Source organism: Anaerorudis cellulosivorans (assembly GCF_025943985.1).
GTDB classification, from domain to species: domain Bacteria; phylum Bacteroidota; class Bacteroidia; order Bacteroidales; family Dysgonomonadaceae; genus Anaerorudis; species Anaerorudis cellulosivorans.
The window spans coordinates 1-57,671 of sequence record NZ_JAPCWE010000009.1 but is presented as its reverse complement, the minus strand read 5'-3'; the positions used below and the strand labels follow the sequence as shown (position 1 = coordinate 57,671).

Here is a 57,671-nt window from a genome sequence, read left to right as displayed (position 1 = left end):
ACGTTGTAAAAATTGGGTACATTCCTGTGCAGTGATATCGCTCACCGTTGTGAAACAATCTACATTCTGAGCTGTTCTCTTCTCTACGGAATGTTTAGCTACAACATTCAACTGACGTGCCATTTGGTCACCGTTATATTGTTTTAAATGATTATAAAGAGGTAAATTGTTCCCTGCGATGGAACGTCCTACAGTAGTGGCATGTGTCGTAAACACAGTAGCCACTTTGGGAATATTTTTTTTAATATATAGAGCCCCCATTCCGGTCATCCATTCGTTGAAGTGAGCTATTACATTCAGCGCTTCCAATTTATAATAGCGATAAAAACTCTCGATCACCACCCCACTCGCGTAAGCAAACATACAGGCTTCATGATAATCGCCATATCCAAAAAGGGAATCTACACCAAAATCAGTCCACATTTGAGCATAGATATTGTCTTTAATTTCAAAGAACTTCTCGAATTTTATCAAAAAAACAATCGGATTGCCCGGTACACTCCATCTGCCAATCCTGATTTGCAACTGCTGATTCCGGTATGCATAATCCTTCCACTCCGAAAAAAGATCGGGATCCTCCGTAAACCATGGGCTCTCTTTTTCTACCCATAAATCCGGTCCGATAAAAATGATATGATCCTTGTAAAGTTTATGAAGTGAATTTGCCCGTGTGGATAATACCGTATAAATACCCCCCACCTTGTTACATACTTCCCAGCTAACCTCAAAAATATAATCGGGAGTGTGCTTTATATCCATTTGCATAAATAAAATATTCTGATCTCGAAACGTGCAAAGATATGAATTTCTTATCAATAGAAAAGGTTAATCATATGCTAATAATGAAAATATATCAAAAAAGATTATCTTTGTATTCTGAATTTGATTGTTCACGATTTTGGATATTTCTCAACTTCTACAGATCTTCGAAAAACATCCCAATATAGCGGCTTCAGCCGACTTACTTAAAAAAGTACAGGTTTTATCGGTAAGACAGCTGCAGGGATCATCGTGCGCCATTTTTGCTGCCGGCATGTTTCATAAATTTCCTCAAACGTATCTTTATATTCTGAACGACGCAGAAACAGCCGGTTATTTTTATCACGATCTGACACAAATCATCGGTTCAAAAGAGGTGCTATTTTTTCCTTCGGCATACAAACGTGCAGCAAAATACGGACAAATCGATCCGGCAAATGAGATTTTGCGTACCGAAACTTTAAATCGCATACAGAGCAAAAAATCCCCCTTCATTATCGTAAGTTATCCCGATGCATTAGCAGAAAAAACAGTTTCGAGAGACACGCTCCAAAAAAATACCCTGCAATTGTCCACCGGAGAAAAAGTAGACAGTTCATTCGTTTCGCAAGTGTTGGATTCTTACCGGTTTCAACATGTAGATTACGTCTATGAACCGGGGCAATATGCTGTGCGAGGAAGTATTTTAGATGTTTTTTCTTTTTCGAGTGAATACCCGTATCGGATCGATTTTTTTGGCGATGAGGTCGAGACCATTCGAAGTTTTGATGTAGAAACTCAACTTTCGAAAGAAAAGTTGACCGATATATCTATTGTGCCCGAATTGGGCCTTTCTCAATCGAAAAATGCCACGCTTTTCGACTTACTTCCTTCGGAAACAATTATTGGAATAGAAGATATTCAATGGATAACAAGTCGCGTTTCTGCCATCAATGAAGATGAGCTACATATTCATCCACAGGATGTTGAATTTGTTAAAGCCGATCTTATTTCGAAAGACGAATTTCTATCGGCAATAAAATCTTTTAAACATATCCGCTTTGATGCAAACATGTCGGATATACCTGATGCTGCTTTAGATTTTCACACCTCTCCTCAACCGCTTTATCATAAAAATTTCGAATTGTTGAGTGAATCGATGCATCATTTTCTGGATGAGGGATATACAATTTATATACTAAGTGACAGCGAAAAGCAACAAAAAAGACTCCGGGATATCTTTGAAGATCGAAACGACAATATCCCGTTTACACCGGTCAACAAAACCCTGCATGCAGGGTTTTCGGATGAAACCTTAAAAATATGCTGCTTCACCGATCATCAAATTTTCGATCGGTTTCATAAATACAATCTGAAATCCGACAAAGCCCGTTCCGGAAAAATCGCGCTTACCCTAAAGGAGTTGAATCAACTTCAACCCGGAGACTATGTTGTACACATGGATCACGGAATCGGTAAATTTGCCGGTCTGGTACGTTTGCGCATCGGCAACCAGGTGCAGGAAGTAATCAAACTTACCTATCAAAACAACGATGCAGTATTCGTATCCATTCATTCCCTTCATAAAATATCGAAATATAAAGGTAAAGAAGGCGAACCTCCTCAGCTCAACAAACTGGGTTCGGGCGCATGGGAAAGGGTAAAAGAACGCACAAAATCAAAAATCAAGGATATTGCTCGCGATCTGATTAAACTCTATGCACAACGCCAGCACGAAAAAGGGTATGCTTTTACAAAAGATACGTATCTGCAAAACGAACTCGAAGCCTCCTTTATGTATGAAGATACTCCCGATCAGCTGAAAGCAACACAAGACGTAAAAAACGATATGGAAAACGAACGCCCGATGGACAGGTTAATTTGTGGCGATGTTGGTTTCGGAAAAACGGAAATTGCCATTAGAGCCGCATTTAAAGCTGCCATCGACGGCAAACAAACAGCAGTGCTCGTGCCTACCACAACATTGGCGACCCAGCATTACCATACTTTCCGCGATCGTTTGTCAAACTTCCCTGTCAACGTTGATTACCTGAGTCGCGCCCGGTCGCCGAAAGAACAAAAAACTATTTTGAAAGAACTGAAAGAAGGAAATATCGATATTATTATCGGTACACATCGTTTGGTTGGCAAAGACGTAAAATTTCATGATTTGGGATTACTGATTATCGACGAAGAACAAAAATTCGGCGTTTCCACTAAAGAGAAACTTCGACAAATGAAAGTTAACGTCGATACGCTTACCATGACGGCCACTCCCATTCCTCGGACATTGCAGTTTTCTCTGATGGGTTCTCGCGATCTGTCCATCATTAATACACCGCCTCCCAATCGTTATCCGGTGCAAACCGAAGTGCACACCTTCGATATGGAACTTATCAAAGAAGCCATCAATTTTGAAATCAGCCGAAACGGACAGGTTTTCATCGTAAGCAACCGCATCCAATTTCTTTATGAATTGGAAGCACGGATAAAAAAAGAAATCCCCGATATCCGCATTGCGGTCGGTCACGGACAAATGGATCCGAAAAAACTCGAAAAAATCGTTTCCGATTTTATCGATCAAGAATATGATGTGCTCCTTGCGACTACTATTATTGAATCGGGTATCGATATGCCCAATGTCAATACAATCATCATTATCAATGCTCAGGATTTCGGATTAAGCGATCTGCATCAACTACGTGGACGAGTTGGACGAAGCAATCGAAAAGCTTTTTGTTATTTACTGACTCCGCCCTTAAACATGCTTTCTGCCGATGCACGCCGACGCATACAAGCCATCGAAAATTTTTCAGAACTTGGAAGTGGAATTCATATTGCCTTGCAGGATTTGGATATCCGTGGAGCAGGTAATCTGCTGGGTGCCGAGCAAAGTGGATTTATCGCCGAACTCGGTTATGAAACCTATCAAAAAATTCTTGCCGAAGCCATAGAAGAATTAAAAAGAGAAGAATTCTCGGATTTGTATGAGGAACAACAACGAGAAAAGGTGTTAGAAGAAGATTTTGTGACCGATGTAACCGTAGAAAGTGATCTTGGACTAATGTTCCCTGAATCCTATATTCCGAATGATGCTGAACGGGTTAGCATTTATCGTGAACTGGATAGCATAGAAACCGAGGATGAAATTTCGAACTTTATAAAACAACTTGAAGATCGCTTCGGAAAAATTCCAACAGAGGGACTTGAACTGATTCAGATTGTACGACTGCGCCGAGTGGCAAAAGCATTGGGCATAGAAAAAATTGTTCTTAAAAACCATCAAATGACATTGTTTCTCATTTCAGATCCCCAGTCGCCGTATTATCAATCGAAAGCATTCGACAAGCTGCTCAACTACATCCAGATCCATCCTCGCGATTGTCAATTGCGGGAAGTAAACAAAAAACGCTCGGCTGTCATCCGCAACGTGGAAACCGTTGAAACTGCCGTCGCAGTATTAAAGGAAATGTCAACCGATTAATAGTTACAAAACTTTCAACAGTTCATTTACAGCAGCTTCCAATTGCGTATCTTCACCGTTAATGGCTTTATTCAGATCTAGTTGAACTTTCACATCGGGCTCCAGCTGACTGTTTTCCAAATATGTTCCTTCGGCTGTGCGATAGCCAACAACCGGAATTCCGAAATAGACCGTAGGATCTTGCAGTGTAACCCAATTAACGCTTGTCATTGTACCGGCTACAGGCATACCCACTAATTTACCGATTTTTTGGTTTTTATACACCCAAGGCGTGCCATGCGCATTCGAATAGTCGGCTTCAGTAATGAGCATGATCGATGGCTTATTCCAACGTCGACTCGGCATTTCGCAATATTCTTTGCCACGAACTACCTGATCGAGATATTTTTTTCCACTGAAAAATACTTCCAAGTCTTCATGTAATCGCCCTCCTCCATTATATCGGATATCTATCACAATTCCTTCTTTTTTGTAATATTTCCCCAGCGCATCCGAATACATTTTTCTGAAACTTTCGTCACCCATCGATGGAACATGAACGTAACCCAACCGTCCATTGGAGAGGCGTTCTACATCATCAGCACGTTGTTTTACCCAACGTTTGTAGAGTAAATCATCCAATGCACCTGCACTGATCGGCTTGATCACCTCATCCCATCGTTTGCCCGAAGTCGGAGAATAAAGCGAAATCAGTACGTTTTTACCTGCTTTTCCCTCCAACAGTGGAAAATAATCATCCTGAGGCAAAATTTCCTGACCGTCAATTTTTTCGATAATATCGCCAACCTTTGCTTTAGATTGAAAATTATCGAAAGGGCCGTTAATCAAGATCTCTTCAATTTTCAATCCATTTTTGTTTCCATTTGCGCTAACAAAAAGTCCAAGATTTGACGTTTTTTCATTATTACTTGGTGAACGATAACCCGATCCCGTATGAGACACATTGAGTTCGCCCAACATCTCGGACAACATTTCGGAGAAATCGTAATTGTTGTTGATATAAGAAAGAAATTTACGATAATGGTTTGTCAAATGTTCCCAATCGACACCATGCATGTTTACTTCGTAAAAACGTTCTTTTTCTTCTCTGCATACATAATCAAACATGAATTGACGCTCTTGAGCCAAATCAATTTTCATCTCTGCCCTGTAATCGATGGAAGCCAACTTCTCTGTTGAAACCTCCATTTTCTGCATTTTCTTATTCCCCAGAATAAAGAGTGTTTTTTGTTCTTTATCCATGCTCAAGGCCGAGTTCCCCCCTTTGAGTTTGCTTAAAAGTTTAGTAGCGTGTTCACGCAAATCGTGCACCCACAAATCATAGTCGTCTTCAACGGCCGACAAGTAATAGAGTTTCGATCCCTCTTTATTGATAATGAAGCTGCCTAAACGTGAGGAATTGGGTGTCAATCGCACAATGCGCTGATCCATGTTTTCAAATTCCATCACAATATCTTTAGGTGTTTCATCGATCTTCTTTTTATCTTTATTTTTGTCTTCTTCGGCTTTTTTGGCTTCTTTTTCGGCATCGGTAAAAAGTTCAAACTCCTCCTTGCTCATTTTATATTTGTCAAAAGCCTCACGATTGACAAAAGCAATCATCACATCTTCCAACGATCCCCACGACGCATGATTGCGCATCCCGTATCGTTCGGATGAATAGAGAATAGCGTTACCATTCATTACCCACCGCGGATTTCGATTGGTATACCCGCTTTTGGTCAAATCGAAAATCTCGCCTCCTGTTTTTGCACTTACAATACCGATGTTGGTATATGGAGCATGTCCGTTGGACACATATTCAAGCACAAACCATTTGCCGTCGGGCGACCATTCATAATTCATGCTCCCGTCCGTTTCATGCTGATAAGAGCCATCTGTTATTTGTCTTAGTTTCTTTTCAGCCAAATTATACACCACTAATTTTTTTCTATCTTGGACAAAGGCAACTTCTTTACCATCGGGAGAAAATTTGGGATGCTGCTTTTCCGATTTATCATTTTTGATAAGCGCTTCTTCGACAATAAGTGTTGCATTCGAAAAATTCGGCTCTTCCTTTCGTGAAATCTTGGTAAGATACACATTCCAGTAACCCTCTCGATAACTCGAATAAACCATTGACCGATTATCGGCACCTAAATCCACGTCAGCTTCCTCTGCTGTTGTATTCGTTATCTGTTTGGTAGTATTGTAATCGGATGAAGTAACAAAGACGTCGCCTCGAACAGTAAATGCGACTTGTTTGCCATCGGGTGAATTGGAAGCAGAAGTAGCCCCTGAAGTGAAACTCATTTTTTGGATTTGCTCATCCTCGACATCAGTCGAAATGGAAATATTCAATTTTTCCGGATTCGAAGAACCTTGCTTCAACGTATAAATTTCTCCATCATAGCCAAAACAAAGTGTTCCGTTGTTTGCCACAGAAAGAAATCGAACCGGATGGGTTTGAAAGTTTGTCAATTGTTTCACATCAGAAGGATAATCTAATGGAGCAGTATACACATTAAATGTACCGCTGCGCTCACTTAAAAAGTACAACGCTTTTCCATCCGGGCTATAAACCGGATCAGTATCTTCACCCTCCCGGTCAATGAGTTTTTTGTATGTACCGTTTTTTATATCATATTCCAAAATATCACGTGTAACCGATGAAGTGTGATGTTTTCTCCACGGGTTTTCAAAACCTTTTACATCTTGATATAAAAATTTTTTACCGGATTTATTGAAATTAATTTTATCGGCAGGGAAAGCCGCGATCATTTCAGCTCGACCTCCATCTATGGAAATTTTATATATTTCAGAAAACCTTGAACCGGGAAATAAAGCACTTTTTACCGGATCTTGATAAGATGCCGAAAAAACGATAAATTTTCGGTCGGGAGTAAATGCCCACAAATTTTCAGTAGCAGAATGCGTTGTCAGCCTCTTGGCTGCACCCCCTTCGGATGACATCACATAAATATCTTTAGCTCCTTTACGGTCGCTAATAAACGCTATTTGATCACCCCCGGGAGACCATATCGGATTACTGTCAAAAGCCTCGTGAGTTGTCAAACGTACAGCTTTCCCGCCGTTTATCGAGACTTTATAAATATCACTTTTATAGGAAAACGCCACTTGCGATCCATCGGGAGAAATGGTCGGATATCTCATCCAGAGAGGATTCTGAGCATTGCTTATTAACGATATGAGCAAAATAAACCCTAAAATAAATTGCTTCTTCACCATTGCTTTTTACTTTACTTAGCTAAAAATGCAAATATAACCTATCCCCGTAAACCAAAAAATAAAAAAATGGGACCTTACTATTTTTTAGCCCCATTTAATAAATTAAAACAATCCCTCAACCGAAAGGTATCGTTCTCCTGTATCGTAATTAAAGGTGAGAATACGTTTTTTTCCTTCAAGTTCCGGAATTTTTTTGGCTATAGCTGCCAATGATGCACCGGTTGAAATACCGCCCAAGATGCCTTCTTGACGAGCCAATCGCCGTGCATATTCAAAAGCCTCCTCTTTGGTAATTCGTATAACGCCATCCAATACCGTCAAATCCAACGTATCCGGTATAAAGCCCGCGCCAATCCCCTGTATTGCATGAGGGCCTGCCTTGCCGCCGGAAATAACGGCCGAATCAATTGGCTCCACACCAATAACTTGAAGTGAGGAAAAATTCTTTTTCAATTCTTTTCCCACCCCCGTTATATGTCCGCCTGTGCCGATCCCTGTAATCAGATAATCCAATCCTTCCTCAAAATCGTTTAGTATTTCCTGTGCTGTAGTTGCAGCATGAATAGCAGGATTGGACGGATTTTTGAACTGTTGCGGTATCCATGAATTGGGAATGGTTTGCTGTAACTCCTCTGCTTTTTCAATAGCGCCCGACATTCCCTTTTCGCGCGGTGTTAGTACTAATTCAGAACCATAGAGGGCAATCAATTTTCTTCGTTCAACCGACATCGATTCCGGCATCACTATCATTACTTTATATCCTTTTAATGCACCAACGAGAGAAAGTCCTACTCCTGTATTTCCCGAAGTGGGTTCAATAATGGTTGCTCCCGCTTTCAATATCCCCTCTTTTTCGGCATCTTCGATCATTGCAAGTGCTATTCGATCTTTAAGACTGCCTCCGGGATTCTGCCTTTCCAGCTTCAGCCAAACCTCTTGTTCAGTGAAAAGCCTACTTAACCGAATATGCGGTGTATTACCAATAACTTCCAAAATCGAATTATGTTTCATATCCATCCTTTATAAATATTCTAAATTAACTCTTTATTTCTATTTATATAACGAAATCGTTGGGTGGCACAAAGTTTTTTACCGTTTTAACTTTTACATCGACAGCATTATAAACCAACGAATATGGAATAACACTCTGGGTCACCCATGCCCCCCCTCCGATAGTCGAATCATGACCGATAACTGTTTCACCACCCAAAATAGTAGCATTGGAATATATAACCACGTTATCTTCTACAGTAGGATGGCGTTTCACTCCGGAAAGTTTTTTCTCCAGATATAAAGCACCCAATGTCACACCTTGATATATTTTTACGTTATCTCCGATTTCGGTTGTTTCTCCGATAACGATTCCGGTTCCATGATCCATAAAAAGATTTTTCCCGATTTTAGCACCGGGATGAATATCGATCCCGACTTTGGCATGAGCATATTCCGAGAATAAACGGGGAATCAACGGTACGTCCAATACATGAAGCTCGTGAGCCATTCGATGCACACTCAAGGCAAAGAAACCGGGATAAGCAAGAATAACCTCTTCCAGGCTTCTTGCCGCCGGATCGTTTTGCAAATAACAATGAGCATCTTCATATAAACGATCACGCAGTTGCGGAAACTTCTCAAAAAAATTTACTGTAGCACTTTCTGCAAAGTTATGATCCTTAAGGTTGGCAATATTTTTTAAAAGTGCATTTGCCGCTTTTTCCAGCATTTTGCGAATGTGGTTTACATCAGGTTCGGCACACACGGGAAACATGGCGTTGAAGAGTAAATCCACAGTCTCCTCAAGTCTGCATTTCTCTACAGGAATATGGACAGCTTGAGGCTGAAACTCATAAATAAGTTTTTGTATATTTTTGTTCATTGAAAAATTTTTTAGACGAATAAATCAATTTGTTGTGTTTTGGAATTAACGGAATATCAAACAGCATTGTTGAAAAGCCGAAAAATGATCAACAACAATATACATAAAAGATATGTAAGAAAATTGGTTTCATTTCATTTGAAGAGAGGAAACAAAAATACAAAATATTTCTTACTCATGAGTACAGCTTGTTTATTTTATGCTTTTTATTCTATCAATAAGTTCATTTCCCAATGCTCTTTTTTCTTCAATATGTTGTAAGGTAGCCATCACGAAAGGGTTTTTATCAAACACACCCCGCACATATTCAAAATCCAGTTCCTGTTCCTGAATATCTCCATCGGCACCAAAACCTGTTTTAAATGATAATGAAAATTCTTTTTTTGCATCGTCATATATCATCTCATCCAGTTTAATCACGCTTTCTTTCCATTTTTCAACAATGCGGATAACATTCTGAGCTGTGATGGTTTCCTCCGTAACCTCATAAAATTCCCGGATTTTCTCCCATGCCCAGGTCCATTCATACTCGTAATAATTTTCATGAAGTCGCTTAAACTCATTGTTTATTTCTTCCAAAGTGGTTATTTCTTCATTTTCAATCCGATTAAGCAAAAGATCGATTTCAGATTTGGGAGCAATCAATCCCGAAAGATCGATCCACTCACCCAATCCGATATCGGTAGTGGGTTTCAGTTGGTTCCTTATTTCTTCATTGCTTTTAAAAGGTGTTTTCTCTAACCTTTTTATTAGCGAATTTCCCAAGAACTTATGCACAACAATATAGTATAATTCCAATCCTCTTTTGAGAGCCGATTTGGTAATGATACAACTCTGGTAAGTGAAAATTTCCGATGCTTCGCCCGAAGTATGTTGAAGATGTTTCAATATTCTGATTCCTTCAAACACTTTTTGAATCGTATAAGGACTCAACAGATTGAAATTAATAAAATCGAGCCGATGAGGATCTGTTCTTCTATCGCGTTCCGGCCATTTTTTGGCATCGCGTATCGTACCTACACTCCGCAGGTTGACCGCAGGTGCCACATATGTGGTATTGTCTTTTTCAATTAAATACGAAAAGGGCAGGTTTGAGGTATCGGAATGTTTATAATGTCTTCCCAGGATGAGCGAAAAGGGACCTACTTTAGCGGGCCACAACACATAAGAATCACTGGTAGTCTTGGCTCCCCGTTCCACAATACCTTGGTGGATCGGCCCCAGTTTATACATATGATTACTCTGATTAGAGCCCGATCCTGCATTCATAAATGAAAACATCCCCGCAATAAGCAAGGTTGATTTATGATGCGTTACGGTATAAGGACCGGCAAACACAGCACATGCTTCGCCATTCTCACCCTGGCAATTGCTAAAAAACAGCGAATCGGAAGCCGAATAACCATGATCCAAATGACAGGCTTGACCAATAAAACAGCGTTCGATAATCGTTCCCCCATCTACCCGCGAGCCCGAAGATACGATGAAGTCACGTGCTATCACATTCCTCCCAATGTGAACAGGTGCCTCTTTATTACTATTGATACTCCCGTTTTTCAATTTCATAGTCCCGGTTATTTTACAAAACGCACCAATCCTCACATTTTTAATATATCCCACATTTACGATCACGCAATTGTTGCCAATTGTTCCCCTATCCGACGCATGTTTCTCACTGTAAAAATCGATAATACCTTTCATCCGGTCGATAAGTTTCGGACGATGACGATATAAGGAATAAATGTAGGCAAAATGTGCCGATAATTTATCGGTAATATGAACTTCTCTCCCTCCCGTTTCATTTAACACGTTTACTTTCAACCCATTTCCAAATGTTGTTCTCCCTTCTACCAAAATAACATCCACATTTTGAATAAAACAATTATCGCCAATGCAATAGTTGGCAATATAATTCTGAACATTCTCGATGACCACATTGTCTCCGATTTCGCAATGGTGGATTACCGCACGGTTTATGCAAGCGTGTTTTTTTATACCGCCTTCCAGAAAAAAAACATTTTCCAAAACGCCTAACTTAATTTCCCCTGAAAATACAGTGTCGCGAATATAATCAGGCTTAAAATTCTCTTTGACCCAAACAAGAGACCAATCGTGGTGAGTACAACCGTTTTTTTTCAAGGTATCAATTTCAGATGGAGAGAGATGCCGATAATCTTTCATAATCAAATCAAAATAAAATAAATAATTAAATATTGCAGGATTCAAAAAAGCGAATAAAAAAGAAATGCATCTTGCTATATAAAGAAATAAAAAAACGAGATTCGGTATTTTTGAATCTCGTTTGTCATTTATTTCTTGGTTTTCAATGCTTGAAAAATCAGCTTTTCCAACTCCTCCCCTAATTCGGGATTATCTTTTATCATATTTTTAGCGGCATCCCTACCTTGTCCGAGTTTAGTATCGTTGTAGCTGTACCACGAACCGCTTTTTTTTATGATCCCCAAGTCCGAGCCGAGGTCGACGATTTCCCCTTCACGTGAAATGCCCTCGCCGTAGATAATATCGAATTCGGCTTTTCGAAAAGGAGGAGCGACCTTGTTTTTCACCACCTTCACGCGTGTTTGGCTGCCGGAGATCTCATCGCCGTCTTTCAATGCTCCAATACGGCGGATATCGAGCCGCACCGAAGCATAAAACTTCAATGCATTACCACCGGTAGTGGTTTCCGGATTGCCAAACATAACACCAATTTTCTCACGAAGTTGATTAATAAATATACACGTTGTGTTCGTTTTACTGATAGCCGCTGTAAGTTTTCGTAAAGCTTGCGACATCAATCGTGCCTGTAATCCCATTTTTGAGTCACCCATATCCCCCTCAAGTTCTGCTCTCGGCGTAAGAGCAGCCACTGAATCGATGACCACAATATCTACAGCCGAAGATCGGATAAGTTGCTCGGCAATTTCCAAAGCTTGCTCGCCACTATCGGGTTGTGAAATAAGCAAATTTTCGATATCCACACCCAACTGCTCAGCATAAAAACGATCAAAAGCATGTTCGGCATCAATAAAAGCGGCAACTCCTCCCGCTTTTTGAGCTTCGGCAATAGCATGAATGGCCAATGTAGTTTTCCCTGAAGACTCAGGACCAAATATTTCGATGACGCGACCACGAGGATAGCCTCCTACACCCAGCGCAACATTTAATCCGATTGAGCCCGAAGAAATAACGGCAACTTCTTCTACCTTTCCGTCACCCATTTTCATGATCGATCCCTTACCATACGTTTTTTCGATCTTATCCATCGCAGCGCGAAGCGCCTTTAGTTTTTCATTGTTGATGTCTTTTTCTTCTGCCATGTTTATTGATTTGATGAATTAGTATTCTAATTAATTTTGGTTGTCTATTTTGATTTCCCCTAAATCTTCGGGAATTTTATCTCCCATAGGGAATATAATTTTTATTAATATCTTTACGTCGGGGTTTAAATGTTCAAAGTTATAAAAATAATCGAATTTCTTATGCCAATTTATAAATTCCGCCCGGCAAGGCTTTCACCACATTTTTCATTTCGAGCTCCAATAAGGTAAAAAACAACTCTGCAACAGGAATATTGAGCTCAATAGCGAGTGAATTTACATGTAAAGATTCCGTATTATTCAAAGCAGCCAAAACTTTTTCTTCCTCTTCGCTAAGGTTCACAAACAATTCTTTTTGCTTGGGTTTAACAGGTTGCGAAGAAGTGTTCCAGCCCAATTGCTCAATAAAATCGGCAGTACGTTGTAAAAGAACAGCTTTATTGGAGGAAATCAGGTTGTTACACCCAACTGACATGCTGTCGGTTGTACGACCCGGAACAGCAAAGACCTCACGGTAATACGAATTGGCGATATCGGCCGTGATAAGCGATCCACCTTTGTCTGCCGATTCGATTATAACCACAGCATCAGCCATTCCGGCAACAATACGGTTTCGCCTGACAAAATTGAATCTATCCGGTTCGGTACCGGAAGGAAATTCTGTCAACAAAGCGCCGCTTTCAAGCATATCTACAGCCGTTTTCCGATGCACAGCAGGATAAATTCTGTCTAATCCGTGCCCCAATACACCAACAGTAGACAATTGGTTTTGTAATGCTGCCCGATGTGCACAAACGTCAATACCATAAGCCAATCCGCTTACGATTAATACATCCGGAAACAATTCCGAAAGTTCTTTTACAAATTTGCGACAAAAATCCAATCCATATCTGGTGGCATGACGTGTTCCAACAATGCTTACCACCTTTTCGCGATTGAAATCGACATTGCCTTTGGCATAAAGAAGTATAGGAGCATCAACGCAATTAGTTAGTCGTTTGGGATACTCGTCAGAAGTAAAAAAGAGTAAATTGATGCGATTCTTATCCACAAATTCCAGTTCCTCTTTGGCACGTTTCATAACTTCCGGGTTATGAATTTCATTGACCAATCGTTTTGAAATCCGCGGTACCAATTCCAGCTTTTGCTTACTCTCTCTAAAGATAGCTTCCTCATCCCCAACTGCCTGCATCAGATTACGTGCATGCGCGACCCCTACCCCCTTTATTTGGGTAAGAGCAATCTGATAAATGGATTTTTCAGTAAGAGCCATCAATTGATATTTACTTTAAAAAAGAAAATTATCACTACTACAGATATTCCTTAAAAGCCTCATCGAAAATACAGGGTTGAGACAATTTACCGTCAATGAGACACACCACTTCTACTTTTCCTCTCGCACACAATTTCTTATCGTGCAACCGGATAATATCCTGATAAAAAATATATTTGAGTCCTTCCTTCTTTATATTAAGTGCGCAGGAAAATTCATCCATCCCGAACAAAGGCGATTTATATCGAATTTCAACATGAGAAACCACTGCATCTATCCCATTTTTTGTCAAATCATAAAAATTGAGCCCGTGTTTCCCCATAAATTCATGCCGCGCAACTTCAAAATAATGCTGATAATTGGCATTGTTAACATACCCTTGAGCATCGCATTCGTAGTCGCGGACTTTCATCTTATATTCAAAAATATATGATCTCATTAATTTCGATTAATTTCAACAAACCCTTATTCCCCTTCCTTTTTTGCTTTAAGCCATTTTCGTGCATTTACAAATGCTTCCATCCAGGGTGTAACATCATGCTTACGATATTCGAAAGGATAATATGCATTTTGCCAAGGGAAAATGGTTCGTTCGGGATGGGGCATCATAGCCAGATGACGTCCGTCTTTGGAACATACAGCTGCCGTAGCATAATCCGATCCGTTGGGATTACCCGGATATTCACTGTAAATATACTTTGCCGCAATGGCATATTCCGATTCCGGATACGGCAGCTCAAAACGCCCTTCCCCATGTGCAAGCCACACTCCCAATTTATACCCTTCGAGCGATTTCAACATTACCGACTCGTTTTTGGGAATTTCCACACTCACAAATGCAGATTCGAATTTATGGGAGATATTATGGTTCATCTTCGGATGAGCATCCCCCATTTCGGGATATACCAAACCAAGCTCCATCATGAGCTGACAGCCATTGCATATACCCAAACTCAAGGTATCTTGGCGCGCATAGAAATTTTTCAATGCTTTATTCGCTTTTTCGTTATAGAGAAAAGCTCCTGCCCAACCTTTGGCAGAACCCAGCACATCAGCATTGGAAAATCCTCCGCAAAATACAGCCATTTGAACATCTTCCAACGTTTCGCGTCCCGAAATGAGATCGGTCATATGCACATCCTTCACGTCGAAACCGGCAAGATAAAGTGCATAGGCCATTTCACGTTCTCCATTCGTTCCTTTTTCACGAATAATTGCCGCAGTGATTCCCGATTTGTCTTTTCTGTCGGGATTCAATCCCAAATCTTCAAATTTACCCGTGAAAGTTGCGGGAATTTCAAATTTTAAAGGCTGCTCCTTATAATTTTCATATCGTTCGTTTGCACAATATTCACCGCTTTGCTTGCGGTCCAACAAATAAGATGTTTTGTACCATACATCGCGCAGCTTTTCAATGTCGAATTCTTTGCCAAATCCATCTTTTTTTATGACAAGAGAACGATCTTTTATGGGGCGGGCAACAATAAAAGAAGCCACGCCGTAATCATTCAAAATTTTATCTACCAAATGACGGTGTTTTACCTGTATGAGGATAGCCGGATTTTCGGCAAAAAGAATCTTGACAAGGTCTTCTTGGGGTATTTTATCCAGCCGGGCTTCCAATCCACCTTTCGTGTTGGCAAAACACATTTCGAGCATAGCCGTAATCATCCCCCCTGCCGAAATGTCGTGCCCGGCCAAAATCAGTCCCCGATCAACAAGTTCCTGAACTGCAGCAAAGGCCTGCTTAAAATACTCGGCATCAGGTACCGTTGGCGCTTCATCGCCAACTTTGCCCATGGTCTGCGCGAATGCCGAACCTCCAAGTTTTAAGGTATCCGAAGAAAAAGCGATATAATAAATATAGGTCCCTTTGATATACGCCAATGTGGGAGAAACAATTTTGCGAATATTCTTTACCTCTCCCGCAGCAGAAATAATTACGGTACCCGGAGCAAGAACTTTATCGTCGCCATATTTTTGCGTCATGGACAACGAATCTTTTCCCGTCGGAATATTAATTCCCAACTTGCAAACAAAATCCGAACAAGCCTCCACCGCCTTATATAAACGCGCATCTTCACCGGGATTACGACACGGCCACATCCAATTGGCACTGAGCGATACACTTTTCAATCCTTCAGCAAGCGGAGCAAAAACAATATTGGTTAGCGCCTCGGCAACAGCCATCACCGAACCGGCAGCCGCGTCAATCAAAGCCACCTGAGGCGCATGGCCAATGGAAGTGGCTATCCCTTCTCTTCCTTTATAATCGAGAGCAACCGCACCGAGGTCACTCAACGGAAGCTGGATTTTTCCCTGACATTGCTGACGTGCCACTTTACCCGTTACAGACCGATCGACTTTGTTGGTAAGCCAATCTTTGCAAGCAATTTCCTCCAACCTCAACACATTTTCAAGATAAGTATCCAGTTTTTCCACATCATATTCTGCAGGAGCATATTTCTCTTCAATTGTGGTATCCTTCATAATGGTAACCGGCGGTTTTCCGAAGAAATCACTCAGATCCATATCGATAGGGCAAGTCCCATCGGCTTGTACAAAAGTAAGGCGTTTGTTATCTGTCGTTTCACCAACCACATACATCGGCGAGCGTTCGCGCGACGAAATGCGCTCAAGACGCTCAATGTCTTTTTGCTCGGAAAGCAACCCCATGCGTTCCTGACTTTCGTTCCCGATAATTTCTTTTGCAGAGAGCGTTGGATCCCCGATGGGCAGCTTATCCATTTCAATTCGGCCTCCTGTTTCCTCTACCAATTCTGAAAAACAATTCAAATGTCCTCCTGCACCATGATCGTGAATGGAAACAATGGGGTTTTCATCGGATTCCACCAATGCACGAATGACATTCGATACCCGTTTTTGCATTTCGGGATTGGCACGTTGTACGGCATTCAATTCAATACCTGCCGAATATTCGCCTGTATTCACCGACGAAACGGCTCCTCCACCCATACCGATACGATAGTTGTCCCCGCCCAGCATTACGATTTTTTCGCCGGGTTGCGGTTTCCCCTTCAATGCATCGCGCTTATTAGCATAGCCAACACCTCCAGCAAGCATGATAACCTTATCGTAACCGAATTTCTTATCATTTTCCGCATGTTCAAACGTCAACAACGAACCGCAAATCAGTGGTTGCCCAAATTTGTTCCCAAAATCGGATGCACCATCTGACGCTTTAATCAGAATCTGCTCGGGAGTGCGGTAAAGCCATTTACGGGGAGGGAGGGTGTTTTCCCATGGACGATCGTCTTCCAACCGTGGATACGAAGTCATGTAAATAGCCGTACCGGCCAATGGAAGCGAACCCTTACCACCGGCCAACCGGTCACGAATTTCTCCCCCTGTCCCGGTAGCAGCACCATTAAATGGCTCTACTGTCGTGGGGAAATTATGCGTTTCGGCTTTCAACGAAAGTACACTCTCGATATTTTTTGTAAAGAAAAAATCCGGTTGTTCGGGATTGGCAGGTGCAAACTGCTCAATCGCCGGTCCCTCAACAAAAGCCACATTATCTTTATAGGCCGAAACCAACTTATTGGGATTAACCCGAGAAGTTTTTTTGATGAGTTGAAAAAGTGAACTCTCTTTTTCTTCTCCATCGATAATAAATTTTCCATTGAAAATCTTGTGGCGACAATGCTCTGAATTGACTTGGGAAAATCCGAAAACCTCGCTATCGGTAAGTTTTCGGTTCATTTTCTTACTCAGTGCATTCAAATACGCGATCTCTTCATCACTCAAGGCCAGGCCTTCTTTCTCATTATAAGCCGCAATGTCGTCGATATAGATAATCGGGTCAGGCACTTTATCGATCGTATAAATTTTCTGATCGAGTTTTTCATACCTATGTTGCAACATCGGATCATATTCGCCGTCATCATTTGCAGGAATAAATTCTTCGATGCGGGTAATTCCCTTTATGCCCATGTTTTGTGTAATTTCCACGGCGCACGTACTCCACGGAGTAATCATTTCGCGTCGCGGACCTATAAATCGTTCGTCAATCTCGACAGAATCGAGCATTTCTGCATTTCCAAAGAGCCATTTCAAACGTTGGGCTGATTCCTCAGAAAAAGGCATGGAAGTCTCGACAGCAATAATATGTCGGGAAGCGGTTCTGAAAAAAACGATCATTATTATTTACTTTTTAGGTTGAAACAAATGAAAGTAACTATTTAAAATGCAAAGTTAATGAAAAGAGAACGAATATGAGAATTTAAATCTCTTTTTGTATGTAACGATAATTGCATGTATCTTTGGCAAACGAAACCAGAGCTAGGGAAAAATGTCGTTAGGCGAAATCATCGTCAAAGGTTTTGTTATAGGATTATTCGTTGCTTCACCCATGGGCCCGATAAACATGCTGTGCATTCAACGTACATTAAACCGGGGTTGGAAGCACGGCTTTGCTACCGGGATGGGAGCCATGCTTTCCGATCTTACTTATGCCATCATCACGTTAATAGGAATGGGTATGGCCTCCGATTTTTTGTCTAAAAACGAAACAACAATCCAACTTGTGGGGAGCATTGTTCTATTGCTTTTCGGATTCGGTGTATTCCGTTCAAATCCGTTGAAAGGATGGACACCACGCCTAAAAATGGAGGAGACCCGTTATATGAAAGATTTTATTTCCTCTTTTCTGCTTACTTTTTCCAATGTAGCCATTATCCTCGTATTTATCACACTATATGCCCGCTTTCAATTCAATCCGCTAGCAGAAGGTGCTTTTTCCATAATAGCCGGAATTGTCTCAATAGCAGTGGGGGCGTTGTCGTGGTGGATTTTCATCACCCTGTTTGTTTCGCGACTTAGAAAATATTTTAACCGAAAAGGGCTGATCATGCTCAATCGCATTGTGGGGAGCATCTTGATGATATTCGGTTTGGGAGGAATCGGTACGACCATTTTCTGAGTGATCTTCCATTCGTTACGTTTCGACTTCATCCCTTGTCTTTGTTTTTTTTTGTCGTAACAATCGTTGACTTTTTACCTGAAACTAATTGTTTTTCCCAAGCTCAATCACTTCAAGATCGCGGATATCTCCTGCATCAAGCACAAACCGCAAAAGTGTTCTCACCTGATGAATGCCGTATTTTCCTGCGGCACCGGGATTCATACAGAGCATCTGTAATTTTTTATCGTACATTACCCGAAGAATGTGAGAATGCCCACATACAAAGAGTTTAGGAGGATCGGCATACAGGAGAGAGCGAACAGATGGATCGTATTTTCCCGGATACCCTCCGATATGCGTCATCAACACATCCACATCCTCCAATGTGAACCGAAGCTGTTGGGGATAAGTATAGCGAATATAATGATCATCGATATTACCGTGCACGGCACGAAAAGGCTTTAGTGCTTCAAACCTGTTTGCCAATTCCAACGAACCGATATCTCCAGCATGCCATATTTCATCGCACTCGGCAAAATACGTTTCGTATCGCTCATCCCAATAATTATGCGTATCGGAGAGTAAACCTATTTTCTTCATCACAATTTTTTTATTCAAGCAAAATTACTGTTTTTTATTGAAGTTATTTCACTATTTTTGTACAAAGCCTTTAAAACTTTTCTATAAGACCTTTAAAACCATTCTGGTATGGATGTTTCTAACTATCGATATTTTAACCGTGATTTAAGCTGGCTGTCGTTTAACTACCGTGTATTGCTCGAGGCAAAAGACGAACGATTGCCGGTTTACGAGCGCATTAAATTTCTTTCCATTTATTCATCAAACCTCGAAGAATTCTACAAAATACGCGTATCGGGTTACCACAACACTCTGCTGAAAAGTATCAAAGATGACAATGCAACAAAAGAAGCATTACGGATACTGACTGAAATCAATAAAGAGGTTACGGCACAAGAAGAAGAATATTACCGAATTTTTCACGACAGGATATTACCCGAGCTCAAAAAAAATCATATCATCCTTTATCAAACCGACAGAGTAGAACCTTTTCATAAAACGTTTGTAGAGAAATATTTCAACGAAGAAGTATTCCCTTATCTTCAACCGATGATAATCCAGAAAAACGGCATTCATTCCTTTATTCAGGATGGACGCATTTATCTTGTAATTAGTCTTCAGCGGAAGAGAAAAAGAAAATCGGAAAATCAGAAAGCCCGCTACACCTATGCCATCATGAAAATTCCGTACACGCGATTGCCTCGATTTATAGAACTCCCGCCTCACGAAGGTTTCTATTATATCATGTTTATCGAAGATATTATTAAAGCCAATCTGCAAAGCGTGTTCCCGGGATATGATATCATCGATTGCTACAGCATAAAAATATCGCGCGATGCCGATTTTTCGTTAGACGATGAAGATCAGAAAGACATTGCCGAGAAAATACTCAAAAAGGTGCGTAAACGAAAAATAGGAGCCGTAACCCGTTTTCAATACGACCGAAATATGCCTCCTTATTTTCTTAGATACTTGTGCGACACCTACGAAATTGAAGAAGAGGAACTTCTACCCTCGGGACGCTACCTGAATCTGGCCGAGCTGGCCGAACTTCCCAATCCGGTTGGCGACAAGCTCAAGCGCCAACTTCCTCCGCCACTGCGTGTACCGATACTCGAAACCGATAATTCCATTCTGAGCGTTTTACGGCGGCAAGACATACTTCTACATTTCCCGTACCAATCTTTCGACTATGTATTACGTTTTCTCATGCAGGCAGCTTTTGACCCGAAGGTGGTCGAAATCAAAGTAACGCAATATCGGGTGGCTGAAAATTCCGCGGTGGTCAACAGCTTGATCAGTGCAGCAAAAAACGGCAAAAAAGTAACGGTATTTGTGGAGATGAAAGCCCGTTTCGACGAGGAAAACAACTACGTTACGGCCGAACTGATGCAACAAGCGGGAATAAAAATCATTTACAGCCTTCCCGGCTTAAAAGTACATGCCAAACTGGCTTACGTGCGCCGAAAAAGCAACGATCCCGACCATCCGTTCAAAGGATACGCTTATTTAAGCACCGGCAATTTTAATGAAAAAACCGCACGTATATATTCCGATAAAGGATTGCTCACTTCCCAAAGTGAATTCATTAACGATATCGATGAAATTTTTCACATTCTGGAGGGAAAGCCTCACCGCCATGAATTCAAACGGCTGCTGGTAAGCCAATTCAACATGCTTCCTGCAATACAAAAAATGATTGATCGCGAAATTGAACATGCAAAAAACGGGGGTTCGGGGCGAATTATTCTCAAAATGAACAGCCTCGAAGATAAGGATATGATCGATGCTTTATATCGCGCAAGCGAAGCCGGCGTAAAAATCGATTTAATCATACGGGGCATCTGTTGCCTTGTTCCAAATCAGCCTTACAGTAAAAACATCACCATTACACGCATTGTGGATGCTTATTTGGAACATAGCCGCGTATGGTATTTCTATAACGAAGGCAACGAAGAAGTGTACCTCACCTCGGCCGACTGGATGGAACGCAACCTCCACCGCCGAATAGAGACAGCATTCCCCATTTTATCGGAACCCTTGAAACAGGAAGTGATCGACATCCTCAATATACAACTTGCCGATAACCAAAGCGCTGTATGGATTGATGAAAACCTGCAAAACGTTTTTAAGCAGAATGACAATCCGCCTGTTCGTTCCCAACAAGCTACTTACGAATATTTAAAAAGAAAAACAAAAGAATAAAAGGAATACTATCTATTGTGCACTTCGCCAGGTGAGATAGCAACGTATTTTCAACTATTTATTTGTAGAAAAATATACCTTTTAAACGAATATCGTTGGAAGCAGTACCTATCATTACCGTAAATTCTCCGGGTTCAACAGTCCGCATCATCTGTTGATTATAGAGCGAAAGGTCATCGGCTGTTAACGTAAAGGTAATCGCTTCCGTTTCTCCTTTTTTGATAAATATTCGTTGAAAATCTTTCAATTGGATCGGAGGAGTGGTAACCGAACTCACGTTATCCCTCACATAAAGCTGCACCACTTCATCGCCATCAAAAGATCCTGTATTGGTTACCTTACAAGATAGTTGTACTTTATCGTCCTGTCGATCGATCGATAAATCGCTATATTCAAAACCGGTGTAACTCAATCCGTAACCAAAAGCATACAAAGGCGAACTCGTCCCTTCAACGTAATCCGCCTGTTTACCCAGGGAATAATTTACGGGAAGCTGACCAATCGAACGAGGAACCGAAACCGGCAATCTCCCGGCAGGATTATAATCCCCGAAAAGCACATCGCCCACAGCCGTCCCTCCTTCCTCTCCGGGATACCAAGCCGTCAACAAAGCATCTGCTTTTTCAGAAGCATTATTCATATTCAGCGGCCTTCCGGCAATATACACGATGATCAACGGTTTCCCAATTTCGGCCAACGCATTGATCAATTTTTCCTGATCCCCAAGTAAAGTTAATGTACACCGGTCATACCCTTCTCCCGATTCCATATCCGGAATCGTTTCCTCTTTTTTATTGCTGACCGCTGCGGCACCGGTATCCAGATATTCCGTTTTAAAATCTCTTGCGCTCGAACCTCCCACTACCAGAACAACCACATCCGACATTTTTGCCATTTTGACGGCTTCATCTATATTGCTTTGTGCTGTATCTCTGATGGCACATCCTTTTGCATACCTCACGATAGTAGTCGGAGAAACTGCACGCTTTATCCCTTTAAGAACAGTAATCACCTGATTGGTATCCTGTGGAGCGGTATAATCGCCTAACTGATTATACACATTATCTGCATTAGGACCTATCACGGAAATACTTTTCAAATTTTTCGATAAAGGCAGTATGCCATTGTTTTTCAACAAAATGATGCTTTGCTTAGCTACTTCCCTGGCAAGGGTCTTATGCCGAATATTTCTCACCTGATTTTTTGCCAAATCGGGATTCACATAAGGATTTTCAAACAATCCCATTTTAAATTTCAGACGTAGGACTCGACAAACGGCACTATCGATATCCGCCATAGACACAGATCCTTCTTTAACCGCTTTCTCCAAGTGCTTACCAAAGGCATTCCCTCCCAAATCCATATCCACACCGGCTTTTATAGCCAATGCTGCCGCATTTTTTATATCCGAAGCAACCCGATGGGTAGTTGCTATTCCTTCGATACTTCCCAAATCGGAAAAAACAAAGCCCGAAAAATGCCATTGATTTCGCAAAACATCTGTCAATAAAAAACGGTTTGATGTACATGGAATACCGTCAATCGAATTGTAGGAAGTCATGATGGTTTGAGCGCCGGAATCGATTGCCATTTTAAAAGGCAACAAATAATCGGAAAACAATTCCCTTGTGCCGACCAATGCCTTTTGTCCATTGTGTCCACCAACAGGGATTCCGTATGCTGCAAAATGTTTGAGAGTGGAATATACATGTTTCCCATCGGCAATATCCCCACCCTGCATTCCCTTCACAAAAGCGCTGCCTAAAATTCCACTCAACACGGGATCTTCACCAAATGTTTCTTCCATTCGCGACCATCGGGGTTCTCTCGCCACATCCAACACAGGGCCATAACCGATATGGGCTCCTTGCAATCGGGCTTCCAACCCGATAACCGACCCTACTTCCTTGATCAACTCACGATTCCAGGTCGATGCCAAACCGATTCCCGTAGGAAATACCGTAGTACCAATTGCCATATGTCCATGCACACACTCTTCGGCAAAAAAAATCGGTATTCCCAATCGTGTGTTTTCAACTGCATATTTTTGCAAGCCATTCAACGTATGTGCGGCCAATTCGGGGTTCAAACCGGTTTTCAACGTCTTTTTAGTCCAAGGATCGGCACGCAAAGTTGCCCAAAATGCACCCACGGGCATTATATCCATTTGTTCGATAAATTTTGCCGAAGGTTGAACATGTTTCTCGCCTGCTTTAGTATACATCTCCCATCCTAACGGGCAACACAGCTGTCCTATTTTTTCAGCCAATGTCATTCTGCCCAACAGATCTTTTACTCTATTTTCTGCAGGCGCATTCGGATTCTTATATAAAGGCTTTTCAAACGACTGAGCTATCCCGCGAAAAACAAAGGAGAAGGCAATTATGGTCAGAACAATTCTAAATCTCATCTATTATTGTTTTTAAAGGAGAAAACCAATATTTCATTCTTTTTCAACACATCTTTTGGAGGATAAACCCTAATTGTGTTGCCCGTCTGTTTCCATTTTACTTTTTGTTCCGTTTTTAACAATACCATCGATGATCCCTTCCGGGGAATATTATCTTTCCATTCGATGAAAACAGAATTTGCTTTCTCCGTTTCCGATTCAGTGGGAACATAAAAAGCGTACAGCGTTTCCCCGTCTTTGTCGGCCGTAAACCAAACATTCCCGCTTTTGTAAACAGGTGTAATACGGGTATGATAAATGGCTTTACCGTTGACATCGAGCCATTCGCCAATTTCTTTCAATCGTGCAACCACTTCGGGTTGAATAATTCCTTCGGGAGTAGGACCGACACCCAACAACAAATTACCGCCTTTTGCCACCACTTCAATAAGCAATTTTGTCACCTCGTCAGCCGACTTGAATTTTGCCTGAGGTGTCCATCCCCAATCACTGCTGAGAGGAATGCAGCTTTCCCACGGAATAGGCAATTGTTGCTCGGGAATAGATCTTTCCGGCGTCAGGTAATTTTCGTTTTTGCCATGAACCGTACGATCGACAATCAAAAGATTCGGTTGAGATCTACGTGCCATCTTGGCAATTTCGTCCATCTTTATATCTTGTTTGGGAGCTCTCACCCAACCGCCGTCCAACCACAAAATATCGATATCGCCATAATTGGTCATCAATTCGTGGATCTGATTATAGGTAAATTCCTGAAATTTTTCCCACCGCCAGGGATGCCGCTCTATTTTATAATTTACGTTTCTGTCCGGTGTGGCAAACATTGGCCACCAATAGTATTCGCAATGCCAATCGGGTTTCGAAAAATAAGTTCCCACCATAAAATCCTGTTCGCGAAACGCATTCAGAATATAGTTGGTAACGTCTGCCCGAGGATCATCCTTAAAAGCACCATGCAGGATAGAAAAATCCGTCTGTTTGGTATCAAACAAATTAAAACCGTCATGATGTTTGGTCGTAAAGATCATGTATTTCATGCCGCCCTCTTTCGTTACGCGCGCCCATTGTTCGGGATTAAATCGCGTAGGATTAAATTGATCGATCAATTGCCAATATTGTCTTTTGTACTCGTCATAAGCTACGGTACTGTCGCGAGAAATCCAATCCACATCCTCCGAGCAAATCGACCAAGACTCAACAATACCGGGAACGGAGTATAATCCCCAATGAAACAACACGCCGAATTTCAAATCCTGCCATTCTTCCAATTTTTCACGTATATTTTTTTCCTCCGGATATTCGTATTCCGACGAATAACTATGGACAAATCCATCTTGTGCATCCGTTTGTCCTATTGAAAACAGTGCCACAAGCACGAATATGTTGAATATTTTTAAAAAATCCTTCATTTTACTCTTTATTAACACTATAATTTAAAGCCTAAGCAATAGTCAATGAGTTTCAATGCATCTGTAACATTACTGAAGTTAATTCTTTCTTTTTTTATATAAAGTTGAATGGAATCTTTCTGACCGGGAAATACCTTTAGAACATCTTTCATTTTCTTACATCTTACAAATCGACCTTTATGATAAAATTCATACGCATTCGCATTTTTTAGTTCATAAACTTCAGCATATTGATTTTCATATAGATCATGGGTCAATTCGGCTGTATTGATGACCTCAACTTTAGCCTGAGATAGTTGACCATAAGCTCCTTTATATCCTCTGTATGCATTTTTCAATGACCAATCAATAAAAACCAATCCATTTTCGAGTGAAACAACTTCTCTAAAACTATCTCCGATCGGGACAAACTTCCTATTGTCGATATAAACCGTATCAATCTGATCACCATTAACCAGAATCAATTCCATATTATCCTGTTTAAACATCATTTTACGGTTTGAAGCATCATAATTAAGCAAGACGGATACTTTTGACCCATTTTTGAGAAGTACCGATCCATTTGTGTATTCCTCAAAAAGGAAAACACGCTTTTTCTGTGCATTTAAAACAAACGAACAACATGTCAAGATTATTAAAAGAAGATATTTAATTTTTTTGCTCATCGATTATCAAAAATTAATAACTTAATGCATGACACAAAAATAATCATTAGGCACTAAACAAAAAAATCAGAGCCGATTTTTTATCAGCCCTGATTTATAAAAGAAATCATATAACTTTATTGTTTGGGACCTTCTCCAAATTGAGGAGCACCTTTATCCTGCCAAACTCTTTCGGAATTCAACAACGTACCCGGTTGATTTGAACCCGGAGTAAACCCTTGCGATCGATAAGAATCTAATAATATTTGATACATCTTATCTGTAGGTGAAGGAGCAGGGACTTCAAAACGACGCGGAATAGCATTATTGGGAACAAGAGGAGAAAAGTTTTCCCATCTGATCAGATTAGACTCCTCTTTGGGACATCCGGAACGACGTACAGTAACAAATTGATCATCGGGAAATAAAGTAAAATGAATCAACTGTTGAACATAAACTTTCTCAAGATCAGATGTCGTATTACCGGTCAATTGATAATCCGTATTAGTCAACATGGCTTCAATTTCTCCTGCTTTAAGATCGATCACTTTTTCATTAGGATCATAATCGTAGGTTTTCCCATAATAGGGAATTTTGTTCAAAGACGCCAGTCGATCGTATTCTTCAACCGAGGCCCTAACCCCTTTATTAAAATATTCTTCAGCAGTTTTGGGGAGATTGGCTCCCAATAATTTGAATTCGGCCAAATACAAATTTACCTCCGCTGTCGACATGTACATTCCATACCATGGAACATCTTCTGTATCTTGAATAATCGGATCTCCGGGTAGTGTTGGAAGCGTAAAGTCATATCTTCCAATAATCATTTCCTGCTGGAATTGAGAAAAAGGCATGTAAGCAGCTCGTTCGTTGGTTAATCTACATCTGTTGGCATAATCGAAATAATCGGCATAAGCAACATTATTTCCGGCATCCATTTCAACAGGCAAACCATAATATCTCACCCATGGTTCACCTAATCCTTTCCAAGATTCGAATTTCTTTTTGCCGTCAACAACAGAATAATTCACATTTTCGAGAATATAGGCGGGAATATTCTTATCGGCGTCAAAAAATCCCTGAACAATCTTTGAATTCCACTCATTTTTCCGATAAAAGAAGCGCACCCGTGGATCTTTATTTCTCAACATAAAATTTACCACTCTCTGACTCGATGCCATACCGGTTAAAAAGGTTTGATTCCAATGGTAAACTTTGTCCCCATCATCTTTAGCTATAGCATTAGCTTTATTGAAAAGAAAATCATCGTCTCTACCATCCAGAACGCCACAAGAAGCAGCAGCCACATCCGAAGCAATCGTCAGCGCTTGTTCTTTTTTCTGCGAAAGTAATCTGACAGCAATCTTCAACTTCAAAGAGTTGGCCAATTTAGCCCATTTGGAGACATCCCCATTATAAATAACATCCTGTGTATGAGGAAAAATTTGATTTTCGGCGGTAGTCAACGTTGTAATGGCATTATCCAGCATACCCACCCATAAGGTATATAAGTCTTCTATTTTATCGTATTTCGGCGTTAGCGTCCCTCCATAACGAGCCATGGAAGCTTCAGTGAAAGGACGATCCCCATACATGTCACTGTCAAAAATTCCCAAATAAACGGTAAGGATATCCACACATGCTGAGAGACTGGCATACTTTGCCGACTCCTCTTCCGACATTGTCGATCTCAGGTGTTGGATATCACGCGCATAATTCAAAACCCGAATATATTGATATCCTTGATCACCAGTAGCAGTAGTTTCCGTATAGGTAGAAGTAAATCCGCCGGTTGGGACTCCCATCTGTCCCCATCGATAGGTCATCGCTGCATTATAAAACCAATAAAGATAACCCGATGGTTCAAATTCGATAACCGCTTGAGCAAAAAGATAGGGAATATTACCTTTTACAACTTGTGACGGATTTGTATTGATATCTGCCATATCGTCGCGACAACTCGTTCCCACTACTAACAAGCAGCTCAAAATTATCGTCAATAAGTATTTTATTTTTTTCATTTTACATTCAATTTATATAGTGATTCATTAAACCTTAAGATTAAAAACCCACATTTATCGTGAACATATAAGATGCAGTAAATCCGGAAAATGTTCGTACGCGAAATTCGGAAGCTGAAGTGCCTCGAACAGCTTCGGGATTTTCGCCATTCGGCATATTATTCAATAAATAGCCCAAATTATGCCCTGAGAGTGAAAGATTCATACTTGTTGCTCCCATCATGCGGGCAAAAGATTGAGAAACCTGGTAACTAAGCGTTACCTCACGCAAAGCAATATAATTAAGTTCTGAAACCCAATTATCATTGACAACACCCGATCCCCAATTGTTTACGCGATAATGCCATGCTGAAGCATGCGTAGGTTCAACTATTCCTTTTTCATATAAAGATTGAAATGTTTCTCCACCTTCGGCAACTGTATAAAAAGGATTCTTAGGGTCGGGAGGATTAGGTATTGTGATTTTCGTCCCCGCCGGAAAAATACCATCAGGAATAACGCCATCATAATACGTCAATCCGTCAAACTTCGACTTCCAGGTTACTCCCCCATACTCGGGAGCAGAATATTTCAACGACGCTTCGGTATACCCGTAAGCAGTACCGTAACGAGATCCGTAAGAAGCAACTAATCCACCAAAACGCATGTCGACAGAGCCGCGTAAATTCCAATTTTTATAACGAATTCCGGTAGATACTGATCCCAAAAAATCAGGAATCATCGATCCAACTTCCTCAACTTTTCCGCTACGGGCATAATAGGCAGCTCGATGGTTATCATTCCAGCGAAGAATCGGCAACCCCGACTTCTCATCAATAGCCATTTTGGAATCCGACATCAGTATGCCATAAGAAGCACCTACTTTTGCCACCGAACCAATTCGGTAATTCCCGTAATCGGGCGTTCCGGTTAAAGTAATATAGTTAGCAACATTTTCATGCAAGTCAACAATTTTATTATCATTTTTAGTATACGTGAAATCCAGTGTCCATTCCAAATCGTTAGAAGTATAAGGAACGGTATTCAACGTCAATTCTATACCTTTATTTTGAATATTTCCTGCATTAATAAGCTGATTACTGATGCCGGATACATAAGGAACGGCAATCGACATGATCTGGTCATACGTATTTTCCTTATAATATGCTACATCAAGAGCGATTCGATTATTAAGGATGCGCCAGTCAAGTCCCACTTCCCATGCATTTTTACGTTCAGGTTTTAAATTTGCATCATATACCGTTGAAGGCAGTTTAAGCGAATACACTTTACCATTCACCGTATTTGAAGTTTCCAATGAATAAGCCGTATTAATCATATACGGTTCAGTATCATTACCAACCTGAGCCCAAGATCCGCGCACTTTTAAGAAAGAAATCCATTCCGGCAAATCAAAGGTATTATGCACCAACCACGAACCGGAAACCGAAGGATAGAAATAAGAAAAAGTCCCGTGACCATCGGTATATACAAGAGCCGACGACCAGTCGTTTCTCCCTGTAATATCCAAAAAGATTTGATCATTCCAGCTTGCATTGATTGCTGAAGCAATCGAATACATTCGTTTTCTACCACCAATGTATCCTTGATAACTTACACTGCTTTTTGAATTTTCAATGAAATATTGTCCCGGAACGATTAATCCACCATTGGTATTTAATCGGCTATATTGTTCAAAGTTATTGAAATATTCGCCTCTAATGAAACCACCTAAAGTCCAATTTTCGAAATTTTTTAATGCATTGAATGTGGCATTCAGATTGGTTTGTTCTTTTGTATACATATCTATCGCATAATAGCCGCCTTCGTTAGCATAGCCACTACCCAACTCTTTCGATTCGCTTCGGGTATAATAATAATTGTAGTTTCCTTCTGCTCTGAAATCCAACCAATCGGTAAGAGTGGCTCTTAAGGTAATGGTAGGTCTCACAGCGGTTTCCTTTCTCGGATAGTTGTTCTCATAAATCCTCCACCAGGTTCCTTTACCAGGTATAGAGCCATATTCATCTCCATAATCAGTTGAAGCAAGTCCGCCATGAACACCTTTATATTTCTTTTTCAACAAATCCGGATCGTACGCACGCGACCACGTCCCGTCGATATAATTTTCCCCAACATTAGGTTGAGGATTTTGAGGCAACGAATTTGCAAAAGAGACAGATGCTTCCAAATTTACCTTGTCCGTTATATTATGAGAAGTTTTGGCTAACCCTGTAAATCTTTCAAATTTGTTGTTTGGCAACGTACCCGTTCGATACATATAAGATAACGACGTATAAAAAGTAGTTTTATCGTTACCTCCGGTTATAGCAATATTGGTAGTCGAATTGAATCCCAAATCATACGTATCTTTAAAATTATTTTTAACCGCCGAATAGGGCCTTATGGAATGATCATAATACTCAATAGGCGAACCATCAAATTTAGGGCCAAATCCCAATCCTTGCCAATCACCTATTAAAGTATGTTCCCCCTTCTCATTCAACATAAATTGTCGCTGATTATCAAAACGATAATAATTTCCCTCGGCATCCCTTTCCCCATAATCCACATAACCGGATAATGCTCCGTCACCGTAAACATTTTGAAAACGTGGCTGGGCATAAACATAATCGGTACCTAGCGTTTGAGAAACTTGAATCCCGATACCTTTTCGTGCTTTACCACTTTTTGTGGTGATCAATACCACTCCGTTTAACCCTCTGGATCCATACAAAGCTGTTGCAGCTGCCCCTTTCAATACCGACACTGTTTCGAAATCAGCAGGGTTAAGGTTCTTTAATTCATTACCATAATCATTGGCTGATTGATCCCAATCTGCATCTCCCGATTTAGATATATTATTATCGAGAATGATACCGTCGACAACGTAAATAGGTTGATTATTTTTACCGAGAGTTGAAGCACCTCGAATCAATATTTTCGTAGAACCAAACATTCCTCCATCAGAATTCGCGATTTCTACTCCGGCAACTTTCCCCTGCAAAGCATTTACGGGATTAATTACATTAACGTTCAATTCGTCACCGCTGAATTCTGTCATGGCGTATCCCAAAGCTTTCTGCTCACGCTTCATTCCCAATGCCGTTACTACCACTTCTTGCAGAACTTCTGTATCTTGAGCCAGAACAACATCAATTTTAGTTCGACCATTGACAGGAACAATCTGTGTTTTCAATCCCACAAAACTGAACCGCAATGTTGCATTCGATGGTACATCTTTTAAGGTGTAATTTCCATCAAGATCGGTTACCGTCCCTTTGGTAGGAGTCTCTACCACAACAACTGTAGCCCCTATAACCGGCATACCGGTATCATCCGTCACCGTTCCGCTTACGGTTATATTTTGGGCAAAAACAGTAAAGGCAGCGACACTCATAATGAATGTCAGAATGCCTTTAAGGGCAAAAAGATTTTTCATTTTCATCCTCTTTTAGTTTTAATTGTTTTAAATAATTTACTGAAATTAATAGGTAAAAGCCAAAATTAAAAGATTGATTTAAATCAATTTTGTACTCTCCTGCCAATAATCGGGCAACAAACTAAAATTTTCTTTCTTTTCATACTCTTGTGGTTTTTAAATTAATTTAAAATTGGTTTATAAAATAATACATACCTAAAAACTACTGTTTTAGGTACTTTTATCGATTAATAATAACAAAATTCCTCATGTGATCAAATTATATACGGTTTTAAAAGAGATTATATAACCAAAACGTAACTTTTTTTATACATAACGTCACAAAGATATAGCATTTAAAAAAATAAACAATACCATATTAACATAAAATATTATAAATAAAATTAATTATCATCTACTTATCAGATAATGATTAATATAGAAACTGTTAAATTATAGTCCCTTTCATCTTTTGATCGTTTTTTATTGAATGGGTATTTCTACTGTTCTTCCGTTTCCTAATTCTGCTTGAAGAACTAAATTGGTGTCATCTATTAATTCCACTGGCAGGACTGAAAAATCGACATCAAGATTTTTTTGTTCACCGGGGAAAAGAGTGAAATAATTATCGCTGAAAAAAACAGGAGCAACAATTTGGTTTGTAGTTGCGTTCCAAACTTTCAACCGAATAAAAAAAGCGGTTTCGGAACCGGTATTTTTAATGGTAGCTACACTTTTTCCCCTATCGTCTTTTTTAATCTTAAGTTGAAGAGAAGCATCAGCCAACGTTTGCAATTCCCGCAAATCCGTGGGTTTATTTGTCAACCAATACAGGTTTTCGTCTACAATTTCGCCTTTCTCGTTTTTCAATACCAGTCTTAGAAAATAAAGCCCTGTCGGCTTTTTCGCAAAATCGGCTTTTCCAGCAACCCGAACTGAATTAGCGGGAATATCCATCCGGAAACGTTGATTGCTCAACAGCTTTCCTTTAATATCGAATAAATATGCTTCCACCGTTTGATTCACGGCATCGATCAACGTTTGATTCACGGCACAAAGAGCAAAATCATTCAGGTTCAACTGTACGTGAAGCGAGCGGGCAGCATGCATGTAACCGTAAAAGCCGGCATTCTGGTCGAGAAAAACATCATAAAACTGCCCTCGCAGTGCTGTCCAGGGATTTTGATTTTTCCAAACCAGCATCCCTGTGTACCTATTCCACATGCCGGCATTAAACCCTTCCTGCAATGCACGATATTGCTCATAATTGACCACCTGAGCCTTTCTGCAAAAATCATCGATCCCGCGTATTTGACCAAAACGGGCTATCGTTTCACCATAACCTATGTATTTGTGATATTGCCACACAGGATTCGGCCGATCATTTTCAGGTGGAGTCAAATCCTTTTCAGACATCATTTTCCGCATGGTTTCTCCATTGGGCATACCCACCGATCCGATTTCGGGATTAAAAGGATAAGATGGGGTATTAAAAAATCGAACGGGTTCTTGTATCCCATAAGGACCGTCACCACCTCCGCCTATATCGTGTCGCGATAAATCGAGTGAGGTCGATTCATTCAAATAATATCGAGTACCGTCATATACCGGAAAAATTTCGCCTACAAGTCGATCATGAATATCGTCCAGAGGTGGAAATTCATTTCCTCCACACCATAAATAAAGGCTCGGATGATTGCGCAACATTTTAATTTGATCGATAACCGAATTAAGAAACAGGGTATGATCATCAGGGTAAGCCCTGCGACGAGCTTGAGACTCTTTTTTTCGCGGATCATACCACCGCCCGTTACAGTCGCCCGTTATCCATAAATCCTGCCAAACCAATATGCCATACTTGTCGCAAGCATCGTAAAACTCGGGGCGCTCGGTGATAGAACCACCCCAAACACGAATCATATTCATGTTCATTTGCGCGTGCATCTTCACCTCGGATTCATAACGCTCGGGAGAAAGGCGCAACAACAAATCGGAAGAAATCCAATTTCCGCCTTTGATGAATATCTTTTGACCATTAACAAGAAAAACGCGTCCGCCGACTTTTTCGTCGAAATAGGTGCCGGTTTCCCGAATTCCAAAAGCAACCGTATCGCAGTCGACAATTTTTCCCTGTTGCTCAAATCGAAGTCGAAGGTCATATAAAAAAGGCTCTCCCACACCGTTAGGCCACCAAAGCCGGGGATTTTCCATTGTAATTTCAGAAAAAGAAAACACCGTCGATTTGCCCGCTTCAATCGCTACCGGCATTTTCCACATTCGTCCATCAATCTCGGCAATCAGATTTCCTTTCTGAACCACATCAGATGCATTCACGAGTTCGGCAGAAACAGTAAGATAAGCCGGCTCCTGATGTATTCCCGGCTGCCGCTTACCGGGTACATAGGTTTTTACAAAAGGATTTCGCAAGTCCACGTCTCCGGTGATCTCAAGGGAAACCCGATCCCAAATTCCCGTATTTCGATCGCGAACCGGGCATACCCAATCCCAACCGGGAGTATACTGCTGGGTAACCGATCGGGCAATAGTACCATCGCCCCCTTGTCCTCCATTTGCCTCACCGACAGAATAAGGAGGTCGAACGATCACAGCCAAAATATTCACCCCTTCCTTATTGATATAAGGAGTAATCCTGTATTTTTGGCGTAAAAACATTCCTCGATGCGTATCCGGATTGATTCGGCGACCATTGAGAAAAATATCGGCAGCATAGTTGATCCCCCTGAATTTCAACCACACTTCTTGTCCTTCCTCAACACGTGGCAGTGAAAATGTTTTACGAAACCAAAACGTATAAAATCCGGCACCTACATCATAAATATCCGGAATTAACTCGTTGTTTAAGCCAAAAAACGGATCCGGAAACACCTGATTATGCAACAATGTGGTCAGCACCGTTCCGGGTACCACCGCATCCATCCATCCTACCAAATTGAAGTCAGGCGAAGAAATCACCGTTCCATCGACAAGTATTTCGCTTGCCCGCTTCGCTTTCCAATCGTCATGCAACAGCATTTCATTTCCTTGGGCATGCAAAGACAGATCGAACAAAAAGAAAACCGAAAACGCCAAAAATAAATTTCTAAATCGCATTGAGTATAATTATCAAAAACCGAATTAAATTGCCTGTACCAACATACGATGCGGAAATTTTTTTCACGGCATCATTACGTATTTTCGCATTCCTGATCAAACTTCGTAGGTAAATGCTTCACGTATCATTTCCAAACTTTTGGGTACAGCAGTCATGGGATCTTCTTTTCCTTCAAATTCGATTGAAATATAGCCGCGATAGTTTACTTTTCTGAAAATTTCGGCAACCCGGCGATAGTCGATATCGAGCGTATACCATTTTCCGCCACCAAAATAAGTTTTGGCCTGAATCAACGAAGTCATGGGTGCCAACATTTCCAACTGTTCGTACTGCCGTTCCAGAAAATTGCCGGTATCGGCTGTTACCCGTAACCACGGCGAATCGATGGCATTAACAATACGCAGTACCCCTTCGGCGGTTCTTCCCAACCCCCAATGATTTTCGAGACCGATTGTCACTCCACATTTTTCAGCTGTAGGGATGCACTGTTCAATGGCATCAATCACCCATTTAAATCCGTCTTCTTCGGTATAACCCTCCAAAACAGGCTCGATACCTTTATTGGCCATCAACTCGTCAAAAGATTCAATCGTACCCCACCGTCCGGTATTCAGCCGCATGGTAGGGATCCCCAGTTGATAAGCCAATTCGATCTGATGAATAGTTTTCTCCACTTCGGCTTGACGTTTTTCTTTTTCGGGATACACAAAGCCCTGGTGAGTGGAAAATCCCATAAGATCGAGACCGGCATGAAAAGCTTGTCGTTTTAGTTTTTGCAAATACCCATTTTCTTCCGATTGCATTTGAACCAGCAAAAACTCAATACCATCGAAACCCATTTCCGCTGCTTTCTCGATACAATCTTCGATAGGTGCATTTTCTTTGGGGCCGTTAAATTGCCAAAACGAATATGTGGACACACCAATCGGATTGCATCGTGCTTTTTTCTTTTCCGTTGTGGTTTTTTCTTTTGAAGAGGTATCGCATGATGTTACCATCCCCATTCCAACAGCAGCTATAGCCGACTTTCGAATAAAATCTCTCCTGTTTGTTTTCATTTTATTTAGATTTTGATAGCAAGTATTTCAAAAATGACGATAAAAATCGCGTGATTTTACGTGCCAAATTTAAAATTTTATATTCAAATTAAAAAATTATTTTAATGAAAATTTATCGAACTCGATTTTATCCTTAATATAAATCACCGATCCCATTGATTTACCAGATCATTAAAAAAAAATCGGCATCTATTCTCAAAATCAAACAAATCTTATTTTACAGTTCATCGGTTATGCACATGCCCTACACTTTTACAGATATTTAACGTATTATATGTTGCAACATACAATGTTTAAACATATCTTTGTAACGAATTAAAACAATAAAATTAAAACAGGATGATTACCATAGGAATTATTATCGGAAGCACCAGACCCGGGCGCAATTCAGAAGCAGTTGCCAAATGGGTTTATGAAATAGCAAGCAAAAGAAACGATGCAGCATTCGAAGTAGTCGATATCAACGATTATGACTTACCTTTACTCGATGAACCCATTCCGGCGTCCATGCACCAATATATGCATCCGCATACAAAGAAGTGGGCCGAAAAAATTGCCTCGTTGGATGCCTTTATTTTTGTTACCCCCGAATACAATCATGCCCCGACAGGCGCTCTAAAAAATGCCATCGATTTCATTTTCGCCGAATGGAACAACAAAGCCGCCGGTTTCGTAAGCTACGGTTCATCGGGAGGCGTGCGTGCAGTGGAACAATTACGACAAATCATGGGCGAAATTATGGTCGCTGACGTAAGGACTCAGGTAGCACTCTCGCTTTTTACCGATTTCGAGAATTTCAGTGTATTTAAACCTGCCTCTTTTCACGAAACCACGCTTCATGCAATGATCGATCAATTGGTTAGCTGGGGAGAAGCATTGAAAACTGTAAGAAAATAAAATGCCGATAAGTATTGAAGAAGAAATAAAAGGACGTTTTAGGAATATCTATCACAAGGGATTGATCAATTTGATTTACACGGCAAAACAAGTCAGTTACAAATTTGATCAATCCCTTAAAAAGCACAACATCACCGAACAGCAATATAACGTGTTGCGCATTTTACGCGGATTCCAAGCGAAAGGACCTCTAACCATCGGCTTCATAAAAGAACGTATGCTGGACAAGCATTCCGATATGAGCCGAATCATCGATAGACTATACGAAAAAGGATGGGTAACACGAGAAGAAAACCCCGACGACCGACGGCAAAAATCGATAAAAATTACGGAGAAAGGATTGGCTCTGCTGAATGAAATGTATCATTGCGAAAAAGAAAGCGATAAGTTGCTCTCCAACCTATCGCCTGAAGAAGTTGCGGAACTTAACCGACTACTGGATAAGATCAGAATGAAGTAAGTCCTTTTTCGATCAAATACCGCTCGGCATCGATAGCCGCACGACAACCCGTACCTGCAGCCGTAACCGCCTGGCGGTAAATGGGGTCAGCTACATCGCCGGCGGCAAAAACGCCTTCCACATTGGTACGCGTGCCCGGATGTTGGGTTTTGATATATCCGGCCTCGTCCAATTCCAGAAAATCGCTGAAAATATCGCTGTTCGGTTTGTGCCCGATGGCAAGAAACAAACCATCGATGGCTATATCCAAATGTTCCTCATCGGGTTGCCCCATCCGTTTGACCAAATGAGCACCTTCAACCCCTTTTTCGCCGAACAAACCCACCACATTGTGTTCGAAGAGAATTTCAATCTTTGGATGATTCATCACCCGTTCCTGCATGATTCGTGATGCACGCAGATAAGGTTTGCGCACAATCATATATACTTTCTCTGCCAATCCGGCCAAATAAAGAGCCTCTTCGCATGCCGTATCTCCACCACCAACTACCGCAACTTTCTTTTTGCGATAAAAGAAACCGTCGCATGTGGCACAAGCCGAAACCCCCTGCCCCGCGTACTTTTTCTCGTCGGGCAACCCCAAGTATTTGGCTGCAGCCCCTGTGGCAATAATTACCGTGTCCGCCTCAACGGTATATTCATTATCGATGGTTACTTTAAGCGGGCGAACCGAAAAATCCACTGCTGTTGCTCTTCCGGAACGAATTTCGGTACCGAATCTTTCCGCCTGCTTTTTGAAATCCTCCATCATTTGCGGACCACTCACCCCTTCGGGATATCCCGGAAAATTTTCTACTTCCATCGTAGTGGTCAGTTGTCCTCCCGGTTGCATTCCTTCATACAAAACCGGCTCCAAATTGGCACGCGAAGCATAAATGGCAGCCGTATAACCGGCTGGCCCTGCTCCTATAATCAGACATTTTACGCTATTTCTCATATTTCTTTTTTCTATATAGATCGCCCTCTCCGGCAGGAGAATGCCCTTAGGATTATCTTTCGGCGACAAAGGTACAACACTTCCTCATTTTAAGGAAGCGATATAAGCATTATCTATTTAGCTTAAATAAAACAAATTAACGAAGATCTACCACCTCGACATCAGGATAATCGGCTTTGTTGAATACAAAAACCGAATCGGGAAAATTATGGTTCTCGTTATAATTTTTAATATCGATACGATTTTTCTGATTATTTTTGAGCGTTGTTTTTATCTGCAAAACCGTATTCGTCTTTTTATCTACGGCAACCGACAGTTGTTTGAAATCGCTACGCGAAGTATTGGGTATCATATCGATAACATATGCACGTTGACCGTTAACCGTTGTCGATATCGGTTTTTTCAGTGTATAACCGCTCTTATATACACGTAACAAAGCCATCGGACTGATAAACGTAATCTCTTTCCCCGAAGGATTGCTGATATTTACTTCTCCGGCATCTTTCAGCAACACCCATTGCGTTTTTCCGTCAAACCATATCGTCGTCGTATTCATGTCCAACTTAAACTTGTCCCCTTTCATCATGGCTTCGCCTTGTTGAGACCCGTAAGACATACCCTTGGCATCGATGGTGCTAACCTCGAAGGAGAATTTTACGCCTTTGGATTGTTCGTAAGCTTCATAAATCTTGTCCAACATTGCTCTCGCATCGTTATTAGTCTGCGAAAAAGAGAGCAAGCCGGCCATAAAGAAAATCAAAGTGAGAATATTTTTTTTCATTTTTGTAGTAGCCTTTTTTAATTGATCGAATGCACTGTTGAAGGTTTAAAAACTTAGCGCAACGAATCGAGCAGCTTTTCCAGCGAATATTCATCCGAAATATACACGTCACGAGGCTTACTCCCTTGTGCGGGACCCACAATTCCTGCAGCTTCCAGCTGATCCATCAACCGCCCGGCACGATTATAACCAATGGAAAACTTGCGCTGGATGAGCGACGTCGAACCCTGCTGGTGAATCACAATAAGCCTCGCTGCTTCCTCAAACAACGTGTCCCGCTCATTTAAATCTACTGCCCCGGGTTTATCCCCCTCGTCTGTCAAAACCTCAGGCAACGCATACGCCGTTTCGTATCCCCGCTGGCTGCCGATGTAGCGGGCAATTTCGTCAATCTCGGGCGTATCCACAAAAGCACATTGAATGCGGATAAGATTGTTTCCCTGAGAAAAAAGCAAATCGCCTCGCCCGGTCAACTGATTTGCGCCGTTCATGTCGAGAATTGTACGCGAATCGATCTGCGACGTCACCCGAAAAGCCATGCGGGCAGGAAAATTGGCCTTGATGGTTCCCGTAATGATGTTGGTTGTAGGCCGCTGCGTTGCGATAACCATGTGGATACCCACGGCACGAGCTTTCTGCGCAATACGCGCAATGGGCATCTCAATTTCTTTGCCCGCCGTCATAATCAGATCGCCAAACTCGTCGATCACCACCACGATATAGGGCATGTACCGATGCCCGTTGTTCGGATTCAAGCGACGTTTGACGAACTTCTCGTTATACTCCTTAATGGTACGCACGTGTGCCCGCATCAACAACTCGTAACGATCGTCCATCTCTTTGGTGAGCGAATTCAGCGTCTGCGTCACTTTGGTCACATCGGTAATAATGGCCTTTTCTTCATCGGGAAGCTTCGCAAGATAATGCCTTTCGATAATGGAATAAATATTGAATTCCACCATTTTCGGGTCGATCAACACCAGCTTCATCTCAGCCGGATGTTTTTTGTAAAGCAATGAGGTAATGATGGCATTAAGCCCAACCGATTTCCCTTGTCCGGTTGCACCCGCAACCAGCAAATGCGGCATTTTGGTCAGGTCGAAAATAAAAACCTCGTTTGTAATGGTTTTTCCCAGTGCCACAGGCAAATCGTACGTACATTCCTGAAATTTCTTTGAAGATATTACCGAGTGCATCGATACAATTTGCGGATCTTTGTTGGGCACTTCAATCCCGATGGTTCCTTTTCCCGGCATGGGAGCAATAATGCGGATTCCCAACGCCGACAAGCTCAATGCAATATCGTCTTCGAGATTCCGAATGCGCGAAATCCGCACACCCGCCTGCGGTACGATTTCGTATAAGGTAACGGTCGGTCCCACCGTAGCTTTTATGGAGGTAATTTCGATACCATAATTGCGAAGCGTATGAATAATCTTATCCTTGTTCTCATTCTGCTCCTGCATATTTACCTCCCTGTTGCCCGTATGGTACGTTTTGAGCAGATCCGTCGTCGGAAAACGAAACGCTGAAAGGTCTTTTCGCGGGTCGTAATCTTCCAGAATCTCGATACGTCCTTCATCTACAACTTCTGTATCGGGGCGAAATGCAGTGAAAACTTGCGCAGGAGTACCGATAACCGGCTCTTCATCTTTGGGAACCACCACCTCAAAATCGTTTTTATCCGTTGACAAAGATTCCCTGTTTTGCATCGTTACATTGTCTGTTGCACCGCTTTCCTGCTCATTCTCTCTTTCCTCCTCATCGTCTTCATCGCTTCTTCTTTTTCTTCTGAACAAACGTTTCAAAAAGGAAGGTTTTTGCTCTGTTTCCGGTTCTGTTTCCTCTGCTACCTTATTTATCTCAGGCTCATCGGGAGTACCTTCTTCTGCCTCGTCAGATTTCGGCTTATCGTTGACCAATGTTTGACGAATTTCCTGAACGGAATTTTTTCGAATAAGAACACGAAAAACGATGATAAACAAAAGGATTACCAAAATCACTCCCGGCCACCCGATGCTGCTTTCCAACAACTGTTCTATTCGAACACCATGACTGCCGCCCCAATTGATATGACTATCAGGAAAAAGTTTACCAAGAACAAAAGCAGATGCAATCGACCCGCCGATTAATCCCAAAGCCGTGAAAAAAAGAACATTGAAAAAGGAAAAATTAGACACTTTCATCAACCGAAGGCCAATATAAGCAATGAAAAAGGGAATAAGGATCGAAAAAATTCCAAACCCCCCGTTAATAAGCCTTTCGGCAATAAAAGCACCTCCTACACCCGTCCAATTCTCGACCTGCAAATTTTTATCGTTGACCAACTCGACAAAAGAGCGGTTAAGCACCTTACTTTGATCGGCAGCTCCGGTAAACAGGAACGAAATCATGGAAAGAAAAATAAAAATTCCTGTAAAAGCAATAATCACCCCCAAAAGAAAATGCAACCGCTCGCTTTTAAAAAAAGCGAGCCAATGGCTGTTCTTCTTCCGTGAAACCGATCGTTTCTTTTTTATGTTCTTTCTCGCTTTTACCATAGGTTGTTCGTTTCGTTCCGAAAAAGCCCGCGTATTTCCTGCAAATTTACATGATAATTTTCAATTTACCCAGAGACTCGTTAAAATTCCGTATTCGTCAAAATCTGCAAGAAAATCAGCCGGCTGTAAAATACACTTTCAACATTCCTTTTTTCATATAATCAAATTATCATCGTATTTTTAGCATTTTTTATACATAAATTTCGGCAATTTTTGTAGGAATTTTGTATTTTAAGGTGTTATTATTAAAGTAGCGACAGAAAGAGATCCTGTTTTCTGAAAAAGAGAGATTGATAAACAGTAAAAAACAAAATTATGAAAAAGTTGATTTTTTTGTTAACATGCTTTTTTATAATTGAATTTGCAGCGCACCAATTGTGTGCCCAATCTCCGAGTGCTTCAGCTACAGCAAAAGCAACGGCAACCATTGTTGCACCCATCAAAATCGCCAAAACAACCGATCTTTCCTTTGGAAATATCATTGCCGGATCAAGCAGCGGTACCGTAAAAATCGAAACCGACAATTCACGAACCCACTCAGGCGATGTTACCTTGCCAACATCGTCACAGGGAACTATAACCGCAGCTCGATTCACGGTTTCCGGTTTACCGAATGCTTCCTATTCCATCGCCGTTCCAGCATCGATCATCATTACCCGCGAAGGGGGAACAGAAATGATGCTAGTCGATAATATCACCACCACACCTGCAACCTCGGGTACATTGTCGGAAAACGGAGAACAAATCATCAACGTTGGGGCAACGCTTCACGTTGATGCCAACCAGGAAGAAGGCGTATATACAAACGAAAGCGGAATGACAGTAACGGTAGCCTATCAATAATATCTACCTCTTGGCTGTTTCATGCTCGCTTCTTGCTCGCTTTAAGGCAGGGACAACAACGTCGGATGTTGTTGATGTGGGATAAAACTCACCTGCATTTTTTCAGCAAAAAAAGCTAAATTCCGGAGCGGACTTGGAGCGAGGATGGTGCAGCCTTGGTACGGAGAAGGTACGGAGAAGACAGGAAGGTATATTGCAAACAAAAAAACGGCTTAACAAGAGCCTATTTATACTGCCTGAAAAATGACTGCGATGTATCGTAAGCAAAGTTTATGATTATTTAACCTTAATTTTATATTAATATTTTACAGGTCGAAAACAATAGGCTAAATTTGCAGCGATTTTTTAAAGAAAAAGACAGTTCGTTCTTTTTTTCAGACAAAATTCAACGCGAACAACCAATTAAAACCTCTTTATGAGAAAGTTCATTTTTCCCCTGACCGCACTTTTCGTAATCCTTTTTTTAACGCAGCATGTGAATGCTCAAATAAGCGCAACAGCCGAAACAACAGCCAAAATTGTCAGCGGACTTCAAATTACCAAAGAAGCCGATTTGAATTTTGGAAGCATGTTTTCCCCAAGAAATGGAGGGGGAACGGTAACCGTAGATGTTAACAACCAGCGAGCCGCTACAGGCGTTCAATTAGCAACCGTAACAGGAGAATCCATTACTGCTGCACAGTTTAAAGTTACCGGCGACCCTAATGCTACCTTTACGATCACTTTCCCTTATTCTTTCAGCGTTATCAATACTGATGGCAGCGGATCGTCGATGTTGGTGGATAATTTTACCTACAATAGCATCACATCGCCTTCTACATTGGATGGAAACGGAGAGAAGATCATTAAAATAGGCGCAACGTTACATGTGTATAATTATCAGGCACTAGGTACGTATAAAAACACAACCGACTTGAAAATAACCGTTGCCTACTATTAATTCAACATTTTTTATACTTAAGGATTAATTTACTCAAATATATCAACAATCAAATTAAAAAACCAAACCGTTTACTAACAATTAAAAACAAAAATGTATGAAAAAAACAGTATTTTTATTGGCAAGCCTATTCGTAATGATGCTTGCAACACAACAGATGAAAGCACAAAACGGAGCTACTGCAAGTGCCACTGCAACTGCAAAAGCTACTGTTGTCGAAGTTATTACCATTGACAAGGACGCAGATCTTGATTTTGGTACCTTTGCAAGTGGGATAATTGCTGGTACTGTATCAATGGAAACAGATGGAACCAGATCCCAAACGGGAGGTGTTGTTCTTTTAGCTACTAATCTTGGCCAACCCGCCAAGTTTACAGCACATGGAAAAGCCAAGGGACACTATTTTGTTACTTTACCTGCCAACAACTCTGTTACACTAACTTTATCAGGTGGCACCGAGACGATGACCATCGCTAATTTCGTTCATAGCGCTACAGGGGTTTTTGATGCTACAGGAAAAGAAACATTCAATGTAGGTGGAAAACTCACTGTGCCAGCTAATCAACCTGCCGGATTATATGAAGGAACATTCGACGTAATTGTCACCCACCAATAAAACTATTCTTTTTAGCGAAAGGGCGGTCTTAAGCTGCCCTTTTAATTTTTTTAAAACGAATGAAGAATGTAAGTAAAGAAATAAAAGCAGGACTCGGTTTTTTTATTTTACTTTTGTTATGTCCGCTGTTTGCATCGGCACAGGGCGATTTGTTGATCACACCGCATCGGGTGGTGCTGGAAGGCAACAAACAAATTGAAGAAATCGTTGTGGCCAATATAGGACAAGACACGGCCTTTTATTCCATTTCTCTGATCGAATACCGAATGACCGAAGATGGCAATTTGCAGGAAATCACCGAACCGATGCAGGGCGAAAAATTTGCTTCGCCCATGTTGCGTTTTTTCCCTCGTTCCATCGAATTGGCACCCAACGAATCGCAAGTAGTGCGCATCCAGGTAAGAAGAAGACCCGGTTTGGAAGAAGGAGAATATCGTTCGCACCTGTATTTCAGGGCTATACCCAAAGAGGAACCTCAGGGAAACGAAACGGCAGCTACCGATACAACCGGGATTGGTATTCGGCTTATTCCCATTTACGGCATATCCATCCCGGTGATCGTACGCATCGGCAACCTGTCGGCATCGTGCACCATCGGCGAATTGGCACTTGAACAAAAAGAAAAGGAGTCTCCGGTACTGAAACTGGTACTGAACCGTCAAGGCACCAAGTCGGTTTACGGCGATTTGACGGTGGATTACGTATCACCCACCGGAGAACGCATCAATGTGGGAAAAGTACGAGGAATTGCGGTATATACGCCCAATACGGTACGCCGTTTTTCTATGCCGTTAACTGTTCCCGAAGGAGTAAATTTGAACAACGGTAAACTCGTTGTGCGTTTTACCGATGCCAATGAAGCCAAACCGCTGGTGTACGACGAAAAAGAACTGCAGTTGCCGTAAATTGTTATGAATACATGCTGCGAATCATAGTATCCATTCATAGAGGGAAAAAAAGCATAAATTTCTGTATCTATTTCTATTCTTGTACGCCATTGCAATTCCGAACCTTTTTTCACAAATACAGGAAGTGGCTTATTCTTCTCCTCCAAATCAAATGGAGGTACGAGTTGTTCAACCCTTGTCGTTTGGTTCTTTCTCTCCGGGATTTTCGGGAGGCGATATTATTGTGTCTCCTTACGGAAACCGAACGGTCACAGGAACCATCGTTGCATTCCCCGACATTACCCCGCTTCCTGCACGATTTGAAGTCAGATTAATTCCCAATCGCATAGTTCACATTGTGCTTCCAACCAATGCAACCTTAACCCATACAGAAGGTAAGGGAAAAATGACCGTTACCAATTTTACCACCGATAAACCCGGAAATACATTTATAACGACACCTGGTAGCCCTTTCATCAATCCGGTACATATCGGAGCGACATTAAAAGTACAAAGCCTTACCGTCAACCCGCCGGGTAACTACAGAGGAACCTTCACCGTAACATTCGTTCAAGAATAAAAAATGTTTTGATGAACCAAAACCCCATCACCTTCTTGCCTAATGGTGAATTCACATTAAAAAAATTCGACTTTTACATCCGGTTATCCCGATTTCTGTTGTTTACATTATTCATCACGAACCCCTTGAAAATATATGCACAAGAGAGCGAAAGGGAAGAAATCCCCGTGAACGTGCGGGTAGAACGCTTGGGAGGCGTCACGCTCAATCCGCTGTACGAATACGAATCGGGGCGGCTTCTGCTGCCTGTCACGGAATTTTTCCGGTTCCTGCAAATAAAAGCTGAACCCGCGGCATCGCTCGACTCCATTAGCGGATTTATAGCAAAAGAAGAAAACTGCTACCTGATCGACAACCGCAACAAGAAGGTATTTTTGGGCGAAAGAGATTTTCCCGTCGAAGACGGCCAATTGATCAACACGGGAAACAAACTGTATATGGATCACCGGCTTTTCGGTGAAATATTCGGTTTGCATTGCCAATTCGATTTCAGGAGTCTCACGATAACCGTAAAACCCGACTTCGAACTGCCGGTTATCCGCGAGATGAAGCTTCAACAATATCGGAAAAACATCGATCAACTGAAAGGACAAATAAAGGCCGATACCACCTTAAATCAGAAGCACAACCTCTGGCGCTTCGGCATGGTGGACTGGGCACTCAACGCGACTCAAAACACGGCAAGTAAAAACAATACCCAATTGTGGTTAAAAACCGGAGCCGAACTATTGGGAGGCGAAACCAACCTGCAATGGTATTACTCATCGCTCACCAAATTGAATAATCGCAGCATAAACTATTACTGGCGGTGGGTCGATAACGAGAAAAAAGCCGTCCGCCAGGTACGAGCAGGCAGAATTGCTCCGTCATCTATCTCATCGATTTACGATCCCGTTTCGGGAATCAGTGTCACCAACGCTTCAACACGTTATCGCCGTTCGTTTGGCGAATACACCATTGCCGATCACACCGAACCGGGTTGGACCGTGGAGCTTTACGTGAACAACGTAATCGTGGATTATCAGACGGCCGACGCAACGGGATTCTACAGCTTCAATGTTCCGCTGGTTTACGGTTCGTCGGAAGTGATGCTCAAGTTTTACGGACCTTACGGCGAAGAACGCATTCAACGGCAATACCTGAACATTCCCTTTAATTTTTTACCCAAAGGCGAATGGGAATACAACGTGAGCTATGGTGTCGTACTCGACAAGGAGCGATCGCGCTTTGGCAAAGCCGAAACCAAATACGGTATCAACCGCTATATCACGGTAGGCGGCGGCATGGAATACCTGTCATCCCTTACCGGAAATGAAGAAATTCCTTTCCTAAACGCCTCGATATCCCCTTTCGGGAATCTGCTCCTCAACGCCGAATATGCCAAAGGGGTACGGACAAATGTGCTGGCAAATTACCGGCTCCCGTCGGGACTGTCGTTTGAGCTGAATTATACCCACTATGACCCGGAACAAAAAGCCATTCTGGTCAGCTATCGGGAAGAAAGACAGGCGACCCTTTCGTTACCCATACGTCTGCCTAAATTTACGGCTTTCTCGCGTCTGTCGTTCCGGCAAAATGTTTACAAAACCTTCACCTACAACACGGCCAATCTCACCTTTTCGTCTTATATCAAAAGGGTTAATGCCAACATAAGCGCCTATGCCAACTGGATGAACGGCGAAAGTCCCTACGTCTACGGCAATTTGGGAATCGGGCTGCCCATGTGGAAAGGGGTGACCTCGCGACTGCAAAGCCAGGTGAGCTTTACAGACAAAAAGGTGAACACATTGAGAGCTGAAATCGAAAAACGCATTGGTCGACAGGGATATCTGTCCTTTGCGGGGGAAAACAATTTTCAATCGGATTATCGCGCCGCTACCCTTTCTTTTCGGTGGACCCTGCCGTTCTCACAAGTCAATTTGTCGACCCGCCTGTCCAACAACGATTTCATGACAACGCAGGGAGCACAGGGAAGTTTCGCCTTCGGCAGCGGCAACGGATATGCGCATGCCGACAACCGCCCTTCGGTTGGTACGGCAGGGTTGACCATTGCTCCTTTTATCGATATCGACCATAACGGCACAAAAGACAGCAACGAACCCTTGGCATCGGGTCTTGCCGTGAGAATGACGGGCGGAAGAATCATTCAAGGCAGCAAGGATTCGCTCATCCGTATTGTGGGACTCGAACCGTATACCGACTATCTTCTGACGCTCAACGATAAAAGCCTGGAACAGATTTCGTATCGCATTGCACATAAAAATCTTCGCCTTTTTGCGAGTCCCAATCAATTTCAACGGATCGATGTGCCTATACTGCCGATGGGAGAAGTGAACGGATGGGTTTTCATAAAAGAAGGAACCGCCCGTAAAGGCCTCGAACGAATGGTAGTGAATTTTTATACCGAAAAAGGAGAAAAGAGAGCCTCGACCATTACCGACTACGATGGCAGTTTTACCTATCTCGGCCTGTCGCCGGGTAAATACTATGCCCGGGTCGATTCGACACAATTGAACAAACTCGGCATGAAGGCTTCTGTTGCCGAAGTGCCTTTTGAAATCGAACCCGATGTGTTGGGCGATATCGTGGACGACCTGCAATTGGTTGTGGAAAAACCGTTGGAAAAAACGGAAATCGAAAAAGGAACACTCAAAGAAGCCGAAAAAACAAAAGAAGCTGAAAAAACAACTGCCTCACAACAACAGCCGATATCTCCAACAACAAATGTCAAAGAAGTCGTGGAAGAGGAGTTTTATTCGCTTCAATTGGGATCTTTCCAAAACAGGACCTATGCCGAACAATTTGCTGAAATGCTGAAATACCGCTTTGGATTGCCTGTTTGGATCGACTACGAAAACAAGCTGTATAAAGTGCGTATGGGAAAATTTGCCGATCGTGCCGCAGTGGATCGGTTTAGAAAATCGCTATGGACAGAAGGCATCGACAGTTTCCCGGTTATCAAAAAAGAGAAAAAGCAGGAGAATCCGACCGACTGAAATTAAAAAAAGGTCGAGCATTTTAAACTAATCTGCCTGAAAATTATCTATTAAACGAATACGTTTTGTATCTTTGAAAAATAAAACAAGGTTATTTTTTTGAAGGAAAGACAATTTGCAATCAATGAAAAAAAACATACTTGCTTTTCTGATTTTATTGTGTTCTCTGTCGCTTCCGGCTCAAGTGAATACCGACAGGGTGATGATGATAGGGCGAAATGCCCTTTATTTTGAAGATTATGTTCTCGCCATACAATATTTCAACCAGGTAATCAGTGCCAAGCCCTACCTGGCCGACCCCTATTATTACCGGGGATTGGCCAAGTTTATGCTCGACGATTTCAAGGGGGCAGAAGACGACTGCACACTGTGCCTCGAACGCAATCCGTATTGGATGGCGGCATATCAACTGCGTGCCGCTGCACGTCAGAACCAGGAAAAATTTGCCGAAGCAGCGGAAGATTACGCGAGAAGTCTCGAGTTTTTCCCGGAAGACAAACTGACACTGGTGAATATGGGGATTGTGCAAATGCAAATGAAACAATATAAGGAAGCCGGAAAATATTTCGACGAATTGATTCATTTGTTTCCCGACTATGTTCCCGGCTACCTGGCTCGCGCACAAATGCATCTCGAACAAAAAGACACCACCCTTGCCCTTGCCGATTACGACAAAGCCATCGAAATCGATCCCTATACTTCGCAATCGTTTGCAGCAAGAGGACTACTGCATTATCAATTGAAAGAGTACAACAAAGCGCTTGCCGATTTGGACGAAGCCATACGACTGGATCCCTATTTCGAAGGAAATTACATTAACCGCGGGTTGGTGAAATACAGCCTGAACGATCTGCGCGGAGCAATGGCCGACTACGACAGGGTGCTCGAAATGGATGCCAACAACCTGATAGCCAGATTCAACCGTGGACTGTTGCGTGCGCAAGTGGGCGATAACAACCGCGCTATCGAAGATTTCGACAAAGTGCTCGAACTGGAACCCGGCAATACCATTGCCTATCTCAACAGGGCATTGCTCAACAACGAGATCAACAACTACGAGGGGGCACTGGCCGATTTGAATGTGGTGCTCAGGGAACATCCCGATTTCTTTCAGGGCTACTACATGCGGTCGGAGTTGAAACGCAAGATGGGCGATTTGGCGGGTGCGGAAAAAGATTTCTATCTGGCAAGAAACGAAGAGGCGGAATTCGGTAAAAAATCGGAGAACGAAACCAATCCTGCAAAACTCGACAAAGACACCCAACCTAAAGAAACCCGTGAAACAACGGACAACGATATCGAAAAGTTCAACATGCTGGTGGTTGCCGACAAAGAAACGGAACAGAAGACCAATTATCGGAACAGAAGCAGAGGTAAGGTGCAAAACATCAATGCACGGGTTGAGCTTCAGCCCAAATTTGTGCTCACTTACTACGAAAAGCCTTATGAAGTGCAACGTCCTGTTTATTTCCTGAAGGAACTGGATAAGGCAAACCATGAATCGGGATTGGCATGGAAACTGAGAATTACCAACAATGAGGCAGGATTAAACGAATTGCAGATTCAAACCCATTTTCGCTCCATCAACAACTATTCGAAGCAGATCGATAATGAGCCGAATAAAGCTATGCTGTATTTCGGCCGGGGATTGGATTACATGCTGGTGCAGGATTATGCCAACGCGTTGCAGGATATCAACACAACGATTTCGCTGAAACCCGACATGACGATAGCTTATTTTGCCCGTGCCGTGATCCGAAGCAAACAAATGGAAGTGGACGCAATGGCGCAACAACCGGAGGGATTTAAAGGCAGCGATTCCCCGTTGAAAATAAAACTTCCTTCGCGCAACGAAAAATTTACAGGTCAAAACCTGCCAAAGGTACCTGAGGTTTCTAAGGAAATCATCGGTTATGACGCCATCCTCAAGGATTACGAAAAAATACTCCAACTCGACCCCGACTTTTTCTATGCCTATTACAACCGGGCAGAGATTTATACGATAGAAAAAGATTACCGGGCAGCTATCGACGATTATACCGAAGCCATCAAGCGCGAGCCCAATTTTGCCGAAGCTTATTTCAATCGCGGGCTGGCGCGGCTTTCCATCGGTGAATCGACGGCGGGACTCGACGATTTGCGTAAAGCAGGCGAATTGGGTATCGTAGAATCGTACAGCATCATCAAACGGATGCAATAACTGTTTTTGCCATGCCGTGTGTTCAACGATGAACGGTCAGGAGAAACATCCTATTCTCCCGCTTTATCTCTTTTCGGAAGAAGCTTTTTTTCTTTTTTCCCGCGTAAATAACTGTCCAAACGGGTAATCATCCAAAAAATACTGAAAACGGAAGCCACCACAATAACGGTGTTCCAAAATTGGGAGGATAATAAGAAATCCTTCCCGCTAATGAAGAAGGCTCCAGCTGCAATAGCAGCCAATACGGCATACATGATACCGAAAATCGTTTTAAATTCACCCCATATATTCTCCTTCTTTTTTGGGGGAACATATTCCTGCCCGCGCTTGAGTGCTTGTTCTGTCTGAATCTGCTGCATGATGCGGTATTCCAGATTTTCGGGTGCCGATGTTTTGCCGTAACGAACAAGTTCGCGCATCAGCTCATCCTCCAGCAACTTGTTTTTTTTATTTTTATCTTCCATTTTTCATTTCTGTTTCTTCGCAACATCCTTTACGGTCATACTGCAAATAATTGAACAACTTTTCTTTAAACGCTTTTCGGGCACGAAAAAGTTTTACTTTTACGTTCGATTCATTCAGTCCCGTGATTTTTGCCACCTCCTTCACCGAATGGTCTTCCATATAATATAAGGTGAGCAGCAATGCATCACCCTTTGTCATCTGATCCAGAATTTCCGAAACCATCTCTTTTTTCTCGGCCTCTTCCATTTGCAATTCCGGATTATCATCCGACAACGCAGGTACATCCTCGGCTTCTTTCCCGTAATCGGTTGTCCACATCCTTGCATGAGTATGGGTTACAGCCGTATTATACACGATGCGGTAAAGCCAGGTAGAAAATTTACTGTCGCTACGGAAACTATGCAGATTACGAAATGCTTTCAGATAGCTTTCCTGCACAATATCCTCCGCATCCTGCCTATTGCCGCAAATCCTCAAAGCAATGGTCATAGCCATATCCTGATAGGTTTCTACGAAATAAGCGAATGCGGAAGTATTGCCGGAAAGCACTTGCTGAACACACAATAGTTCATCCATCGCAGAAAATTATTCCCCGGGTTGATCCTCTTCGCCTTCCCTCGGCATGTTGCGGGTAACCAGGAAATAAACGAGATAGCCTACTCCCAGGAAAGACACAATCGATGCCGACGTAATCCAAAATTTGTTCTCATCCCCGATAACAAGATATTGCGAACAAAGGAAACCGACGATAATGCCGATACCCAATGCCGCGAGAATGATGCCGTTACGAAGGGAAACCATCCGGTTGGGATTGGTTTTCTTTTTGGGTTCGTTTGGCGGGATAATTCCCTGATTGATCAAGGCCATCCGTTCGTTATGATCTGCATTAAGTTTTCGCAAAATCAATACCAATGCTGTTACAACGGGCAACGCAAAGATAGAAATAATGGCTACAATCGGAATTAAAACATCTTCCATCATTTTCTTTAAATTTTAAAGGGTTTTACTTATTCTCATGTCGCTCATAAGACTATCACCCCCTGCATTTGGTTACAATAATAAGGTAAAAAAGCGAAAAGTCCGCGAATCCCTTCGCAGACTTTCCCTGTTAACACAATCTTCATGAAACAAACTACACTATCGAGTTGATTGCAGAATTATAATCCGGCTCCTGTGCAATCTCAGGAACCAGTTCCTTATATACGATTTTACCTTCCGGATTTACCACGATTACGGCACGTGCCAATAATCCTTTCATGGGGCCATCGACTATCGTAAGTCCATATTGTTCGCCAAATGACGGATTACGAAACGTGGACAACGTAATAACATTTTCGATACCTTCGGTAGTGCAGAATCGTCCTGCCGCAAAAGGAAGATCGGCCGAAATGCATAAAACAACCGTATTTTTCAACGCTGCAGCTTCCTTGTTGAAACGGCGAACCGATGCAGCACATACCCCGGTATCCAAACTCGGAAAGATATTTAATACCACATATTTACCTCTGAAATCGGATAGCTTTGCTTCCGATAAATCGGACTTCACCAACGTAAAATCAGGAGCTTCTTCGCCTACTTTCGGTAGCTCACCGCAAGTATGGATAGGTTGTCCTTTAAATGTTATGTTTGCCATATTGCTCAACTATTTTTTATTCCGATTCCCGTTCCTAATTTATAATTATTCTACTTTATATCCTATGGAACGTTACTGTCAAATAAACGAAAAGGACGAATAAATGTTCATCAAATTCTCATTTTTAACTTTTTCAGGACGGTAAACGCAATTCTTCACGGAGATATCGTGCCGTGTAACTTTCGGAGTTTTTGCAAATTTGTTCGGGAGTACCTGTAACCATAATGTATCCTCCCTTCTCTCCGCCTTCGGGTCCCAGATCGATAATATAATCGGCACATTTGATCACATCGAGGTTATGCTCAATGACAACCACGGTATTGCCTTTGTCGACCAACTTGTTGAGTACCGACAACAACACCCGGATATCCTCGAAATGCAAACCTGTGGTAGGTTCGTCGAGTACATAAAGCGTGTTGCCCGTGTCGATACGGGCAAGCTCGGCAGCCAGTTTCACCCGCTGACTTTCTCCTCCCGACAACATCGTAGAAGACTGTCCGAGTTTGATATAACCCAACCCCACCTCCTGTAACACTTCAATTTTGCGAAGCACGGCAGGAACATTTTCGAAAAACTCCACTGCCGCATTAATGGTCATATCCAGCACATCGGCAATGGATTTTCCTTTGAACCGCACTTCCAATGTTTCGCGGTTATACCGCTTTCCGTGACATACTTCGCAGGGCACCATCACATCGGGCAGAAAATTCATCTCGATGGTTTTGTATCCGTTGCCGCCACACGCTTCGCAACGCCCACCCTTCACATTGAACGAGAAGCGGCCGGGTTTGTATCCCCTCACTTTTGCTTCGGGCATCTCGGCAAACAAGGCACGAATATCGTTGAAAACCCCGGTATAGGTTGCCGGATTTGAACGCGGCGTACGCCCGATAGGTGATTGATCCACGGTTACCACTTTATCCACATGTTCTGTTCCATAAACCGCTTTGTAGGGCAACGGATCGTTGAGCGAACGGTAAAGCTTTTGGCTCAAAATAGGTTGCAACGTTTCGTTGATGAGGGTCGATTTGCCGCTTCCCGAAACGCCGGTTACGCAAATGAATGTTCCCAACGGAAATTTCACGGTCACATTTTTGAGGTTATTGCCGGTCGCCCCTTCAATAATCAATTCTTTTCCGTTCCCTTTTCGACGTTTTTCGGGTACGGCAATTTTCAGCTTCCCGTTCAGATAATTTGCGGTAAGGGTATTTTTGGTAATCATTTCTTTGGGCGTTCCCTCAAATACCACTTCTCCACCCTTACGACCTGCAAAGGGTCCCATATCCACAATATAATCCGAAGCAAGCATCATATCCTTATCGTGTTCCACCACAATAATCGAATTACCGGAATCACGGAGTTTTTTCAACGAATCGATGAGCCGGTGATTGTCGCGCTGATGGAGTCCGATGCTGGGTTCATCCAAAATATACAAGACATTTACCAGTTGCGAACCGAGCTGCGTTGCCAACCGTATGCGCTGACTCTCACCACCTGAAAGCGAGGCCGAAGCGCGGGAAAGCGACAGGTAGCCCAATCCGACATCCAACAGAAACTGCAAGCGCGACAGAATTTCTTTACGGATTTCCCCGGCAATGATGCGTTGCTTATCCGGCAGGTGATGATCCAAATCGTCCATCCAATCATACAGCCGGCGGATGTCCATTTCGGCAAGTTCGGCAATGTTTTTCCCGTTTATCCGGTAATGCAGCGCCTCCTTGTTCAATCGCTGTCCGTGACATTCCGGACAAACAGATGTGGTAATAAACTGTCCTGCCCATTTCTGTGCCGTTGCCGAGGCATCATCGTCCTGTTGCATCTCGATATATTTTGCAACCCCTTCGTAGGTAACCAAATAGTTGGAATAGCCCAACGCTTCATTTTTGATTTTCAACCGTTCGTTCGTGCCATACATAATTTCATCGATGGCTTCTTGCGGAATATCCTTGATGGGCGTTTTCAGGGTAACCCCGTATTTCTCGCAAATGGCCGCAATTTGCCAGAAAATCAAGCTGCTTCGTTCCTTCCCCAACGGTACGATTCCTCCTGCAGCAATGCTCAAATCGGGGTTGGGAATCACTTTTTCCATATCGATCCGGTCCACCGTTCCCAAGCCCTTGCAGCGTGGACAAGCGCCTTGAGGCGAGTTGAACGAAAAATTGTGCGGTGCAGGCTCGCTGTACGACAATCCGGTAGTGGGACACATCAATTGCCGGCTGTAATAGCGCACTTCACCGGTTTCGACATCCTGAATCAGTATCAGTCCCTGTCCTTGCTTCATTGCCGTGCGGACACTGGCTCTCAACTGATCGGCAAATTTGTCGGAAACCACCAGTTTATCGATCAGTATTTCGATATCGTGATTCTTGTATCGGTCTACCCGCATACCGGGAAGAATCTCCTTAATCTCGCCATCGACCCGCACATGAAGGTAACCCTTCTTGCGAATCTGCTCGAAAAGCTCCTTGTAATGCCCTTTACGATTGCGAACCACAGGTGCCAGAATATAGATTTTCTTTTGGGCATACTTTTGCAAAATCAGCTCAAGAATCTGCTCTTCGGTATATTTCACCATTTTCTCACCAGTGAGGTACGAATAGGCTTCTCCTGCACGCGCAAAAAGCAGGCGAAGAAAATCATATACTTCCGTAGCAGTACCCACGGTTGAGCGCGGATTTTTGCCCGTCGTCTTTTGCTCGATGGCAATTACCGGACTCAGTCCCGTAATCTTGTCCACATCGGGACGCTCGATCTTTCCCAAAAAACCCCGCGCATACGCCGAAAAGGTTTCGATATAGCGACGCTGACCTTCGGCATAAAGGGTGTCGAAAGCCAATGACGATTTTCCGCTCCCGCTCAAGCCGGTGATCACCGTAAGCGCATCGCGCGGAATTTTTACGTCTATATTTTTAAGATTATGTACACGGGCACCGTATACATTAATGTACTCTGTTTCCTCATTCATAACCTGTTAAAACGCAGAATAACCTAAAATGTTCATCTTTATTCAATTCTCCTCTACTTCTATTCTACAACCCGGCTTACTCTGTAACCCAGCGTTTATCGTGGACCTTTATTTTTTCTCCTTTTTTGTAGTAAAGGCTTTCGCGGGTCGGGATAAGAAGGGTATATGTTTTTCCTGTTTTGTTGGTGAGTTTGTCGCTGCGTAACCACGAGTTGAAGTCTTTCAGTTGTGCGTACGTAATGCCGTTTTCCCGGGCAAAAGCAACCAAATCGGGGATTTGCCCCGATATCCGCACCTCCTTAAATTCCATGGGTTTATATAACTGATGTGGACGGATGACAAATCCATACCTGCGCGGATTCTCAAAAACAAGCTTGATAGCCAACATACGGAAATAATACCGCATGGTTTCGTCCACAAGCCACATATCCAGCGCATTTTCAACCTGCTGATTACGCAATTCGTTGGCAATCCTCGCCCTCCCTCCGTTATACGATAATGCAGCTGCCGTCCATGATCCGTATTCGCGACGAGCATTACTTAGATAACGACACGCAGCCTCGGTCGATTTTTCGATATGATACCGCTCGTCCACTTCGGAAGAAACTTCCAACCCGTTAAGCTTGGCCGTGCTTGCAATAAATTGCCAAAGGCCGACCGCACGTGCGGGAGAAGTCGCCCGATGATCGAGACTGCTCTCTATCACCGCAAGGTATTTCATATCGTCGGGAATACCCTCACGTTTGAGAATAGGTTCGATAATGGGGAAAATGCGGTTTGCCCGCTTGAAAAGCAAAAGCGTAGTGGAATGAAAATAAGTAAAACTGTTCAGTTCCCTGTCCATGCGCTCCCGCAAATCGTACCGGTCGAAAACGATTTTTTCCCCGGCAAAAGTCATCTCATCCGGGATATCCACCGAAGCCGTCATGGAAAGCACGTAGGGTTTCTCGACTGCCGCTTTCTCTACATCATTTCCCGCTATCAACCAAACCGAGGCAATCACGACAACAATGAGAAACACATGCATCCAGACAAGGAGAGTAGATTTTTTCATTTCTGTTTCGCGTATATTTTCTTTTTGAAGAATCAAATATACATAAAAAATTTGTCGCAGAGTCAATCGGCAAGTACAAAACTAATCGAATTGTTTATTGTCAAGTTTTCATTCGGATGCTCTTTTTCTCATAGTTTCGTTTGGTTACGCTTCACTTCACAACGAGAAAAACATTAACGGCATGATGAAACTTGACAGATTAAAATTTTAGTCATGAACTAAATGTTATTTCATAAAAATAGATTACATTTGCAAATGGATATATTTTTCGTATCCTTTTGCAAATAAAATATGAATACTCAAAAACAAACATATTACAATTATATAGAACGATATTTAGACAATATCCGTTCAAAAGGACGTTATTCTTTCACGTTGGAGGAATTGCAGAAAGAATTTGACATATCCTATCGGGCATTAAAGCAAAGCCTATACAGGTTAAAATCAAAAAACAAAATCGCCCAAGTTCGCCAAGGGTTTTATGTTATTATTCCGCCCGAATATTCTCAACAGGGAATGTTGCCTCCTTCGCTATTTATTGACGATTTAATGAACTCATTAAACAAGCCCTATTATGTTTCACTACTTTCGGCAGCTGCAATGTTCGGCGCAGCACACCAGCAACCGATGGAATACACTGTCATAACGGAAACACCGGCACCGAGGAGCATTACCAATAAAAAGCTCAAGATCACTTTCTTGTCTAAAAGCGACTGGATACAGGACGGGATAGCAAAACAAAAAACTAACGCGGGATACATAAACGTTTCTCTACCGGAATTAACAGCGTTGGATCTATTTTCATATAGCCATAGATTCACAACAAACCAAATCGTTACGATTCTGCAAGAGTTGGTTGAAAAAATGAAAGTCGTAAATCTTACCAAAATAGCCGGACAATATAGTAACACAGCTTCCATTCAACGGTTGGGGTACATTTTAGAGACCGAACTTAAGCAGCAGAAATTGGCAGATAGTTTATGGAAGATATTGGCACAACGAAATTATTTCCCGATTCCGCTCTCCACAAAAAAAGAGAAGAAAGGAGAAGCAGACAATAGGTGGAAAGTCACTAGTGTCCCGTTAAAATAATGTTTATTGTTTGTAAATATTTTATATTTAATAATATGCGTCCTGAATTTCTTGTACACGATTTGAATTGGTTACTTTTGCGTTTCCCTTCAAATAGCGTACGA

At 42.1% G+C, this 57,671-nt stretch carries 39 protein-coding genes (1 of these 39 running past the window's edge); 13 read left to right on the top strand and 26 right to left on the bottom strand.

The features are described from left to right. On the bottom strand, nt 1-759 hold the 5' end (the start) of the coding sequence (locus tag OLM34_RS06620; protein ID WP_413777202.1) for a glycogen/starch synthase. The gene continues 924 nt to the left of window position 1, outside the view; only the first 759 of its 1,683 coding nucleotides appear in the window; the start codon lies at nt 757-759; the stop codon falls past the left edge of the window. A gap of 139 nt (nt 760-898) precedes the next feature. Between OLM34_RS06620 and mfd the strand changes: the two genes are divergently transcribed. Further along, nucleotides 899-4,222 (top strand): transcription-repair coupling factor, encoded by a 3,324-nt coding sequence (gene mfd / locus OLM34_RS06615; RefSeq protein ID WP_264406079.1) that lies wholly within the window; start codon nt 899-901, stop codon nt 4,220-4,222. 3 nt (nt 4,223-4,225) lie between these two features. On the opposite strand, the gene OLM34_RS06610 is transcribed toward mfd, so the two are convergent. From OLM34_RS06610 to purL, 8 genes are all read right to left on the bottom strand, one after another. Then, on the bottom strand, nt 4,226-7,447 hold the full coding sequence (locus OLM34_RS06610; RefSeq protein WP_264406158.1) for a S41 family peptidase: 3,222 nt from the start codon (nt 7,445-7,447) through the stop codon (nt 4,226-4,228). A gap of 105 nt (nt 7,448-7,552) precedes the next feature. After that, the gene (gene cysK / locus OLM34_RS06605) at nt 7,553-8,461 is read right to left on the bottom strand and encodes a cysteine synthase A (RefSeq protein WP_413777201.1); all 909 of its coding nucleotides are present in this window, start codon (nt 8,459-8,461) and stop codon (nt 7,553-7,555) included. A 43-nt stretch (nt 8,462-8,504) separates the two neighbouring features. Then, nucleotides 8,505-9,326 carry a serine O-acetyltransferase EpsC gene (gene epsC / locus OLM34_RS06600; protein ID WP_264406074.1) on the bottom strand — a complete coding sequence of 274 codons (822 nt, stop codon included), beginning with the start codon at nt 9,324-9,326 and terminating at the stop codon, nt 8,505-8,507. A 192-nt stretch (nt 9,327-9,518) separates the two neighbouring features. Further along, nucleotides 9,519-11,507, bottom strand: a complete 1,989-nt coding sequence (locus OLM34_RS06595; protein ID WP_264406072.1) for a DUF4954 family protein — start codon at nt 11,505-11,507, stop codon at nt 9,519-9,521. Nucleotides 11,508-11,635: 128 nt separating this feature from the next. Next, nucleotides 11,636-12,646: a recombinase RecA gene (recA, locus tag OLM34_RS06590; protein ID WP_264406070.1), complete on the bottom strand. Its 1,011-nt coding sequence runs from the start codon at nt 12,644-12,646 to the stop codon at nt 11,636-11,638. Nucleotides 12,647-12,806: 160 nt separating this feature from the next. Next, the gene (gene dprA, locus OLM34_RS06585; protein WP_264406068.1) at nt 12,807-13,919 is read right to left on the bottom strand and encodes a DNA-processing protein DprA; all 1,113 of its coding nucleotides are present in this window, start codon (nt 13,917-13,919) and stop codon (nt 12,807-12,809) included. A gap of 37 nt (nt 13,920-13,956) precedes the next feature. Continuing rightward, nucleotides 13,957-14,358, bottom strand: coding sequence for an acyl-CoA thioesterase (locus OLM34_RS06580; protein WP_264406066.1), 402 nt, complete (start codon nt 14,356-14,358; stop codon nt 13,957-13,959). 26 nt (nt 14,359-14,384) lie between these two features. After that, nucleotides 14,385-18,080, bottom strand: coding sequence for a phosphoribosylformylglycinamidine synthase (gene purL / locus OLM34_RS06575; RefSeq protein WP_264406063.1), 3,696 nt, complete (start codon nt 18,078-18,080; stop codon nt 14,385-14,387). A 151-nt stretch (nt 18,081-18,231) separates the two neighbouring features. Between purL and OLM34_RS06570 the strand changes: the two genes are divergently transcribed. After that, nucleotides 18,232-18,861 (top strand): LysE family translocator, encoded by a 630-nt coding sequence (locus OLM34_RS06570; RefSeq protein ID WP_264406061.1) that lies wholly within the window; start codon nt 18,232-18,234, stop codon nt 18,859-18,861. 84 nt (nt 18,862-18,945) lie between these two features. Here OLM34_RS06570 and OLM34_RS06565 read toward each other — a convergent pair whose 3' ends face one another. After that, entirely contained in the window at nt 18,946-19,443 is a 498-nt protein-coding gene (locus OLM34_RS06565) for a metallophosphoesterase family protein (RefSeq protein WP_264406059.1), read from the bottom strand. A gap of 108 nt (nt 19,444-19,551) precedes the next feature. Between OLM34_RS06565 and ppk1 the strand changes: the two genes are divergently transcribed. After that, the gene (gene ppk1 / locus OLM34_RS06560) at nt 19,552-21,627 is read left to right on the top strand and encodes a polyphosphate kinase 1 (RefSeq protein ID WP_264406057.1); all 2,076 of its coding nucleotides are present in this window, start codon (nt 19,552-19,554) and stop codon (nt 21,625-21,627) included. A gap of 58 nt (nt 21,628-21,685) precedes the next feature. On the opposite strand, the gene OLM34_RS06555 is transcribed toward ppk1, so the two are convergent. The 7 genes from OLM34_RS06555 to OLM34_RS06525 form a co-directional block, all read right to left on the bottom strand. Continuing rightward, nucleotides 21,686-24,037, bottom strand: coding sequence for a glycoside hydrolase family 3 N-terminal domain-containing protein (locus OLM34_RS06555; RefSeq protein WP_264406055.1), 2,352 nt, complete (start codon nt 24,035-24,037; stop codon nt 21,686-21,688). Then, entirely contained in the window at nt 24,034-25,446 is a 1,413-nt protein-coding gene (locus tag OLM34_RS06550; protein WP_264406054.1) for an alpha-L-fucosidase, read from the bottom strand. The genes OLM34_RS06555 and OLM34_RS06550 overlap by 4 nt, the downstream gene beginning before the upstream one ends. 17 nt (nt 25,447-25,463) lie before the next feature. Continuing rightward, the gene (locus OLM34_RS06545) at nt 25,464-26,111 is read right to left on the bottom strand and encodes a hypothetical protein (RefSeq protein WP_264406053.1); all 648 of its coding nucleotides are present in this window, start codon (nt 26,109-26,111) and stop codon (nt 25,464-25,466) included. A 116-nt stretch (nt 26,112-26,227) separates the two neighbouring features. Further along, nucleotides 26,228-28,111 carry a SusD/RagB family nutrient-binding outer membrane lipoprotein gene (locus OLM34_RS06540; protein ID WP_264406052.1) on the bottom strand — a complete coding sequence of 628 codons (1,884 nt, stop codon included), beginning with the start codon at nt 28,109-28,111 and terminating at the stop codon, nt 26,228-26,230. A gap of 40 nt (nt 28,112-28,151) precedes the next feature. Then, nucleotides 28,152-31,538: a SusC/RagA family TonB-linked outer membrane protein gene (locus OLM34_RS06535; protein ID WP_413777200.1), complete on the bottom strand. Its 3,387-nt coding sequence runs from the start codon at nt 31,536-31,538 to the stop codon at nt 28,152-28,154. Between the two features lie 456 nt (nt 31,539-31,994). Further along, on the bottom strand, nt 31,995-34,622 hold the full coding sequence (locus tag OLM34_RS06530) for a glycosyl hydrolase 2 galactose-binding domain-containing protein (protein ID WP_264406051.1): 2,628 nt from the start codon (nt 34,620-34,622) through the stop codon (nt 31,995-31,997). A gap of 96 nt (nt 34,623-34,718) precedes the next feature. Further along, nucleotides 34,719-35,681 carry a sugar phosphate isomerase/epimerase family protein gene (locus OLM34_RS06525; RefSeq protein ID WP_264406050.1) on the bottom strand — a complete coding sequence of 321 codons (963 nt, stop codon included), beginning with the start codon at nt 35,679-35,681 and terminating at the stop codon, nt 34,719-34,721. Between the two features lie 339 nt (nt 35,682-36,020). Here OLM34_RS06525 and OLM34_RS06520 point away from each other — a divergent pair, with 339 nt between their 5' ends. Next, a complete protein-coding gene (locus tag OLM34_RS06520; RefSeq protein WP_264406049.1) occupies nt 36,021-36,578 on the top strand; it encodes an NADPH-dependent FMN reductase in 558 nt (185 codons plus the stop codon). A gap of 1 nt (nt 36,579) precedes the next feature. Beyond that, entirely contained in the window at nt 36,580-37,038 is a 459-nt protein-coding gene (locus OLM34_RS06515) for a MarR family winged helix-turn-helix transcriptional regulator (protein WP_264406048.1), read from the top strand. On the opposite strand, the gene trxB is transcribed toward OLM34_RS06515, so the two are convergent. From trxB to OLM34_RS06500, 3 genes are all read right to left on the bottom strand, one after another. Next, entirely contained in the window at nt 37,025-37,975 is a 951-nt protein-coding gene (trxB, locus tag OLM34_RS06510; RefSeq protein WP_264406047.1) for a thioredoxin-disulfide reductase, read from the bottom strand. The two genes, OLM34_RS06515 and trxB, sit on opposite strands and share 14 nt — an antisense overlap. Nucleotides 37,976-38,111: 136 nt before the next feature. Further along, nucleotides 38,112-38,756, bottom strand: coding sequence for an outer membrane lipoprotein periplasmic chaperone LolA1 (lolA1, locus tag OLM34_RS06505; protein ID WP_264406046.1), 645 nt, complete (start codon nt 38,754-38,756; stop codon nt 38,112-38,114). Between the two features lie 53 nt (nt 38,757-38,809). After that, entirely contained in the window at nt 38,810-41,296 is a 2,487-nt protein-coding gene (locus OLM34_RS06500) for an FtsK/SpoIIIE family DNA translocase (protein ID WP_264406045.1), read from the bottom strand. A gap of 315 nt (nt 41,297-41,611) precedes the next feature. On the opposite strand from OLM34_RS06500, the gene OLM34_RS06495 reads away from it, so the two are divergent. The 7 genes from OLM34_RS06495 to OLM34_RS06465 all read left to right on the top strand — a co-directional run bounded on the left by OLM34_RS06495 (nt 41,612) and on the right by OLM34_RS06465 (nt 50,358). Continuing rightward, a complete protein-coding gene (locus OLM34_RS06495; RefSeq protein WP_264406044.1) occupies nt 41,612-42,139 on the top strand; it encodes a DUF4402 domain-containing protein in 528 nt (175 codons plus the stop codon). 415 nt (nt 42,140-42,554) lie between these two features. Then, nucleotides 42,555-43,079, top strand: coding sequence for a DUF4402 domain-containing protein (locus OLM34_RS06490; RefSeq protein ID WP_264406042.1), 525 nt, complete (start codon nt 42,555-42,557; stop codon nt 43,077-43,079). A gap of 97 nt (nt 43,080-43,176) precedes the next feature. Next, nucleotides 43,177-43,695 carry a DUF4402 domain-containing protein gene (locus OLM34_RS06485; protein ID WP_264406040.1) on the top strand — a complete coding sequence of 173 codons (519 nt, stop codon included), beginning with the start codon at nt 43,177-43,179 and terminating at the stop codon, nt 43,693-43,695. A 59-nt stretch (nt 43,696-43,754) separates the two neighbouring features. After that, nucleotides 43,755-44,600, top strand: a complete 846-nt coding sequence (locus tag OLM34_RS06480) for a fimbrial biogenesis chaperone (RefSeq protein ID WP_264406039.1) — start codon at nt 43,755-43,757, stop codon at nt 44,598-44,600. Nucleotides 44,601-44,754: 154 nt separating this feature from the next. Beyond that, entirely contained in the window at nt 44,755-45,162 is a 408-nt protein-coding gene (locus tag OLM34_RS06475; RefSeq protein WP_264406037.1) for a DUF4402 domain-containing protein, read from the top strand. An 11-nt stretch (nt 45,163-45,173) separates the two neighbouring features. Beyond that, nucleotides 45,174-48,158 (top strand): SPOR domain-containing protein, encoded by a 2,985-nt coding sequence (locus OLM34_RS06470; protein ID WP_264406035.1) that lies wholly within the window; start codon nt 45,174-45,176, stop codon nt 48,156-48,158. A 124-nt stretch (nt 48,159-48,282) separates the two neighbouring features. Beyond that, nucleotides 48,283-50,358 carry a tetratricopeptide repeat protein gene (locus OLM34_RS06465; protein ID WP_264406033.1) on the top strand — a complete coding sequence of 692 codons (2,076 nt, stop codon included), beginning with the start codon at nt 48,283-48,285 and terminating at the stop codon, nt 50,356-50,358. Between the two features lie 50 nt (nt 50,359-50,408). On the opposite strand, the gene OLM34_RS06460 is transcribed toward OLM34_RS06465, so the two are convergent. The 6 genes from OLM34_RS06460 to OLM34_RS06435 form a co-directional block, all read right to left on the bottom strand. Next, the gene (locus tag OLM34_RS06460; RefSeq protein WP_264406032.1) at nt 50,409-50,822 is read right to left on the bottom strand and encodes a hypothetical protein; all 414 of its coding nucleotides are present in this window, start codon (nt 50,820-50,822) and stop codon (nt 50,409-50,411) included. Then, a complete protein-coding gene (locus OLM34_RS06455; protein WP_264406031.1) occupies nt 50,812-51,399 on the bottom strand; it encodes an RNA polymerase sigma factor in 588 nt (195 codons plus the stop codon). Before OLM34_RS06455 ends, OLM34_RS06460 begins: the two co-directional genes overlap by 11 nt. 9 nt (nt 51,400-51,408) lie before the next feature. Next, nucleotides 51,409-51,804, bottom strand: a complete 396-nt coding sequence (locus OLM34_RS06450; RefSeq protein ID WP_264406029.1) for a DUF6249 domain-containing protein — start codon at nt 51,802-51,804, stop codon at nt 51,409-51,411. A gap of 151 nt (nt 51,805-51,955) precedes the next feature. Beyond that, complete coding sequence (tpx, locus tag OLM34_RS06445; RefSeq protein ID WP_264406027.1) at nt 51,956-52,456, bottom strand: thiol peroxidase; 501 nt, start codon at nt 52,454-52,456, stop codon at nt 51,956-51,958. A gap of 133 nt (nt 52,457-52,589) precedes the next feature. After that, nucleotides 52,590-55,421, bottom strand: a complete 2,832-nt coding sequence (gene uvrA / locus OLM34_RS06440) for an excinuclease ABC subunit UvrA (RefSeq protein ID WP_264406025.1) — start codon at nt 55,419-55,421, stop codon at nt 52,590-52,592. Between the two features lie 76 nt (nt 55,422-55,497). Next, entirely contained in the window at nt 55,498-56,475 is a 978-nt protein-coding gene (locus OLM34_RS06435) for a lytic transglycosylase domain-containing protein (RefSeq protein WP_264406024.1), read from the bottom strand. 291 nt (nt 56,476-56,766) lie between these two features. On the opposite strand from OLM34_RS06435, the gene OLM34_RS06430 reads away from it, so the two are divergent. After that, nucleotides 56,767-57,567, top strand: a complete 801-nt coding sequence (locus tag OLM34_RS06430; protein WP_264406023.1) for a type IV toxin-antitoxin system AbiEi family antitoxin domain-containing protein — start codon at nt 56,767-56,769, stop codon at nt 57,565-57,567. Nucleotides 57,568-57,671: the final 104 nt, after the last annotated feature.

Coding starts and splice junctions, on each gene's coding strand:
- cysK (WP_413777201.1), bottom strand. CDS start 8,461: ATGAAACATAATTCGATTTTGGAAGTTATTGGTAATACACCGCATATT.
- epsC (WP_264406074.1), bottom strand. CDS start 9,326: ATGAACAAAAATATACAAAAACTTATTTATGAGTTTCAGCCTCAAGCT.
- OLM34_RS06595 (WP_264406072.1), bottom strand. CDS start 11,507: ATGAAAGATTATCGGCATCTCTCTCCATCTGAAATTGATACCTTGAAA.
- recA (WP_264406070.1), bottom strand. CDS start 12,646: ATGGCAGAAGAAAAAGACATCAACAATGAAAAACTAAAGGCGCTTCGC.
- dprA (WP_264406068.1), bottom strand. CDS start 13,919: ATGGCTCTTACTGAAAAATCCATTTATCAGATTGCTCTTACCCAAATA.
- OLM34_RS06580 (WP_264406066.1), bottom strand. CDS start 14,358: ATGAGATCATATATTTTTGAATATAAGATGAAAGTCCGCGACTACGAA.
- purL (WP_264406063.1), bottom strand. CDS start 18,080: ATGATCGTTTTTTTCAGAACCGCTTCCCGACATATTATTGCTGTCGAG.
- OLM34_RS06570 (WP_264406061.1), top strand. CDS start 18,232: ATGTCGTTAGGCGAAATCATCGTCAAAGGTTTTGTTATAGGATTATTC.
- OLM34_RS06565 (WP_264406059.1), bottom strand. CDS start 19,443: ATGAAGAAAATAGGTTTACTCTCCGATACGCATAATTATTGGGATGAG.
- ppk1 (WP_264406057.1), top strand. CDS start 19,552: ATGGATGTTTCTAACTATCGATATTTTAACCGTGATTTAAGCTGGCTG.
- OLM34_RS06555 (WP_264406055.1), bottom strand. CDS start 24,037: ATGAGATTTAGAATTGTTCTGACCATAATTGCCTTCTCCTTTGTTTTT.
- OLM34_RS06550 (WP_264406054.1), bottom strand. CDS start 25,446: ATGAAGGATTTTTTAAAAATATTCAACATATTCGTGCTTGTGGCACTG.
- OLM34_RS06545 (WP_264406053.1), bottom strand. CDS start 26,111: ATGAGCAAAAAAATTAAATATCTTCTTTTAATAATCTTGACATGTTGT.
- OLM34_RS06540 (WP_264406052.1), bottom strand. CDS start 28,111: ATGAAAAAAATAAAATACTTATTGACGATAATTTTGAGCTGCTTGTTA.
- OLM34_RS06535 (WP_413777200.1), bottom strand. CDS start 31,538: ATGAAAATGAAAAATCTTTTTGCCCTTAAAGGCATTCTGACATTCATT.
- OLM34_RS06530 (WP_264406051.1), bottom strand. CDS start 34,622: ATGCGATTTAGAAATTTATTTTTGGCGTTTTCGGTTTTCTTTTTGTTC.
- OLM34_RS06525 (WP_264406050.1), bottom strand. CDS start 35,681: ATGAAAACAAACAGGAGAGATTTTATTCGAAAGTCGGCTATAGCTGCT.
- OLM34_RS06520 (WP_264406049.1), top strand. CDS start 36,021: ATGATTACCATAGGAATTATTATCGGAAGCACCAGACCCGGGCGCAAT.
- OLM34_RS06515 (WP_264406048.1), top strand. CDS start 36,580: ATGCCGATAAGTATTGAAGAAGAAATAAAAGGACGTTTTAGGAATATC.
- trxB (WP_264406047.1), bottom strand. CDS start 37,975: ATGAGAAATAGCGTAAAATGTCTGATTATAGGAGCAGGGCCAGCCGGT.
- lolA1 (WP_264406046.1), bottom strand. CDS start 38,756: ATGAAAAAAAATATTCTCACTTTGATTTTCTTTATGGCCGGCTTGCTC.
- OLM34_RS06500 (WP_264406045.1), bottom strand. CDS start 41,296: ATGGTAAAAGCGAGAAAGAACATAAAAAAGAAACGATCGGTTTCACGG.
- OLM34_RS06495 (WP_264406044.1), top strand. CDS start 41,612: ATGAAAAAGTTGATTTTTTTGTTAACATGCTTTTTTATAATTGAATTT.
- OLM34_RS06490 (WP_264406042.1), top strand. CDS start 42,555: ATGAGAAAGTTCATTTTTCCCCTGACCGCACTTTTCGTAATCCTTTTT.
- OLM34_RS06485 (WP_264406040.1), top strand. CDS start 43,177: ATGAAAAAAACAGTATTTTTATTGGCAAGCCTATTCGTAATGATGCTT.
- OLM34_RS06480 (WP_264406039.1), top strand. CDS start 43,755: ATGAAGAATGTAAGTAAAGAAATAAAAGCAGGACTCGGTTTTTTTATT.
- OLM34_RS06475 (WP_264406037.1), top strand. CDS start 44,755: ATGGAGGTACGAGTTGTTCAACCCTTGTCGTTTGGTTCTTTCTCTCCG.
- OLM34_RS06470 (WP_264406035.1), top strand. CDS start 45,174: ATGAACCAAAACCCCATCACCTTCTTGCCTAATGGTGAATTCACATTA.
- OLM34_RS06465 (WP_264406033.1), top strand. CDS start 48,283: ATGAAAAAAAACATACTTGCTTTTCTGATTTTATTGTGTTCTCTGTCG.
- OLM34_RS06460 (WP_264406032.1), bottom strand. CDS start 50,822: ATGGAAGATAAAAATAAAAAAAACAAGTTGCTGGAGGATGAGCTGATG.
- OLM34_RS06455 (WP_264406031.1), bottom strand. CDS start 51,399: ATGGATGAACTATTGTGTGTTCAGCAAGTGCTTTCCGGCAATACTTCC.
- OLM34_RS06450 (WP_264406029.1), bottom strand. CDS start 51,804: ATGATGGAAGATGTTTTAATTCCGATTGTAGCCATTATTTCTATCTTT.
- tpx (WP_264406027.1), bottom strand. CDS start 52,456: ATGGCAAACATAACATTTAAAGGACAACCTATCCATACTTGCGGTGAG.
- uvrA (WP_264406025.1), bottom strand. CDS start 55,421: ATGAATGAGGAAACAGAGTACATTAATGTATACGGTGCCCGTGTACAT.
- OLM34_RS06435 (WP_264406024.1), bottom strand. CDS start 56,475: ATGAAAAAATCTACTCTCCTTGTCTGGATGCATGTGTTTCTCATTGTT.
- OLM34_RS06430 (WP_264406023.1), top strand. CDS start 56,767: ATGAATACTCAAAAACAAACATATTACAATTATATAGAACGATATTTA.